Origin of the sequence: Nocardioides sp. (assembly GCF_050699375.1) — a bacterium.
Lineage (GTDB): Bacteria > Actinomycetota > Actinomycetes > Propionibacteriales > Nocardioidaceae > Nocardioides.
Map to the genome: position 1 here is coordinate 1 of NZ_JBOHDN010000229.1, position 57,180 is coordinate 57,180.

General features: G+C 66.6%; 54 protein-coding genes (1 of these 54 only partly in view). 25 read left to right on the forward strand and 29 right to left on the reverse strand.

The annotated features are described in order from the left end of the window. Window positions 1-123: 123 nt before the first annotated feature. The 4 genes from ACRDPS_RS16540 to ACRDPS_RS16555 all read right to left on the reverse strand — a co-directional run bounded on the left by ACRDPS_RS16540 (window position 124) and on the right by ACRDPS_RS16555 (window position 3,567). Window positions 124-699, reverse strand: coding sequence for a hypothetical protein (locus ACRDPS_RS16540; protein WP_431502751.1), 576 nt, complete (start codon window positions 697-699; stop codon window positions 124-126). 85 nt (window positions 700-784) lie between these two features. Continuing rightward, window positions 785-2,611 (reverse strand): hypothetical protein, encoded by a 1,827-nt coding sequence (locus tag ACRDPS_RS16545; protein ID WP_431502752.1) that lies wholly within the window; start codon window positions 2,609-2,611, stop codon window positions 785-787. A gap of 228 nt (window positions 2,612-2,839) precedes the next feature. After that, a complete protein-coding gene (locus tag ACRDPS_RS16550; RefSeq protein WP_431502753.1) occupies window positions 2,840-3,076 on the reverse strand; it encodes a hypothetical protein in 237 nt (78 codons plus the stop codon). A 110-nt stretch (window positions 3,077-3,186) separates the two neighbouring features. Beyond that, entirely contained in the window at window positions 3,187-3,567 is a 381-nt protein-coding gene (locus tag ACRDPS_RS16555; RefSeq protein WP_431502754.1) for an ArsR/SmtB family transcription factor, read from the reverse strand. A 339-nt stretch (window positions 3,568-3,906) separates the two neighbouring features. Between ACRDPS_RS16555 and ACRDPS_RS16560 the strand changes: the two genes are divergently transcribed. From ACRDPS_RS16560 to ACRDPS_RS16630, 15 genes are all read left to right on the forward strand, one after another. Beyond that, a complete protein-coding gene (locus tag ACRDPS_RS16560) occupies window positions 3,907-5,655 on the forward strand; it encodes a PQQ-binding-like beta-propeller repeat protein (RefSeq protein WP_431502755.1) in 1,749 nt (582 codons plus the stop codon). Then, a complete protein-coding gene (locus ACRDPS_RS16565) occupies window positions 5,655-7,550 on the forward strand; it encodes a hypothetical protein (RefSeq protein ID WP_431502756.1) in 1,896 nt (631 codons plus the stop codon). The genes ACRDPS_RS16560 and ACRDPS_RS16565 overlap by 1 nt, the downstream gene beginning before the upstream one ends. Then, window positions 7,550-8,050, forward strand: a complete 501-nt coding sequence (locus ACRDPS_RS16570) for a hypothetical protein (RefSeq protein ID WP_431502757.1) — start codon at window positions 7,550-7,552, stop codon at window positions 8,048-8,050. The genes ACRDPS_RS16565 and ACRDPS_RS16570 overlap by 1 nt, the downstream gene beginning before the upstream one ends. Next, window positions 8,050-9,054, forward strand: coding sequence for a DUF6668 family protein (locus ACRDPS_RS16575; protein ID WP_431502758.1), 1,005 nt, complete (start codon window positions 8,050-8,052; stop codon window positions 9,052-9,054). The genes ACRDPS_RS16570 and ACRDPS_RS16575 overlap by 1 nt, the downstream gene beginning before the upstream one ends. Continuing rightward, window positions 9,051-9,347, forward strand: a complete 297-nt coding sequence (locus tag ACRDPS_RS16580) for a hypothetical protein (RefSeq protein WP_091053141.1) — start codon at window positions 9,051-9,053, stop codon at window positions 9,345-9,347. Before ACRDPS_RS16575 ends, ACRDPS_RS16580 begins: the two co-directional genes overlap by 4 nt. Before the next feature lie 66 nt (window positions 9,348-9,413). Further along, complete coding sequence (locus ACRDPS_RS16585; RefSeq protein WP_431502759.1) at window positions 9,414-10,175, forward strand: hypothetical protein; 762 nt, start codon at window positions 9,414-9,416, stop codon at window positions 10,173-10,175. Window positions 10,176-10,180: 5 nt separating this feature from the next. After that, on the forward strand, window positions 10,181-11,617 hold the full coding sequence (locus ACRDPS_RS16590; protein ID WP_431502760.1) for a hypothetical protein: 1,437 nt from the start codon (window positions 10,181-10,183) through the stop codon (window positions 11,615-11,617). Between the two features lie 85 nt (window positions 11,618-11,702). Further along, on the forward strand, window positions 11,703-13,217 hold the full coding sequence (locus ACRDPS_RS16595) for an SCO6880 family protein (RefSeq protein ID WP_431502761.1): 1,515 nt from the start codon (window positions 11,703-11,705) through the stop codon (window positions 13,215-13,217). A 14-nt stretch (window positions 13,218-13,231) separates the two neighbouring features. Then, entirely contained in the window at window positions 13,232-14,866 is a 1,635-nt protein-coding gene (locus ACRDPS_RS16600) for an ATP/GTP-binding protein (RefSeq protein ID WP_431502762.1), read from the forward strand. 14 nt (window positions 14,867-14,880) lie between these two features. Then, the gene (locus tag ACRDPS_RS16605; protein WP_431502763.1) at window positions 14,881-16,749 is read left to right on the forward strand and encodes a type IV secretory system conjugative DNA transfer family protein; all 1,869 of its coding nucleotides are present in this window, start codon (window positions 14,881-14,883) and stop codon (window positions 16,747-16,749) included. Further along, entirely contained in the window at window positions 16,704-17,630 is a 927-nt protein-coding gene (locus ACRDPS_RS16610) for a DUF4913 domain-containing protein (RefSeq protein WP_431502764.1), read from the forward strand. The genes ACRDPS_RS16605 and ACRDPS_RS16610 overlap by 46 nt, the downstream gene beginning before the upstream one ends. Next, entirely contained in the window at window positions 17,623-20,310 is a 2,688-nt protein-coding gene (locus ACRDPS_RS16615; RefSeq protein ID WP_431502765.1) for a toprim domain-containing protein, read from the forward strand. The genes ACRDPS_RS16610 and ACRDPS_RS16615 overlap by 8 nt, the downstream gene beginning before the upstream one ends. 34 nt (window positions 20,311-20,344) lie before the next feature. Further along, the gene (locus ACRDPS_RS16620; RefSeq protein WP_431502766.1) at window positions 20,345-20,875 is read left to right on the forward strand and encodes a hypothetical protein; all 531 of its coding nucleotides are present in this window, start codon (window positions 20,345-20,347) and stop codon (window positions 20,873-20,875) included. Then, window positions 20,875-21,654, forward strand: a complete 780-nt coding sequence (locus ACRDPS_RS16625) for a GNAT family N-acetyltransferase (RefSeq protein ID WP_431502767.1) — start codon at window positions 20,875-20,877, stop codon at window positions 21,652-21,654. The genes ACRDPS_RS16620 and ACRDPS_RS16625 overlap by 1 nt, the downstream gene beginning before the upstream one ends. 146 nt (window positions 21,655-21,800) lie before the next feature. Then, window positions 21,801-22,859, forward strand: coding sequence for a hypothetical protein (locus tag ACRDPS_RS16630; RefSeq protein WP_431502768.1), 1,059 nt, complete (start codon window positions 21,801-21,803; stop codon window positions 22,857-22,859). A gap of 42 nt (window positions 22,860-22,901) precedes the next feature. On the opposite strand, the gene ACRDPS_RS16635 is transcribed toward ACRDPS_RS16630, so the two are convergent. Next, window positions 22,902-23,237, reverse strand: coding sequence for a hypothetical protein (locus ACRDPS_RS16635; protein ID WP_431502769.1), 336 nt, complete (start codon window positions 23,235-23,237; stop codon window positions 22,902-22,904). A gap of 69 nt (window positions 23,238-23,306) precedes the next feature. Between ACRDPS_RS16635 and ACRDPS_RS16640 the strand changes: the two genes are divergently transcribed. From ACRDPS_RS16640 to ACRDPS_RS16655, 4 genes are all read left to right on the forward strand, one after another. Further along, a complete protein-coding gene (locus ACRDPS_RS16640; RefSeq protein ID WP_431502770.1) occupies window positions 23,307-23,522 on the forward strand; it encodes a hypothetical protein in 216 nt (71 codons plus the stop codon). Beyond that, window positions 23,519-23,704 (forward strand): hypothetical protein, encoded by a 186-nt coding sequence (locus ACRDPS_RS16645; RefSeq protein WP_431502771.1) that lies wholly within the window; start codon window positions 23,519-23,521, stop codon window positions 23,702-23,704. The genes ACRDPS_RS16640 and ACRDPS_RS16645 overlap by 4 nt, the downstream gene beginning before the upstream one ends. 796 nt (window positions 23,705-24,500) lie before the next feature. Then, the gene (locus tag ACRDPS_RS16650) at window positions 24,501-24,758 is read left to right on the forward strand and encodes a hypothetical protein (RefSeq protein ID WP_431502772.1); all 258 of its coding nucleotides are present in this window, start codon (window positions 24,501-24,503) and stop codon (window positions 24,756-24,758) included. 139 nt (window positions 24,759-24,897) lie between these two features. Further along, window positions 24,898-25,170: a hypothetical protein gene (locus tag ACRDPS_RS16655; RefSeq protein ID WP_431502773.1), complete on the forward strand. Its 273-nt coding sequence runs from the start codon at window positions 24,898-24,900 to the stop codon at window positions 25,168-25,170. Window positions 25,171-25,331: 161 nt separating this feature from the next. On the opposite strand, the gene ACRDPS_RS16660 is transcribed toward ACRDPS_RS16655, so the two are convergent. The 3 genes from ACRDPS_RS16660 to ACRDPS_RS16670 all read right to left on the reverse strand — a co-directional run bounded on the left by ACRDPS_RS16660 (window position 25,332) and on the right by ACRDPS_RS16670 (window position 27,596). Further along, a complete protein-coding gene (locus ACRDPS_RS16660) occupies window positions 25,332-25,625 on the reverse strand; it encodes a hypothetical protein (RefSeq protein WP_431502774.1) in 294 nt (97 codons plus the stop codon). A 250-nt stretch (window positions 25,626-25,875) separates the two neighbouring features. Continuing rightward, entirely contained in the window at window positions 25,876-26,475 is a 600-nt protein-coding gene (locus ACRDPS_RS16665) for a MerR family transcriptional regulator (protein ID WP_431502808.1), read from the reverse strand. Window positions 26,476-26,786: 311 nt separating this feature from the next. After that, the gene (locus ACRDPS_RS16670; protein WP_431502775.1) at window positions 26,787-27,596 is read right to left on the reverse strand and encodes a sigma factor-like helix-turn-helix DNA-binding protein; all 810 of its coding nucleotides are present in this window, start codon (window positions 27,594-27,596) and stop codon (window positions 26,787-26,789) included. Window positions 27,597-28,010: 414 nt separating this feature from the next. On the opposite strand from ACRDPS_RS16670, the gene ACRDPS_RS16675 reads away from it, so the two are divergent. Further along, a complete protein-coding gene (locus ACRDPS_RS16675) occupies window positions 28,011-28,262 on the forward strand; it encodes a hypothetical protein (RefSeq protein WP_431502776.1) in 252 nt (83 codons plus the stop codon). A gap of 259 nt (window positions 28,263-28,521) precedes the next feature. Here the strand turns inward: ACRDPS_RS16675 and ACRDPS_RS16680 are convergent, their stop codons facing one another. Continuing rightward, entirely contained in the window at window positions 28,522-29,508 is a 987-nt protein-coding gene (locus ACRDPS_RS16680; protein WP_431502777.1) for a tyrosine-type recombinase/integrase, read from the reverse strand. Window positions 29,509-29,571: 63 nt separating this feature from the next. After that, on the reverse strand, window positions 29,572-30,123 hold the full coding sequence (locus ACRDPS_RS16685) for an Lrp/AsnC family transcriptional regulator (protein ID WP_431502778.1): 552 nt from the start codon (window positions 30,121-30,123) through the stop codon (window positions 29,572-29,574). A 69-nt stretch (window positions 30,124-30,192) separates the two neighbouring features. Between ACRDPS_RS16685 and ald the strand changes: the two genes are divergently transcribed. Next, on the forward strand, window positions 30,193-31,308 hold the full coding sequence (ald, locus tag ACRDPS_RS16690; protein WP_431502779.1) for an alanine dehydrogenase: 1,116 nt from the start codon (window positions 30,193-30,195) through the stop codon (window positions 31,306-31,308). Window positions 31,309-31,385: 77 nt separating this feature from the next. Here ald and ACRDPS_RS16695 read toward each other — a convergent pair whose 3' ends face one another. The 8 genes from ACRDPS_RS16695 to ACRDPS_RS16730 all read right to left on the reverse strand — a co-directional run bounded on the left by ACRDPS_RS16695 (window position 31,386) and on the right by ACRDPS_RS16730 (window position 42,297). Continuing rightward, window positions 31,386-32,825, reverse strand: a complete 1,440-nt coding sequence (locus tag ACRDPS_RS16695) for an L-serine ammonia-lyase (RefSeq protein ID WP_431502780.1) — start codon at window positions 32,823-32,825, stop codon at window positions 31,386-31,388. A 73-nt stretch (window positions 32,826-32,898) separates the two neighbouring features. Further along, window positions 32,899-34,224 (reverse strand): MmgE/PrpD family protein, encoded by a 1,326-nt coding sequence (locus ACRDPS_RS16700; protein ID WP_431502781.1) that lies wholly within the window; start codon window positions 34,222-34,224, stop codon window positions 32,899-32,901. A 14-nt stretch (window positions 34,225-34,238) separates the two neighbouring features. After that, entirely contained in the window at window positions 34,239-35,594 is a 1,356-nt protein-coding gene (locus tag ACRDPS_RS16705; protein ID WP_431502782.1) for an amidohydrolase family protein, read from the reverse strand. Between the two features lie 19 nt (window positions 35,595-35,613). After that, window positions 35,614-36,453, reverse strand: coding sequence for an ABC transporter permease (locus ACRDPS_RS16710; RefSeq protein WP_431502783.1), 840 nt, complete (start codon window positions 36,451-36,453; stop codon window positions 35,614-35,616). Then, window positions 36,450-37,376, reverse strand: a complete 927-nt coding sequence (locus ACRDPS_RS16715) for an ABC transporter permease (protein ID WP_431502784.1) — start codon at window positions 37,374-37,376, stop codon at window positions 36,450-36,452. The genes ACRDPS_RS16710 and ACRDPS_RS16715 overlap by 4 nt, the downstream gene beginning before the upstream one ends. Window positions 37,377-37,386: 10 nt before the next feature. After that, window positions 37,387-38,967, reverse strand: a complete 1,581-nt coding sequence (locus ACRDPS_RS16720; protein WP_431502785.1) for an ABC transporter substrate-binding protein — start codon at window positions 38,965-38,967, stop codon at window positions 37,387-37,389. 70 nt (window positions 38,968-39,037) lie between these two features. After that, window positions 39,038-40,834 (reverse strand): dipeptide ABC transporter ATP-binding protein, encoded by a 1,797-nt coding sequence (locus tag ACRDPS_RS16725; RefSeq protein ID WP_431502786.1) that lies wholly within the window; start codon window positions 40,832-40,834, stop codon window positions 39,038-39,040. A 404-nt stretch (window positions 40,835-41,238) separates the two neighbouring features. Further along, entirely contained in the window at window positions 41,239-42,297 is a 1,059-nt protein-coding gene (locus ACRDPS_RS16730) for a LacI family DNA-binding transcriptional regulator (protein WP_431502787.1), read from the reverse strand. Window positions 42,298-42,351: 54 nt separating this feature from the next. Here ACRDPS_RS16730 and ACRDPS_RS16735 point away from each other — a divergent pair, with 54 nt between their 5' ends. The 4 genes from ACRDPS_RS16735 to ACRDPS_RS16750 all read left to right on the forward strand — a co-directional run bounded on the left by ACRDPS_RS16735 (window position 42,352) and on the right by ACRDPS_RS16750 (window position 47,830). Beyond that, the gene (locus tag ACRDPS_RS16735) at window positions 42,352-43,578 is read left to right on the forward strand and encodes an NAD(P)/FAD-dependent oxidoreductase (protein WP_431502788.1); all 1,227 of its coding nucleotides are present in this window, start codon (window positions 42,352-42,354) and stop codon (window positions 43,576-43,578) included. 2 nt (window positions 43,579-43,580) lie between these two features. Then, a complete protein-coding gene (locus ACRDPS_RS16740; RefSeq protein ID WP_431502789.1) occupies window positions 43,581-44,630 on the forward strand; it encodes an NAD/NADP octopine/nopaline dehydrogenase family protein in 1,050 nt (349 codons plus the stop codon). A 210-nt stretch (window positions 44,631-44,840) separates the two neighbouring features. After that, entirely contained in the window at window positions 44,841-46,301 is a 1,461-nt protein-coding gene (locus tag ACRDPS_RS16745; protein ID WP_431502790.1) for an AlbA family DNA-binding domain-containing protein, read from the forward strand. A gap of 209 nt (window positions 46,302-46,510) precedes the next feature. Next, window positions 46,511-47,830, forward strand: coding sequence for a hypothetical protein (locus tag ACRDPS_RS16750; protein ID WP_431502791.1), 1,320 nt, complete (start codon window positions 46,511-46,513; stop codon window positions 47,828-47,830). A 20-nt stretch (window positions 47,831-47,850) separates the two neighbouring features. On the opposite strand, the gene ACRDPS_RS16755 is transcribed toward ACRDPS_RS16750, so the two are convergent. The 11 genes from ACRDPS_RS16755 to ACRDPS_RS16805 form a co-directional block, all read right to left on the reverse strand. Beyond that, a complete protein-coding gene (locus ACRDPS_RS16755; protein WP_431502792.1) occupies window positions 47,851-49,638 on the reverse strand; it encodes a relaxase/mobilization nuclease domain-containing protein in 1,788 nt (595 codons plus the stop codon). Then, window positions 49,635-50,057, reverse strand: coding sequence for a plasmid mobilization protein (locus tag ACRDPS_RS16760; protein ID WP_431502793.1), 423 nt, complete (start codon window positions 50,055-50,057; stop codon window positions 49,635-49,637). The genes ACRDPS_RS16755 and ACRDPS_RS16760 overlap by 4 nt, the downstream gene beginning before the upstream one ends. 669 nt (window positions 50,058-50,726) lie before the next feature. Then, window positions 50,727-51,500, reverse strand: a complete 774-nt coding sequence (locus tag ACRDPS_RS16765) for a Fic/DOC family protein (RefSeq protein ID WP_431502794.1) — start codon at window positions 51,498-51,500, stop codon at window positions 50,727-50,729. 98 nt (window positions 51,501-51,598) lie between these two features. After that, window positions 51,599-51,844, reverse strand: a complete 246-nt coding sequence (locus ACRDPS_RS16770; RefSeq protein ID WP_431502795.1) for a hypothetical protein — start codon at window positions 51,842-51,844, stop codon at window positions 51,599-51,601. 55 nt (window positions 51,845-51,899) lie between these two features. Next, complete coding sequence (locus tag ACRDPS_RS16775; RefSeq protein ID WP_431502796.1) at window positions 51,900-52,583, reverse strand: hypothetical protein; 684 nt, start codon at window positions 52,581-52,583, stop codon at window positions 51,900-51,902. A 13-nt stretch (window positions 52,584-52,596) separates the two neighbouring features. Next, a complete protein-coding gene (locus tag ACRDPS_RS16780) occupies window positions 52,597-53,379 on the reverse strand; it encodes a ParA family protein (RefSeq protein ID WP_431502797.1) in 783 nt (260 codons plus the stop codon). 93 nt (window positions 53,380-53,472) lie between these two features. Then, window positions 53,473-53,874, reverse strand: coding sequence for a single-stranded DNA-binding protein (locus ACRDPS_RS16785; RefSeq protein WP_431502798.1), 402 nt, complete (start codon window positions 53,872-53,874; stop codon window positions 53,473-53,475). A gap of 301 nt (window positions 53,875-54,175) precedes the next feature. Continuing rightward, complete coding sequence (locus tag ACRDPS_RS16790) at window positions 54,176-54,619, reverse strand: hypothetical protein (protein WP_431502799.1); 444 nt, start codon at window positions 54,617-54,619, stop codon at window positions 54,176-54,178. A 1-nt stretch (window position 54,620) separates the two neighbouring features. Beyond that, a complete protein-coding gene (locus tag ACRDPS_RS16795) occupies window positions 54,621-55,088 on the reverse strand; it encodes a hypothetical protein (protein WP_431502800.1) in 468 nt (155 codons plus the stop codon). A gap of 105 nt (window positions 55,089-55,193) precedes the next feature. Next, window positions 55,194-55,631, reverse strand: a complete 438-nt coding sequence (locus ACRDPS_RS16800; protein ID WP_431502801.1) for a hypothetical protein — start codon at window positions 55,629-55,631, stop codon at window positions 55,194-55,196. A gap of 174 nt (window positions 55,632-55,805) precedes the next feature. Beyond that, window positions 55,806-57,180, reverse strand: the 3' portion of a protein-coding gene (locus ACRDPS_RS16805) for a DNA cytosine methyltransferase (RefSeq protein ID WP_431502802.1). It continues 356 nt past the right edge of the window; 1,375 of the gene's 1,731 nt are visible here — the last part of the coding sequence; its start codon lies beyond the right edge, outside the window; the stop codon is at window positions 55,806-55,808.

The following is a 57,180-nucleotide window of genomic DNA, read 5'->3' on the forward strand; positions in this document are numbered from 1 at the left end:
GATGCCCAGCCACCGACTCCACATCCAGCAGTTCAAGCTGCCGATCGGACTCACCCTGCATACCCACAGGATTTCAGACCAACCCGCCGATCACGGGAGGCGCGCCTTTTGTTCAGCAGTCTCCTAGAGATTGATCTCGATCACGTCGATGGTCACGGCGAGGGCATCGCGCCACACGGGGTTGCCTCGTCGGGCGGCACCGAAAGCGCCGGCGATGGCGTCGGGTATCCAGAGCATCGGTTCGACGTTGGGATCGCCAAAGTCGACGTGGAGCGCGCCGGTGAGCGTTCCGGTTCCGCGCAGTGCGTCGACCAGGAACAGGTCACGTCGGTTGAGGGCGTCCGTGCGCGTCTCCAGCCACGCCTGGGTGACCCCGAGATCCTCCAGCTCAAGGAAGAGCAGCTCGAGGCACTTGCGACGAGCACGCTCCGGTTTGCGGGGGTCGATCGGCGAGGCGATCACGATCGTGTGGGCGACGTCGAGCTGGCCGAGAGCCTCGGCAATACGAAGGCGGTCCTTGCCCTCCTCCTCACGCCAGTGCATGCGTCGGCGGGAGGACGGCGCGGCCGCGCGTACGGCGTCACGGTGTGCCTCGCATGCCGCCGGCGCCGCGATCGTCGCTGCGACGATGTAGCCGGCGGCGGCGTGGATCGATTCGTCGATCCACGCATGGAGGGTGAAGTCGGACTCGTTGCTCACTGGATGATTGTGTCGGACGGCACCGACAGGTTCGGGAACCATGGCGGGGGACTCTCGGCCGTCTCGGTGGTTAGTGTCGCCGGGGTCAGACGGCCACAGCGCCGAGCTCGCGCTCCAACAGTGAGAGGAGGCTCGTGGCGTCGTCGAACCACGTCGTCCTCTGCTGGGCCTCCGGTTGTGGGGGAGGGTCGGGCTGCTGGTCAGCGGCTTCGAGGTGTCGCGGGTCGAGACGGCCGCGCGTAGTGAGCCAGTGGCGCCAGGCGGCGCGCTCGGCGCGGTAGCGGGCCAGTTGGCCTCGGATGGCTTCGACGATGCCCCACGCCTCGGCGAGCTGGGCGAGCGAGGCAGCGCCGAGCCGCCACCCGCCCCCCTCGCTCCGGGGGACGCGCTCGGCCAGGCCGTGGGTCGCCAGGGTCTGGAGTGCGTCGTACGTCGCGGTCACACCAACCCGGCCGAGCTGAGCGAGCTCGCGGCCACTGGTCGAGGTCTCGCCGCGGTGGTGGGCCTGTTCAAGGGCGGCGTAGATGTACGCGGCTGGAAGGCCGAGCTCTCGGAACACTGGTCGGATCGCGTAGATGCGGCCGGCACGCCACGGTTTCTCGGCGCATTTGGGGGCGAGCAGCCTGGGGATGCGGAGCTCGTAGGCGTGGGCATGGACGCCCTTGGCTGGCCGCACCATCTGGAGCAGTAGCCGGTCGGTGGGCTGGTTCTCCAGCGTTCGCAGGATCCTGCCGACCGTGGTGTGGTCGAGACCTGTGGCGATCGCCAGGGAGCGGTTGCCGTGCTCGATCACCCTGCTCTGTGTCAGCGCTGCGGCTTCGGCTAGGGCGTACAGGACAGCGCGTACGCCGAGGTCTGTTTCGGGGCCGTGCACGAAGTCGACGGCCGCGAGCCATTCGCGGACCCATTGGCTGATCACTTTGCGCCGCTGCGCTATCGCAGACCCTGGTTGCTCCCCCCGCTGTGTCTTATGCGGGCTTGTGGTGCGTAGACGAACAGACTGCTTCCCATGGGCTTCTCTCCGCCGTTTTTCGAAGGAGACCGCCCGTTGCCAGTCGCGACTCAGCGCTTTGTGACGCTCGGCCGGGGCGTAGCGGGCGTAGAAGGAGGCCAGGCCTGGCCAGGTGCCGTCCTCGACACGTCGAGCAACGTCGACGAGGCGCCATCCGGTGGCGGCGCAGGACCACACCACGCCCTGGCGAGCCTCAGATGGGGTGGCGTACTTGCTCGGGTCGTAGTCGCCGGTGCGGGCAATGCGCTGGAAGTCTTCCGAGGGCCCGGCGGCGTAGCCGGGCAGTGCATCGAGTCTGCTGTCGTCGTCGATGTCGTCCCCCGATGCGGGTGCTACCAGCGGGCTGTGGTGGCGCTCGAGCTCGCCAAGAAATCGCGCCCACGCCATTGGGCTGTTCGGGGTGTCGAGCACCGCCTCAGCGTGCTCGAGTGTGCAGTCCAGAACCTGGTGGCCGCCGGAGCGGTGCCGTGAGCCCGGGGGGCGGATGCAGCCCTCGGAGATCCCTGACATCGGGAGCTTGTCGGCACTGGGGATCCGCTGCTCGAGCATCCTTGAGGCGTCACGCGCCTCGGTGAACGGGATCGCGCTAGTGATGGGGACGTACACGTGCCGACCGCCGCTGGGGGAGTGGTCAGAGAACCACGACGTCAGCCCTGCACGCTCAAGAAGCCCGACGAGTGCGGCGTAGTCACGGTCGACCCCGGAGTCTGGGCCCTTGGCATCGAGGTCGACCACAAACACCGGCGCACACCCGTTGTCGTCGTACAAGAGCACCGCTGCCGGGTGGGCAGGAAGCGAGGCCGTGACCGCCCGTTCGTACTTGCGCCGGTAGTTGCGGCCGTCCCGGGCGACACGGACGCGACCACGCGCCGCGAGCCGGGGCGCGAGCCGCGCCCACACGACCTCGGCGGTGGAAAATCCGTCAACGTTTCCGGTGCGCCTGGATTTGGCGCCAAATGTTGATGTTAGGGTGGGTAGCACAAAGCCACCTCGACCTCCTTGGAGCGGGAGCGGGATGTCATAAGTCGGAGTCTGAGTTGGTAGCTCATTCCGAACTCTTCGAAGGTCCTCTGTTGGCGCAGGGGCCTTCGGTGCTTTTCAGGGCATTGCCCTAGTCAGGTCAACACGTCATGCGCTCAACTCCAGTTGAGAGTCGAGGCCGGGCAGTTCGCTGCCCCAGGCCGGCCGGCCGGAGGAGTCCACCTGGTCCTGGTCGATAAGTGCGTCCAAATATGCAGACAGGGAGATCCCGAGCGCATCTGCGGCCGCGTTGGCCTTGTCGCGCGACGACGGGCGGACCGTTCCCTTGATCTGCGCAGTACGGCGATTCTCGCCGAGATGGCGTCGCCCCTTCACAGCAGGCATTTGGAGCTCACCTCCAGGTGACACGTCGGTGGATGGTTGAGCCTGATCCTTCCGGCCCCCAAGGGAAAACGGTCCGATTTCCTTCGGCGTGTCGCGTCCCACCTGTGGAGTTACCAACCCTCCTTGGAGAGGGCCTCGGCCGCTTGCCGGAGGTCCTTGTCGAACCCTTTGATCTGGTTGCCGTTGAGGCTGTAGATCATCGTCACTGCCATCAGGTGCCGCAGGCGCTCTTCGTCGACGATGTACTTGCCAGGGGTTCCTTTCCACCGGCCCGGCGGGTCGGCGACCACGACGCCGGCGTCGACGAGGACCGCGGTGTTCTTGGAGACGACGCTCTGCGTGAGGTCGAGCGCGACTGCGGCGTCTGCCTGCGAGCTGGCCGTTCCCCGGTAGTGCCGGAGCAGCGCCAGGCGCAGCGAGGAACCGAAAACGCGCGCGGCGATCTCGACGCTCATGGGCGGTGGAGGATCGGACTGGATGACGCGCGGCACATCGCCATTGTGCCGATACCCGCGCGTCCGTGAACTCTGGCCATCAAGAAACACCCACCCTTCGCTATTGCATTCCTTTAAGGAATGCTTTGTGGTAGCGTACCTGATGAGCACCGAAGAGCGCCAGAACCAACACAGCCCAGAGGGCGGGGAAGGTCAGCAGATGCGAGCCAGCGCAGCACGGACAGCCCGTAATGGCGTTGCAGGCACCCGTTATCAAACCGATGCTTCTGTAGTCGTATCAACGCAAACTGTCGGCGCTCTTTGCTCTGATAGATCACCTGGTGCGGGCCACCTAGGCCTCCACCGGCACCAAGTCTCGGGGGAGGTGAGTTGGTGATGTCTGACCGTTCGCACATCTCTGAGCGCGTAGCCCTGACGTCGCTGGGAGGCGACCAGGAGCCGTTCGACCCGGCGCAGGTGCCGATGTTCCCGCTCGTGCGCGCCCAGATCCGACAGACCGATGAGGGCGACCTTGAGGGCCTCGTTGATGACGTGGCCGTTGGTCGCGACGTCGAGCTCGAGCCCGTACGCCGTGCGGTCGTTGAGGCGGCTGCGAAGGCTGCGGCCCAGAAGAAGGGTCCCACGCAGGCTCGGGCCATCCGGGTGCGTGGGATCGCACCTGACGACTCGATCTTTCACCTGGTCGTCACCGCGGCCGGCAAGGTCTACGAGACCGACGACCCGAGCACCCGGACCTCGACCGGCACGGCCTCGCGGTCCAAGACTGGCCGCCGTCTGCCGACTGGGTCGACGACCTCTCCGGCTCCCCGCCCTGCTCGCGAGCGGCCGGCGGGCATGTTCTTCCTGATCGTCGCTCTGATGACTGTGCTCGTGGTGGTGTTCCTCGGAGCTCCGATCACCCTGATGATCCTGCGGGCCCAGGCCGACGACGACAGCACCCGCAAGCCGGTTCCGCCCGAGCCCGCGCAACTGCCCGTGGTCGCTCCCGCGCCCTATGAGGCTGTGGCCCGCTGGTCGATCCCGTTGGGAACCTCCTCCTACTCGTCGACCTCGGCACCGGTGACCGCTGACAGCGATCGTGTCTATGTCGTGCGTGACGGCGGCGAAACGGTCGCGGCGTACGACTCCGAGACCGGTGTCCCGGCTTGGAAGAACCCCGAACTCGACGGGACCGTCGCGGCGGGCCCCGTGCTCGCCGAGGTCGACGGTGAGCAGGTCCTGGCGGTCGCCACGTCCTCAGACCTGGTTCTCCTCGACCCCTCGACCGGGAAGCCGGTAGGGGAGTGGGGGCTGGGCGAGGCAGGCGCTGACGTGCGCATGACGCCCACCGGTCCGATGGTCCTCGACGATGCCGGTCACGCACGGATCGTGACCGATGGCGACCTGGTCACCCGGGTGATCCCGGCGACGGGCACCCCGGTGGCTCCTACTGCTGACGGTGCGCTGATCGTGGTGGGCGCGGCCGGTGAGGTCTGGACGGTCACGGATGCCCGCGTCGCCCCGGCCCCGCAGGGCCTGGTCCCTCCGGCCGGAACGGCGTTCTCAGCGATCGCGGGCTGGTCCGGGTCTCGTCTGGTGCTGGCCTATCACGCCACCACCGACACGGGCTCGAATCAGGTGCGCCTGGCTGGGTACACCCACGCCACCACGGGATGGCGCCTGGGCTGGACGACCGACTCGATCCCCACGGTCTACGCCACGGGGCAGGAGCTGCCGCTGACCTCGTCTACGACTGGCTCCTGGGGCATCTACGGCTCCACGGCCCTCGACCTCGCGACCGGCACGGCCGCCGCGCTGCCCGCCGACTGGGCGACCTCCGCCGTTGGTGATGACCGCGCCTTCGGCACTGGTGAGGGCAAGCCGTTGGCTGCCGCTCCCTCGGGGGTCCTCGCAGAGTCGCTGGAGGCACCGGCTCCGCCGCTGACGAGCGCGCTCACGCCTCCGCAGGCTTCGGCCGGCACCTCCGCATACGTGGTCGCCTCGCCGGACAGCTCGACCGCTGTTCTCTATGCGCTTCGGCTCCCCAAGGACGCCAGTGCCGAGACCACCCCGGCCGCGTCCGCTGGCATGGCCACCCCTCTCTCCTCCACGGCCTCGAAGTTCGACAACGCTGGAGGTGCGTGATGAGTAAGTGGTTCATGGCGGCCGTCCTGGCGCCGCTGCTGCTGATGATCGTCCTCATCCCTGCCCTCGGCGGTAAGGAAGAGGAAGCGGCCGGGTGTGCCCCAGCGGGCAGCACCTTGCAGGCGAACGCACCGGGAAGCGGGGTCGGACAGTGGTCTGCGCAGCAGGCCGCCAACGCCGCCCAGCTCATCTCGGTTGGCGCCGAACTGAACATGCCGGCGCGGGCGCAGACGCTGATCGTGGCGGCCGCGATGGACGAGTCGAACCTGATCCCTCAGGGGCAGCAGGGCGGGATCACCAACGCAGGCGGCCGCGCCTACGGCATCCTCCAGCAGACCCCGTACGAGTCCGGCGGCGACTGGGGAACCATCGCGCAGGTCATGGACATCGACTACGCCGCGCGACAGTTCTACCGGCACCTGGTCGACGTCCCCGGCTGGGAGACGATGGCCCCGACCGCAGCGATCCACGCAGTCCAGCGCAACGCGGACCCGACGGTGTACGCGAAGTTCTGGGACCCGGCCCTCGAGCTGGTCAACGCCATCAGCACCCGCGGCGCAAGCAACAAGGTCGACGGCGCGACCGGCGGCGGCCAGAAGGCGGCGGCCAGCCTGCCGGGCGTGGTCGGCGACGTCGACGCCGCCGCAGGCTGTGGCGCGGGCGGCGGGTTCACCAGTGCAGTCGTGACCGGCACGGGCCGCGACTACGTGGGCCCGTTCAACCAGGCCCAGCTGATCGCCCGGGTCAAGGAGCTGGCCGCCTCCGGGCAGGCCTGGCTCTCTCGCTGCCAGAACTTCGCTGCGCAGGCCATGGGCCGCCCGAACTCCGGCTACCCCACCGCCAACGACGCCTGGGCGACCTTCGTCGCACAGGGCACAGCGCATCCCGCTAACGCGGCCGACGGTCGCCAGATCCCCGTCGGCGCCTGGGTGTACTTCGACACCTCGAACTGGGCTGGGCACGTCGGGGTCTACATGGGACTGCAGAACGGCGTCCCGATGATGGCCTCCACCGACGCAGCACCTGACGGCAGCTACCGGGCCAACGCGCTCAACATCGTCCCCTTCAAGGCGATCGAGGGCTGGGGCCCCTACCTCGGATGGGCAGCACCCTGGGGCGAGCGCGTCGAGACCGCTCCCGCGTCGACGTCGGGGACCTCGGCGGAATCCGCCGGTGTGGGCTCGGTTGGGATGGCGACCGCGAACATCCCGAACCGTTCGGGTAACGCAGGACTGCGCACCTCGATGTCGAAGGTCGCGTCCACGCGCCCTGACTTCATCACGCTCAACGAGCAGCAGCAACGCTCGCTCAAGGAGCTCGTTGCTGCCACTCCCGGCTATGCGGCCTATCGCGACCCGAGCACCCCGACGGGCACGGGCGCTAGCCAGGCCAAGGACACCGTCGTCATGTGGAAGGCCAGTGACTGGCAAGCCGTCGACGGCGGCCGCGTCCAGATCGTCGAGGACGACCGCAACACCTACCGAGGCCGTGTCGTCGTGTGGGACCGCTACATCACCTGGATCACCCTCGAGCGCCAGGGCGGGGGAGCGAAGGTCAACGTGATCAGCGTCCACCACATGACCGACCCCTCCAAGTTCGGTCCCAACAAGCCGCGCCGGCAGCAGGCCTACGGCAACGGCATGGACACGCTCCGCGCAGTGGCCGACCGGCTCGAGTCGACTGGCCCGGTCCTGATCGGCGGCGACTTCAACGTCTCCGCGCAGCAGACCGGCAGCTGGGCGGCCCCCGCCAAGATGCGCGCCGCGGGCTACGGCCAGGTCCACACCGGGGTCGACTACCTCTTCGCGCCTACCAACGTGAAGTTCACCAAGAGCTGGAACGGGCCCATGGTCTCCGACCACCGCTGGCTCGCCGCACAGATCGGAGCCCGGTGATGAAGAAACCCATCCTCGTTGGCGCACTCGCGGCCGTCCTGATTGGCGGAGGTCTCGTCGCCGTCGTCGTCAGTCAGAACACCGAGCCTGACACTCCGGCAGCGACCAGCGCGCTTTCTCCCTCATCCTCGTCGGCGGGTGACCCGACCGCTCCCGCGTCGGGTGCGGCACTTTCCGAGGCCGAGCAGGCGGCCCTGACCGTCTTCACCACTTGGGCGGATCGCTCGTCGAACTACGAGGCGTGGTGGGCACGGCTTGAGCCGATGCTCTCCCCGGCGGGCAAGGCGCTCTACCAGTACACCGACCCGGCCAACATCCCCGAGCTCACCGTGACCGGAGATCCCCGTGTCACCGACGCGGTCACCGGTCCCAACGCCGTGACCCCCGGGGGCGCAAACGTCGCCGTCCCGACCAGTGCCGGCGCCTTCACCGTCCAGCTCGAGCACGACCACGGCGACTGGCTGATGTACGCGATGACCTTCCCCCAAGGAGTTCAGTGATGACCGACGACCCCGACGAGAAGACTCGGATCAACCCGATCCGGCGCCAGCAGCTGCAGCCGCAGCCGCCGGCCGAAGAGCAGTCGAGCTCGTGGCAGGCCGGTGTGGTCGCCAACCAGGAACGCGTGGCGCGCGAGGACGCGGAGCGACGCGCCCGCCTGGCGGCTGAGAGCGAGGCGGCCCGTGGGCCGCGACGTCGTGGCTCGGCCTGGCTCTCGGCAGCCCTTGGCCGCACCGACGACTCCCGTGCGGGCTCGTGGCCTCCGGCCTGGGCTCGGACGCAGCCTTCGACGCCTGGCGACGAGGGGGCAGTCGTGCCCCGGTCGACGGCCTCTTCGGCCGCAGGCAATGTGTTCCTACCTGTCCCGGCAGAGCAGGCCATCGAGGACGGGGAGGACGACCGGCGCGCAGTCATGAACGCTGGTCCGCCGGCCCCCACTGGAGCACCCGCTCCGGCGGACCCAGTCCTGCTGGTCCCGGACCGATTCATGATCCGCACCCTCAGCTCTGAGGTCACGGTCCAGCTTGTCGGGCTCCACGGCGGAGCCGGGACCTCCACCATGGCCTCACTTCTCGGCAGCGAGGCAGCCGACTGCGGCAAGAGCCTCAGCGGCCTGGCCGACCCGACCATCCCGGTCATCTTCGTCGCCCGCACGCACGCCAAAGGGCTCAACCTCGTCCGTCGAGCTGCGAACCAGTGGGCCTCGGGCGGGCTTGAGGAGATCCGGCTGCTCGGCGTCGTCTTCGTCGACGACGCACCCAACCTGTCCAAGCTCCTCGCCAGAGACCTCCGCTCAGCAGAACGGGCACTGCCTCACTCCTGGCGCCTGGAGTGGTCCGAGGACATCCGCCACGGCATCCACCTCCCCGGCGAAGCACCTGGAGGCCGCGCACGCCGTACCCGCAAGAGCCTGCTCGACCAAGCGCGGAAGCTCCGCGCCAGCTCGCCCTCAGCAACTACCAACCTGATGAAAACACAGCAGAGAAGAGGAACCGCATCATGATGACCACCCTGATCACTGAGGCCATCAACACCAGCGCCTCCGCAGCAGTCACCCCGGTCGCCGCACTCCCGCCCGGAACCGGAAAACTCAGCCTGCTGACCACCTGGGTCACCGGCCTCGTCGGCCTCGGCCTCTTCATCGCGTTCTGCCTGATGATGGGCAAGGCCGGCTTCGAGGCCCTCCGCCACGGCCGCTTCGAGGGCGGCATGGGCGCCGCCGTCGTCCTAGTCGCCGCCGTCTTCCTCGGCGCCGCCTCCGCGATCTTCGGAGCACTCGGCATCGCCGCCGGGTGACCCACCGAAGACACCGCACCCCGTACGTCAACTCACTGACAGCACACAACACCTGACAGGAATGACATGAGTGACGAGTCCGACAACCGTGAAGGATGGACCGGCATGGGCATCTGGTGGATGTCCTCGGCCGCGCTCATCGCTGCCGTCGTCATCGGCCTAGCGATCGTCCTGTTCCTCCCCGGAAACGACACGAACACCACCGGAAACCCCACGCCGTCCACCGATCCCACCACTCCTCCCTCCTCCTCAGCGTCCTCGAGCCCGACTTCGTCGGCAGGCACTGGCTGGGAGGCTGCTGGCTGCAACCCCAGCACTGGATCTGATGGCGTCCCGGGCACCGCCCCTGACGCCACCTGGGACCCGGTCGGCGGTAGTTCGGTCCCGGTATCGACAACGTACGGACCGACCCAGATCAACGGAGCGGTACGGCAGTGCTTCGAGCACTCCCCGACGGGCGCCCTGTTCGCTGCCGCCACCATCGCGGCCGCGATAGGAGCCGATCCCACCCAGACCGCTGCGGTGGCACGCGCCCAGCTGGTTCCTGGCCCTGGTCGCGACCAGGTGATCCAGGACGCTGAGAACGCCAGCTCCAGTGACGCCTTCGCCCAGACCGTCGCGGCGTACCGCTTCACGTCATGCTCACCCGACCGCTGCAACCTCGACATGGTCTTCACGGTCAATGGTGGGCAACTGGCGCGCACGGCTCTGTCGGCTGTCTGGAGCGGCTCGGATTGGCTACTCGACACCGATGCACTCCTCGCAGGGGGCGTGGCCGGCGTCGAGCAGATTCCCGCTGGCTTCACTTCCTGGGCTCCGGGTCGGTGATCGGGATGTGCGCACCCCTGGATTTCGGATGCCGTGTCGAAGAGGGCGTCGGCAACCTCGCCGGGTCTGCCGTTGAGGAGTTCGTACAGGCGCTGGCTGATGGCGCCAAGAACCTCCTCGGCTACGTCTCGACGTTCTGGATGGAGGTCCCCTCGCCGGAGCTGGCGAAGGGTTCTGGCCAGAACTGGCAGGGCACGGACCTGATGACGTCGATGCAGCACTACCTGATGCCGATCACGGCGGCCATCTGCGTGATGTCGATGGCCTTCGCGCTGTTGAAGGTCGGGCTCAACCCCGAGCAGAGTCGAGCGGGGTTCACCTCGATCGGCCGTCAGATGGTGGCGGTCCTGCTCGCCACGCTTCCGGCGTGGACGGTGACGCAGGTTCTGATCATGTCGGGCGATGAGTTCTCCCCGTGGATCATCAAGCAGGCGTCGGGCCACGAGGCATCCGACGGCTTCAAGACAGTCCTGATCGAGGGTCTCTCGCCCGGCGCCCCGTCCGAAGGACTGGGCATGTGGCTGGTGATCTTCCTGCTGGCCATCGTCGCCAGCCTGGTGCAGTGCCTGTTCATGGTCCTGCGCGGTGCCGCGATCTTGGTGTTGTTCGCGCTCCTGGCCCCGGCTGCAGCTGCATCGGCAACGGAGGAGGGCTGGCAGCGCTACAAGCGGCTGCTGATGGTGGTGCTCGGGTTCGTCCTCTACAAGCCCGTCGCTGCGGTGATCTACGCGACGGGGATGCGGCTGATGGGGGAGAACAATGGCGACGAGGTGCAGAACGCGATCTACGGGCTGACCGTGATCGCGATGGCAGCGCTCGCGCTCCCGGCGCTGATCAAGTTTCTCATGCCTGCCGCAGCCGTCGGCTCGTCCTCTGCCTTCTCCGGCGGCGCCGCTGTAGGTGCTGTCGCAGCAGGTGCGGCGATCGTCGCGCTTGGCGGCGCAGGCAGCAGCTCGGGCGCTGCAGCCGGGGCGAGCAGCGGCTCGACGGGTGGCGCCGCCGGTGGAGCGGATGGCGCTGCTGGCGCCTCCGGCGGTGGCGCTGGTGGTGCTGCTGGTGGGGGTAACGGCCCGGCCAATGGCGCTGACCCGTCCGGCACTGACCCGTCGGGCGGTCAGCCTGTAGGAGCAGAGGGGACCCCGGCGGGAGGCGCCGGCGGCGTGGAGACGCCTGAGAGCTCGTCGTCGAAGACCAGCGCTGAGGGTGCTGACGGCCAGGCCTCTTCTGGTGCTGCTCCCGTTGAGCCGGAGTCGCCGAGCAATGGCGGCTCGGCGCCGGGTGCGGAGACGACATCGACGACGACTGGCGAGCCCGGGTCTCGGCCGAGCACCCCGAACGGTGCGGGATCGCGCTCTGCGCAGGCCGTCGCCGAGATGACTCGGGACACGGCATCGAGAGCGCAGGCGGCCGCTGACGAGACCGCAGATGGCGCAGGGCAGTAACAGCCATGACAGATAACACAGCAAGAACAAACCACCCGAAGCAGACAGACGTGAGTCAGGCGAACGGCCCGGCCGAGGAGGAACGATGAGCACGACTGAGGCAACAGAGATCCGGTACGGCAACCTTCGTAAGCCGATGCTGCCGGGATTCTTCGGCCTGAGCGCGATCCCGTCCGGGATCTTGCTGCTCGGCACCCTGGTGATGCTGCTGCTGATCTTCACCACCAACTTGTGGGTCGGGCTGCTCGAGATGGGTCTCGTGCTGGCCGCGGTCCTGCCTGAGGCGATTCCGACCGCGGACGGGCAGGGCCGCTACTCACGGATGATCGGCCGTCTGCGGTTCAAGCAGACGGCCCGCACCGGCGAGAACGTCTTGGTGCAGGGCCTGACCGGGTTCATCCCCGATGGCCGGTGCCGCCTCCCGGGGGTCGCGGCCGCGGTGGAGCTCTCGGCCGCCCGCGACGTCCACGGTCGTGAGTTCGGACTGATCCACTGGACCAAGCCGGACCTCTACTCCGTGGTCATCAACTGCTTCCCCGAGGGCCGCTCGGGCATGGACAGGGAAGTCATGGACGCCCAGGTGGCGCAGTGGGCCGCTTGGCTGTCCCAGCTGGCCTCGGGTGAGGAGATCGTCGGCGCTCAGGTCGTTATCGACTCGGCTCCCGACACGGGCGAGCGACTCCGTCGTTCGGTCGACCGTGGCCGCAGCGCCGCAGCGCCGGCGTATTCGCAGCTGATGGTCGAGCAGGTCAAGGAGTCCTCGCGGGCAGGTGCCCCGACGGTGACGGTGCGGATCACGATCACCTTCAACGCCAGGCTCGAGGGCGAGTCGAAGAAGGATGTCCAGGTTCGGTCGCGCGAGGAGATGGCGGCCGCGATCGGGGACATCCTGCCTGCGATGACTGGAACCCTGGACGGCACCGGTGCTGGGCAGGGAAGCTACCCGGCAACGGTGCAGGAGATCACCGACATGACTCGGGTCGCGTACGACCCGGCCGCTGGTCCGGCGGTGGAGAAGGCGCAGCAGGAGGGCGGGACGCAGATCCCGTGGTCTCAGGCGGGCCCGATCACCGCGGTTAACCATTGGGATGCCTACCAGCATGAGACGGCGCTGTCGCGTACGTGGCAGATGTATGCCGCTCCGAAGGGCCAGTTCTTCGCGAAGGTCCTCGATGGCCTGGTCGCTCCGCACCGCGACGTCGCGCACAAGCGCGTCACGCTGGTCTACCGCCCGGAGTCGGCTGCACGCTCGGCGCAGATCGCCGAGAATGATGTGACCGCGGCTCGGCTGGTGGCTTCGCAGAACCAGCGCACGAGGGCCGCGCACCGGCTCGGGGTCTCGGCTGCGGAGAAGACGGCCGAGCAGGAGTCGCTCGGGTCGCCGCTGACCCGGGTTGGGCTGCTGGTCACAGTCACGGTCTTGGATCCGGTTGACCTTGGTCGGGCTTCAGCGGTGGTGCGTCGCACCTTGGCGCCGCCGGCACGGCTGCAGCTGCGGCTCCCGCATGGCGCCCAGGACGCAGCGTTCGTCGCGGGTCTGCCGCTGGGGATGGTGCCGTACTACCACGGCAGCCTCGCCTCGTTCGCGGACGGCATGTGAGGAGGGGAGTGGTGATGACATCAAGCGATCGCAACGACGACAGGGCCGATGGCCAGGGAATGTTCTCGACCCGGAGCCTGTCCCGGCGTGAACGAAAGGCGCTCTACGCGCCGGTCAAGGCGACCCAGCGCTCGAGCAAGCCCCGCTCGCAGCAGGTGGACCCGGGTCCGGGCCCGATGGGCTGGGCCCGTCCCGGCGGCGGAAGGACGCTCAAGGTGTCGCAGACCCCGGAGTTCCGGGCACCGACGGTGCAGGTCTGCGGAATGTATCCGTTCGGGGTGGGGTCATCGCTGGCGCTGATCGGTACGCCCCTTGGCCCGCATCTGGAGGGTCGCGGGATGGTGTGCGGTGATCCTGTCTCTTACTTCGCTGAAGGGCTGATCAACAACCCCTCGGCGTTCTGCCTGGCGCGGCCTGGCACCGGGAAGTCGACGCTGCTGCGTCACATCGCCGGCTACCTGCCCGCCAAGGGCGTGTTGCCGATCGTGCTTTCGGATTGGAAGCCGGACTACGTCGACCTCGTCAAGCGCCTGGAGGGGCAGGTCATCAAGCTCGGCCGTGCCTCCGGGTTCGTGAACCCGCTCGACCCGGGGCCGCTGGGCAAGCGCCTCACTGACCTGCCCGAGGACGTGCGGGCCCGGGTGAGGGCCAACATGCGTGGTCGACGCAGCAACGTCATGGAGGGACTGTGCGCGCTCGCGTTGGGCAGCGACCTGGTCGCCCATGAGCGCAGCGTGCTCTCCAGGGCGATGGAAGTCTGGGACAACGACAATCCCGATCGGGTCCCTGTCGTGCACGACATCTTGCGGATCATCGAGGGCCGTCAGCCCGCGCTTCGCCGGTTCGCCGGCGACCACGGCGACAACGCTCGCTACGACGAGCGGGTGCAGCGTCTGGTCGACGCGCTCAACGCGCTCGACGGCGGCTCGGAGACCTTCGGCCGTGTCTTCGCCGAACCGACCTCGACCGATCTGCACCTGGATCGGGCAGTCGTCTTCGACCTGTCCGAGTTCGAGGAGATGGACCCGATCCTGCAGGCCGGGGTCCAGCTGGTGTGCTGGTCCTACGGGTCGACCGCGGTCTCGGGAGCCAAGGCGCTTGCGGACGCCGGTCTGGCGCCGCGGCGTACCTACCTGCTGATCATGGATGAGCTGTGGCGTGCGCTGCGTGCGGCTCCGTTCATGGTCGACCGGGTTGATGAGATCACCCGTATGAACAGGACCCTGGGTCTGGGTCAGCTGCTGTGCACCCACGGCATGGATGACCTCAAGGTCCACGATGATCAGGCCACCGCGAAGGCTTGGGGCTTCGTGTCGCGCTCCGAGATCGTCTATCTCGGCGGCCTCAACCCCGGCGAGATGGGCAACCTCGAGGAGGTCTTCGCGCTCTCTCGCACCGAGAAGGACCTGCTGACCAGCTGGGCCGAGGGCGGCCAGGTCAATCCGGTCACCGGGGAGAAGGCACCCCCGCGAGGCCGGGGGAAGTTCCTGTTCAAGGTCGGCAAGAAGGCCGGTGTGCCGTTCAAGCTCGACCTCCTCGACGTCGAGACCGGAGTCCACGACACCAACCGCGCCTGGGCCGACCAGATCGAGGCGATGCAGCGCGCCGGCGCCGACGACGTAGACGACCTCGACAGCGCGACGTACTGAGCCAGGAGGACGCGATGACGATCTTCAACGACAGACCGAACAAACGGGCCAGCATCGGCAACGGCGAAGCCTGGGCCTTCTTCATCACCGCCGCAGTGGTGATGCTGCTTCTGATCGGGTTCGCGATCGTGTGGACCTCGGCTGCTCTCGCCGGCCACGGTCAGGGCGGCCCGGTCCCGTGGCTTCTCGACCGGGGCGACGGGGGACGGTGGTCGGGTCTAGCCACGATGTGGCTGGTTCTCCTCTCCTCTCTCCTCGTGGCCGGGGTGGTTGTGATTGGCCGCATGGTGCGGAAGGGGCTGGCCGGTCGACAGTGGACCGACCCGCTCGCCTCGTCGATGTCGGCCCGCGCCGATATCGCCGGTCTTGCGTTGGACAAGGTGGCCGAGGACACCGAGCGGCTCGGCGCGCAGGCGGCGGGCTGGGGCGTACGCCTGGGCCAGGCGGTCCTGACCAGCCAGTGGCTGGCCTCGACCTATGAGTGGTCGCAGATCTGGGTCATGGGCACCCGTGCGGGTAAGACCCGCTCGGTGGCCGTGCCGCACCTGGTCGAACACCGCGGTGCGGCCGTGACGACGTCGAACAAGCCCGACATCGTCTACCTCACCCGCGGGCCTCGCTCGGAGCTGGGCCGCTGCTGGATCCAGGACCCTCAAGACATCTATGGCGAGGGCGCCACGTGGTGGTGGAACCCGCTGAGCTTCGTCACCTCGCTCGCCCGTGCCGAGGAGCTGGCCAGCATCTGGTTGGCCTCGCGTACCGGTGGCGACGGCGCTTCCTCCACCGACGCGTACTTCGAGCCGATGGGCCGCGAGCTCCTTGCGGATCTCCTGATGGCGGCCGCGGTGGGGGAGGAGCCGGTGACGCGGGTGCTGGAGTGGCTGCAGTTCCCCGACGGCAGGTCCGGTGTCCCGGACCCGTTGGAGATCCTGCGCCGTCACGGTCTGCGTGCCGCAGCTCAGAACGTCGAGGCCAAGATCGACGCGGCTCCCGACGAGCGCTCGGGCATCTACGGCACCGCCCGCTCGGCGGTGGGGTTCCTCCGGAACCCGGCCTACCTGCCGTGGATCACCCGCACCGGCCCGAACGATGACCGACCGGAGTTCAACCCGACCGACTTCGTACGCACGGGACAGACCCTGTACCTGCTCTCCAAGGAGGGCGCCGGATCTGCCCGGGCGATCACCGGCGCGCTCACGGCAGCCACCTACGCCGCTAGCGAGGAGCTCGCCGAGCGCTCCGGCGGCCGGGTGGCAACCCCGATCATGTTCGTCCTCGACGAGGCGGCCAACGTGTGCCGCTGGCCCGAGCTCCCCGGCCTGTACTCACACGCCGGCAGCAAGGGCATCATTCTCGAGGTCATCCTCCAGTCCAAGCGCCAGGCCGAGCGGGCCTGGGGCAAGGAGGGCTTCGCGATGATGTGGTCGGCCGCCAACATCGCGGTGGTCGGCCGAGGCCTCAACGACGCCGAGCACCTGCACGACCTGACCGCTCTCATCGGCGATCGCCAGATCCGAGACGGGTCAGTCACCGTGGGCCGCGGCCACCGGTCGACCTCGCACCACAACCGCGACGAGAAGATCCTGACCGAGGCCGATCTGCGTGCTCTGCCGACCGGCCGCGCAGTGCTGTTCGCAGCCGGGCATCGCCCGATCTTGCTGCAGCTGGTCGACCTCGCCGAGCGCGAGGACGCCGAGCGCATCAAGGCCAGCCAGGCCGCGTTCCAACGCAACGGCGACGCTGACCTGACCGACGCCGTCGATGACGGCGCGGCCTCGAACGTCGTCGAGCTCAGCAAGCACAGCGCCGAGAAGGCCGGAGGGGGGAGGGGAGTGTCATGGAGCGCAACGACGACTACTTCAGCGACGAGCCCGAGGAGCTGACTCCGACGGCCGCCGGACCGAGCGACTCACCGGTGGAACCGGATCCTGACCTGGTCACCGCAGCACAGGAGGCACTCCTTGTCGCCGAGAAGGCCGCGGAGGCTGCCGAGACGGAGCACGATGCGGCTGAGGATGGCCTCGCTGATGCCGAGGGCGCGGTCGCGGTCGCGGAATTCAAGGTGGACGACTTCGAGGCCGACTCGGAACTGCGTGAGTGGGAGAAGGCAGCAGCGCGCGAGGAGCTGAACCGAGCCAAGCGTTCCTACACCCGTGCGGTGGAGCGGCTGGCCCGGGCCAAAGCCGGGCTCGAGGTCACCGCCACCGCGGTCGAGCAGGCCGGCGCCGACCTGGACCAGGCCAAGACGACTGCTCCTACCGCGGAGCCGGAGGAGGCGCCGCAGCAGCGGTTCGCGTCGCTGCCGGTGTTCGTGGAGGAGTACGTCGTCCCGAACTGGATCCACAAGCTCGGCGAGAGCTACGCCGGCGTGTGGTGCACCAAGTGGTGGGAGCACACCGAGGCGATCACCCGTCTCGAGGCGACGTGGGAGGCGTTCGAGGTGATGCGGCTGCAGCCGCCACCTTCGCTGTCGACCTGGATCCGAGATCACCTCGACGTACACATGCGGGCCCTGACCGCCCCGCACGGGGTCTTCCACGGCTGCAACGCCCGCGAGAACGACCACATCCATGACCCGCGGCCGCCGTGGACGGTGGCGAACCCGCCCGAGGGCTTATTCGAGGTCAACGGAGACGCGCTGGTCCACGGGCGCAGCGAGACCGCGAGCGATGAGCCGGGTGAGCGTGACGACGCTGAGTACGACCTCAGCGCCTACGAAATGAACGGGACGGTCAACAAGGAAACGGGTGAGGTCAATGTCTGATGAGTTCGAGGTCGGTCACGAGATGGACCGCGCACTGCGTGCCGCAGTCACTGGGCTCGCGCAGATCATGGAGCGTACGGCGCGACGCAGCGCCGATGAGTCCCGCGCGGCCGCCGCCGAAGCGCGGCAGGAGTGGCTGACGCACCGAGACGCGGCCCGGCAGCAGTACGTGCCATGGCTGCGACCCCAAGCGGTCGAGAAGGCCGACGGTCCCCAGGCCTCGCGGGTCTGGGCCGTCGCCGCGGGCTGGTCGACCATGGACCCGCTGGCGAAGGCAGCCGAGGAGCAGTTGGCCGCCCGGATCAAGACGGCCTTCGGCGAGCACCCGTCGGTGCTGCTGCAGCAGACCAACCTCGCGACCCTGCCTGAGCAGACGCAGGTGCCGACGGCTCTGACGATGCAGGAGACACTCGATCTCGCACAGGAGAACGCACCGTTCTACTACCGTGCTCACACCGAACTTCCACAGCGGGACGAGCTGTCCCCAACCGGAGACCTCCCCTCCTCACCAGCCGAGGAACGGATTCACGCGGACTGGCAGACCTACGCCGAGACCGGCGCACTCCCGGACCGGTCCCGGTGGGAGGCATGGGCCGCCTACACGGGCCGCACGGACGACTTCGACCCCGAGCAGTGGCGAACGACCGCGGGCGAGGTCGACCACGAGTCGCGAGACGCCGCTCTGGAGCGGCTCTGGGACGAGGGTGCCGAGGAGCGGGGACTGCGTGATCTCGAGGAGCACCAGGTCGCGATGGCGGCCGCGGGAATGGGCGAGCTGCGTACGCAGGTGACACCGGCGGCCGCCGCCGATCCGGAGCAGACGCCGGCGTGGGCTCGGCTGGTTGACGATCGCGAGTTCTCGACGGCCTCGCAGCAGGAGATCTCCCAGGCCTGGCGCGATGCCCGCTCGCGGGCAGCATCGGGTGATCTGGCCGCGCAGGCAGCTGCAGCACAGCTGAGCGAGCAGATCCGGCAAAAGCACGGGATCAACCCCGATGAGTACGTCATCGGCGCGCTCACCGAGCGTGCCGCCAACAACGCCGAGGCTGCGAGGAAGGCTGAGGACAAGGCCCGGAGCGCTCAGGAGGCGGCGCAGCCGATCACGCCGGCCCGGGTCATCCCCGGGCTGCCGCAGGCGCAGGGCGCCGCGGCGGCCTCGGCGCCCGCACCGCAAGCGACGGTGGTGGGCGAGGCGTACGCCGCGCCGACCCTGACCCGGGAGCGAGTCCTCGAGCTGAACCGGGTCGCGCAGGATTACTTCGCCGGAAACATGCGACCGGGCACTACGGGTCAGCGGTACTTCGTTGACCGCCTCGGCGAGGGCGTCGTCGACGGACCGTGGGCGCTGGGATATGCGCCTCCGGGATGGACCAACCTCACCAACCAGCTCAAGGGTCACGGCGCCACCGATGAGGAGATCCTCGCCTCCGGCCTCGGCCGCCGGTCCTCGAAGGGGAACGTGATCGACTACTTCCGCGACCGCGCCATGATCGGCATCCGCGACCGCGACGGCGACGTCGTCGGGTTCGTCGGCCGCGACCTGTCCGGCGACCAGCGCGCGCCGAAGTACACCAACTCGCCATCGACCGCGGCCTTCACGAAGTCAGAGCACGTCTTCGGGCTCGCCGAGGCTCCGGCCGGCGCCCGAATCGTACGTAGTGAGGGCGCCTTCGACGCGATCGCCACGAGCCTGGCCAGCGATGGCGAAGCCGCAGGGGTGGCGCCTCTGGGCACCGCAATGTCCAACACGCAGGCCACACAGATCGCAAACCGGGCGGTCGATGGCCGGGTGTGGCTGGCCAACGACAACGACGCCGCCGGGCAGATGGCCACCGAACAGGACTACTTCGCGCTCGCGCAACAGGGTGCGCACGCGCGACACGTGGTGGTCCCGGAAGGCGACCCCGCCTCGGCCTGGCAACACTACCCAGGTCTGATGCGCTCGACGATGTCAACGCTCGACGACGCACCGTCAGCGGCCGAGGTGGTGGTCGACCGCTATCTGATGACCCACGGCGAGGCACTGGCATCGCGAGACCGCGAAGCACGAAGTGGCCTCAACGACCTCGTCGCCCGCGTCACCGCCACGCTGGACGACCCGATCGAGGCCAGACTCCTCGCCGAAGAGGCCGAGCGCCGGCGCCGCGAGCTCGTCGACACGGCGACCGGTGCCGAGGCCACCAACGCCGCGGCGCCGGCGCCTGGGGACAGCACTGAGCCTCCGCCGGACTTGCGGGACCGCATGGGCGAGCTCGAGGTCGAGATCGTCCGGACCGAGGCAGAGCTGGATCTGTTCGCCGATGCGGCAGATCCGGACATGGCCAGGCCGGTAGAGCGCCGTCTCGACGACCTACGCGAGGAGTACGCCAGCAAGATCGAGGAGCACGGCATCCCAACCGAGGACGGCATGATCGCTCACACCTGGTGGGAGGAACCGCCAGCTGTGCCCGAGCAGGGTCGAACGACAGGTGAGCCGCCGCGGCCGTACAACAGGGCCGACTCCTCGGACCTGACGGACGTCTCCCAGCAGGCCCGGGAGGCCCGGGTCGGGTCCGGTCACGGATTCGCGATGTCGACCAGTGACGCGCTCGCGCAAGCGACCAACGGACGCAAGGGCTACACGGCCCGGCCGGACCGCACTGGCCAAGCGCCGCGCCGGGGCCGCAGCCGCTCCAAGTAGCCATCCAACCTGCGAACAGACGAGAGGGACACCGATGAAGCCAGAGCACGAACGAGCCATCGGCGCGGTGCGAGCCGCGCTCGGAACGAGTGACCAGCTGGAGCGAGCTCAACTACTCGCCCAGCTCACCAGAACGATCTACGACTACGCAAAGTTCAGTCGGGGCCCCGACCGTGACACACCAGAGCGAGACCGTCTCGGAGGGATCGTCGACGCAGTTCTGGACTACGAGACCGACCTCTTCCAGCGCACGGGCACCCGCCGAGATGCTTCCGGCAAGCCAGGCATGACCGCGATAGAGCTGGTCGACCTGATGCTCGATCGCGCCGATTTGGAGAACGAGCAGGTCACGTACGGGATCGTCGCGGCCCCTGGGACGTTCCGGGGCCCGACGTACGGCGGCCGCGCGGTGGTGGAGGTGCCGACTCAACGCCGCGGCGAGCTAATCGTGGCGCCGACAGTCGACTTCGGCGAGCGTACGACCGCACCGACCTACTTCGCTGAGGTGGGCACGGGCACCATCTCCGTCGCGGTGGCCCCTGATCTGAATGGCGGGGCGTACTGATGGGGAAAGGCGCACGGAACAGGGCACGCCGTCAGACCTCGGTCGCTGCCCGCAGCGCTACGGTCCAGCTGAAGCAGGCAGGCACGCTGTGGCCGGCGTTGGCCGACGGGATCCCCGCACACGCGGGGGCTCGGATCCGGATCGCGCGCCCGGACGATGACGCGGTGCTTCGCCGCTACATCATTCAGGCCACCGAGGACGAAGGGACCAACGACCTCACGAAGCCGGTCCCGATTGCGTGCCCGACCATCCTGGCCGGGCTACGCGACGGGAAGGAGGGCTTCATGGAAGCCTTCCAAGAAGCGTGGGTCACGCTCGACCCGGAGACGGTCGACGAGCAGATCCTCGTCGGCTTCTCCCTGGTTGCCGTCGACGAGAGCGACGAAGTGATCGGCTCGATCTCCGTGTGCCCGCCGTACAATTTCCTGAACACCATCATCGACGGCTTCCCGCCCCGGGAAGCGCACAAGATCCTCCTCCAGACGCAGATGGGGATCTCGAAGATCACGGCAGTCGCCGTACGCGAAGACCTACGTGGGCACGGCATCGGCGCCGACCTGGTCCAGACCGCTCTCCAGGTCATCCGGCGCTGCAACATCGGCATGATCGTGCTCGGCAGCTGTGAACCTAATAGGGCACCGTTCTACCGCCGACTCGGGTTCACGATCTCGCCCGTCGATGAGGCGATCGATCTGTGGATGGCGATCGGGGTCCACGCCATGCTCGCCACACCCGACCACCACGTCTTCAGCATGAGGCGGCAGGTTCGCTACCGCTAAGCGGAGCGATTCGAAGGCTCGTCGTCAACGCCATGCGGCTGGGTAAAAGTCGGGGTTGTGAACAGGCGTTCGACACGGGACGATTTTCAACGCTGAGCATTCGACAAGGCGCCCCAGCTCGGGGCGGAGGGGGAGCAAAAGAAGCGATGAGCCGGGACATCAGCACGCGCGAGGACGAGGCGGATCTCGTCGAGGTGAGCGGGACAAGCCTCATCGCCTCGAGTGAGGACGCCGAACCGACCGACGACGTCGTGGAGCAGCTGGCGCGGGCCGCACGTGGCGACGCGGTCTCCGTCTTGAACATGGCTCAGTGCCGCGACGAGCTCGCCGAGGCGGGTCTGGCGATGCCAGACATGAACGCGCTGGCCGACGCGCTCGCCGATGGTCGACAACTTCGAGAGGAGTCCACACCCGTCGGCGGGATCGCAACCAAGGCCTGGATCACCGCGGTCGCCGGAATGTTCGGCTTGTTTCTGGCCGCGAACCTCACCGACTCCGAGGTGCTGAAGACGATCGCGAACGGCTGGCTCGCCGCCTTCCTCGTGCTGATGTTCCTCGGAGGAGCCTGTGCCTACGCCTACGCACGGATGGGTGATGTCCCGCGGGATCTCGACGACTTCTTCAAGCTCCGCGTGCCGATCCCCGCGGTAACTCGCCAGCGTCGGGCGTTGGCGATTGTCTCTCGGAACGTGAGTCAGCAACCGATGGGCTGGGATCGACGCCAGCTACTCAACCGAGCGCGACAGGCTGCCACCGACGTGGCCGGGAGCGAAGTCTGGGCGCTGGAGATGTTCGACACTCACCGTGTACGCGTCGACTTAGTCGAAGAAGTCCAGCTCATCTCCGAACGGGTTCGGGTGGTGACCTCGGGCACGACCGGCGGAAACCACGCCCCGGCGAGCGTGCATCGAGCGCTGCTCGACTCGACCCACGACAGGGTCAAGGCTCTGGAGCAGTACCGCGACCAAGTGCTCGCCGTGCAGCAGGAGATGGACCGGCTGCGCCGCGCCGAGCTCGAAGAACTCGGGGAAGGCCGACTCGTGGAATGGCTCGCGAAGAGCGGCGCCGACCACGGCCAGGTTACTGAGCTGCAGAACCTGGCGGCCGAGTCACGCGCGGCCGCCGCGACGATCGCCGAAACGCTATCCGCCATGCAGCCAACCGCAGCGCTGCTCGGGACAACAGCAGGACACCCGGATAGCTGATGCCCCTGTCGGGGCCGGGTCCCGAGCCCCTGCTCTGCTCTGTCAGTAAGGGCGTTCGTCATGGGCCTCTCGCCGACCCTCCTCGATGGCCTCTACCAGGTCGCGCCGCGCTTGCTCCCGCCCGAACTTTTTCAGCTTCTGCAGCCGGATCCACGCGGCAGTGACCCCGTCCCGGTAGCCGCGCTGTTCAGGCGATCCAGGCTTGAGACCAGCCTCGTACCGCAGGACCGAGGGACCGGAGATGGCGCCCAGGTGCTTCACGCCGAGGTCGTACGCAGTGCGGTAGGTATCGGTGGCCGCGCTGTGCGGCCGGTAGGGCGTCGGCGGGTAACGGCGCTCCTGCCGACGAGCCGCCGGCTGGTTCTGCGGGTATGGCAAAGGGGTCGTCTCCAGACTTGCTTGGATCGACCCCTTAGGACAGCGAGTGTACGACGTACCATCCTGGTCGTGGCCTCCGAATCTGACTTGGTGACGCTCTACGCCTCCGCACGGCCTCGTCCCGTCGTCGGCGTCGACGATGACCGACGCGAGGAGATCAGCGTTACCCGCGCGACGTATGAGGAGGCCCGTTCAGCGGTGGACGCCAGGGTCCCCGACGGCTGGCAGCTCCTCGGCCTCAGCAGATGGCCGTACCACGACACCTTCAACGAGGAGCAGCCATGAGCACCGCACACGACACGGACACCATCGTCTTTCTCGGCGGCCTGGTGATGATCCTCGCCGCCATCGTCCAGGTTGGCGGCATGCTCGCGGCCCAAGGAGCGGTCGTGATCGTTGCTGGGGTGGTGGTCGTCGCGGTGGGGAGCGTGACACTGCGCGCCACGAGAGGCTGGTCGTTGAAGTGACCGCCCGGGTCAACCTCTCCGATCTCATGACGGCCCGACCCAGCGACGAAGACGTCCGCTTTGCCCTCGATGTGAGGGCACGTCAGGCCGCAGCTCCAACCGAGGCCGAGGTTCAGTTGGCTCACGAGATCTTCGCTCGGATCGGGGCGCAGACGGTCGAAGGCAGAGAGCCAAGGTCGACGACGGACACGCAGTGGCGCCAAGGCGACGGCTCCGCCCCGTCGAGCAAGCAGGTCACTCTCTGCGGCAGGCTCACCGTGAGCGGAAAGCCGTGCCGCATGAGGCGTGCCGACGGTGTCAAACCTTGCCAGACCCACGGCACTCCCGATGAGTGGGAGGCGTATCGACAGACCGACCACTACAAGCGGGAGATCGCCGAACGCGAGAGTGCTGCCAGGCAGAGGGGGCACGTCCGAGCGCAAGGAAGTTCTCGCGGGCCAGGCGCAGCGCCGGCACCGGCCATAGCTGATTTCAGCAGCTGGTAGGGCCTAGTCGACGACGCGCGTCGCCTCGACCGAGCGGATCTACTCGGCCTGCGTCCCTTCCAGCTCGAGGACGGCGACAAGTTTGCGACGGAGGTCACCCTCACCGGTCGAACGCGTGTTCGCTCTAAGGGAACACGCGCTGCGCCGGCAGGAGAATGTCGGTGGTCCGGGTCACACTCATATGTATGAGCCCTCAACTCGGTGAGTCGGTCGCGGCCGAACGACCTAGCCCTGTGGATCTATCCGGTGAGCACCCTCGTCGAGGTGCGGACCGCTACGACGACCTGCGGACTCAGGACGTGAGCTGACTGATGTCCACGAGTGAGCACATCACCGACCTGACCTCGACGCTCTACGACGCATTCTCTCGCGCGGTCGACGGCGAGGTCGACCAAGCCGAGGTGCCCGGCATCGTCGAGACCATCGACTTCCAGGTGCGCAGCATCGTCGAAGACCTGGAGGGCCGCCTGGAGAGCCTGGAGCGGCAGGTCACTCGGGCGCAGATGCGCAGCCAGCCGAGCACCGCCGCCCCCACCAGGAAGCCACCCAGCCGTAAGTGGTGGCAGTGACCCACCGGGCGCCTGGAACTCCGAACTAGTCAGCCCCGCCGACCTACCCCTACCGTCAGCCCAAGAGAAAGAGCGTCCGATGGGAATCATCACCCCCGAAGGGGCCAGCAGCGCTGACCCTCGTCCGACCACTCGAGACATGGACCAGTTGGCCGCCGATGCGGTCGGGCTCCTGAACGCCGCCATGCGTGGCGGTGACGGCAGAGAGATCACCTCGGACCAGGTCGCCGCGGCCGGCCACGCTCTGAGCGCATGGGCGCACTATGACGCCAGCGAGCGTGCTTCCGCTCGTGCCCGACAGGAGGCGCGGAACGCCGAGGCTGCAGAGAAGGCCAGTCAGTCTCGGATCCAGCAGTTCCGTGACGAGCGTCGACGGAAGCGGGCGCCGCAACTTCCCCAGTTCAACAAATAACCCTCCGGCCCCGGCGGGGCCGGCTACGTCCTAATCGCTGGCGATGGTTCGCGCCGGCGCCTGTCGACCCTCGAGCTAGACACCCCTCTCCTCCTGGCGGTGGTCGGCTCAGGGGAGCACTCGTCGGCAAGCCAGCCAGAGAGCGGGCCCGAGCCGCGCCGCTACTTGATCTTGAACTCGGCACTGGTGATGCCGTAGTTGCCCTTGGAGGCGAAGACGTTGAGGCGGATCCTACCCCCGAACTCGGCTCCCTCGAACAAGATGGTTGCGTTCGCGACCGCTCCCTTACCCACCTCGCTCGGCCCGGTGGTGCCGCCGTTCTGAGTTTGGCGCCCGTCGGGTGCGATGTAGTTGGTGTCGTAGTTGATTCCAAGACCGTCAACGTTGGACTTGATCTCGAAGACTGCGAAGAGGTTGCCTTCAGCGGTGCGGTAAGCCGCGACCATCTTCGCCATGCCTAGCTCGCCCAGGCGATATGCTTTGCCGCTGGGGGTGCCGGTAAGAAACGTGTCACCAGCGGCAAACGAGGTGCTGGCCTGATTGAGCGTTGGTCGGCATGATGGCGGCTCATGTTCAGCCGGACTTCGCCGTACGGAGCGACGTGGGTCCAAAACAGCGGGTTGAGCCCGCGGCTCCGGAGCAAACCCCGACTAGAGCGATGACCTGATCAGCGTTCATAGCGCTCATCATCCGACCGCTGGCAGTTCAGGAACCATCCCGTGACCCGCAACTCGTGGACATGTCCTCTCTTAGTGACTCATCGGACACGTCCTCAGCCAGCTCGGCGGCTGGTTGTGACGCGCTCCCAGTGAGTTCGGAGAGCTTGGCCTCAACTTCGCGCCACACGCCACCGAGGGCAATTCCGAACACACCTTGCCCGCCCTGGAGCAGGTCGATGACCTCGTCGTTGCTGGTGCACTCATAGACCGAGGCGCCGTCGCTCATCAGGGTGACGCGGGTCAGGTCGTCGGCGCTGCGTTCCTGCAGGTGTTGGACGGCGGCACGGATCTGCTGGAGTGAGATGCCGGCGTCGTGAAGGCGCTTGATCACCTTGAGGGTCAGGACGTCGCGGAATGAGTACCGCTGCAGATCATCGGAATCAGCAGTAGCGCTCCGCAGGCTCGGCTTTAGGAGTCCCGTGCGATCCCAGTGATCCAGCGTGCGGCGGGTGATCCCTGCGGCGTCACAGGCCGTTACCCCGACGAAACCCACACGAGTCAGCCAAGGAGAGGCGCCATCGCGGTTGAGGCGAGCGCGGAGGGCGTCCGCGAGGGCGTCCGCGTCTAACGTACAGGTCGGGCGCATGACTGGGGTGATGTCGCGGACGTAGATGTCCGTGTGTTCGTTGTCCGGAGACGCGGAGTCTCTCCGAGGGGTCTCACCGAGCATGAGCAGCCACGTGCCGTCGCCAACGGGCTCGATCTTGACCTCGAACTCGGATCGATCACTACGGCGAGCGTCCCGAGTGCTGCTCGTTAGAGATTCGACTACCCGAGCGGTTTCCAGCACTCGGCTCACTTCGGTTGGTTCAGTGCGGGAGATTAGCTCCTGGGCACCTTGTGATCCGAGTGAGGACTCGGCCATCAGGAGCGAGAAGTCCAGGCTCTCGTTGTTCGTCATCGTGCGTCCCCTCCCCTGTCGTCGTCGTTCAAGCTGGCTCTCTCGTCTCGTTCTTCGCGGAGGCGGCGTCGTACTCGGCCGACCGCCTCGGTGATGGCCGCGGGTGTTGAACCCTCTAGCTCAGCGATTTCGGCGTAGCTGTACCCGTCAGCTCGGTACCGGAAGATCCTGGCCATCCGTGGACTCAGCTCCGCCAGAATCGCGTCGCACCCGTCCTTGCTCATCACAATCCACTCAGGGTCTGTCAGGCCAGAGTCGAACGCGACTGCGAGGGACATCGAGGCGCTGGGCGGCCCGGAACACATGGGCTCGAGAACCTCGTCTTCACAGGGCTCGGCGCGACGGCTGAAGTCTCTCTGCCAGGCACGGAACCTGTTCGGGAACTCATTGCAAATGGCTCCCTCCATGAAGTAGGTCGCCAAGCTGGCCCCGCCCTCGGCAGACCAGCGACCCGTGACGAGCTCCCGTTCACGGAAACGCACGAGTGCCTGGGCTACGACCTCGTGCACAATCCCTTCGCGCTCATCCTTGTCAGCCATGAGGGCGCGGCGCTGCTTCTCGGTCACTGCCAGCCCGGTACCACGCGCAGCGAGCATCTCGAAGACAGCCCCGCTCGCCAGCCATCCGTTCAGCACGCTCAGTGCGTACGCGGTCATCTCGCTCTTCCACCGGTCGTAATTGGGGCCGACGAACCCCTCTGCCGCAAGTGCGTCGCGGAGACGTTGATCCGCCAGGCGGCGCTGGTGGGCATCCGTGACGCCCCCGGATGCCCGGGGCTTGTTGGTTGATCCATCGGTGTGTCCCACCGGTAGTCCTTTGGTAATGGGGCCGGACAGCGATGCTTCGTGGCTGCCCTGCCCGTACGCGCGTGCGGGTGTCGCTTCGGTCGTGAAGACCGATCGCTCATCGGTTTGCTGGTGCTCTCAGTTGACTTGTAGGTCTAGCACCCGCACAGATCCCACGGCCTCGGCGAAACAACTTTTCCCCACGTCTGCGTGGGTCCTACACCGGTCCTTGACCTACCAGTAGGCGAGCACCAACCAGAACGGCGCGGTCCGGGCAGGAGCCCGAGGCTGTCGGTCTCTCCCTTGTCGCAGGTCTGCCAGGGGCGGCGACCTGTCGTCGGGAAACCTGTGCAGCAGACCAGGGGGCGGCGGCGCCCGTGCAGGGGTGCCGCCGCCGAAGATCCTCAATCCTCACAACGGAAGAGAAATCAAACGATGGTAGATGAAACCGGGAGCCCCGTCTCCAGGCCGCCGTGGTGGCTTGCCCTGCTGGTCTTCAGCGGGTTGTGCGTACTCTTCGTGGCCATCAGCCGGTGGCTGCCTGGGCTGCCGCTGTGGCAGCCGGTCGTTCTCGCCGCGGGCGTCATGGTTCTGGTGCTGTACGGGCCGGAGATGGTCTCCAAGGTCCTCGCGGCTGGCTCCTGGCTCGCGGGTACTGGGTCGCGGGGCGAGGACCCTCGCGTATGAATCCACTGAGCGGGCCCGCCGGGGCCCGCCTCCCGGCGTACGACGTCTTCGATCGCGCCGCACTTGAGGGCGAACCACATCATCAGGGCCATCCAGACCTGCCCTTGGCCCTCGGGGTCGAACGGCTCCAGCTCGGGCGCGTCGACGACGGGATCGCTAGAGGCGAGCGCACAACTCAAGAGCACTCGGCGGCACGCTCGGTGCCCTCGGGAGGTCCGGGCCAACTCGGAGCGGGGGGAGCGCGACGGCGCCGCTGGCCTTAGTCGGCTAGGAAGGCGCTGAGGGCGTAGGCCGGGTGCCTGTCGAGGTTGTGTCGGCCTCGGTCGTAGCGACGGGTGGTGCGTGGGTCGGCGTGGCCAGCGGCGTCTTGGACGTCCTCCAGGGGGACGCCGGCTTCGCGGGCAAGGGTGACGAAGGTGTGCCGCAGAGAGTGAGGAGAGAGTCTGTCGGCGTGCTCGATGCCCGCGCGCCGGGCGAGGGACTGGATGGTCTTGTAGGTTGCGCCCTGATCCCACCGGCGCGCGGTCTTGGTGATGAAGATCGGCCCGGTCTCGCGGTCCGCGAGGTAGGCGTCGATGGCCTGGGCGGTCGAGGGTGCGAGTACGACATCACGCCGTGCCCCGCCCTTGCGGATGATCGAGAGCGTGTGATGTCCCCGCACGGAGCCGAGATCCTCGAGGTCCGCGCCGAGTGCCTCGTTGATCCGTAGCCCGTCGTGGAGCAGCAGCGTCACGAGTGCCTGCGAGCGCAGCGAGTGATCGCTGGCCGCCGCGAGGAGGGCCTTGGCTTCGCCGCGGTCGAGTCCCAGGGTGGGCGAGTCGGCCGGTGTGCTCGGTCGTTTGACGTGCTCGAGCGGGTTCTTCTCGATCACGGTCTCGGCCAGGGCGTACTTGTAGTACCCCGACAGGGTCGACATCCGCCGGCTGATCGTGGCGGGCTTGGCTGGTTTGTCGGGACGGGTGGCGAGGTGGCGGGCGTACCCGTCGACCGCGGCCCGGTTCGCCTCCAACGGGTCGAGGTGGAGCAGCTGACACCAGCCGAACCAGTCCTTGAGGTCGCGACCGTAGGCGCGGCGGGTGTGTGCAGCGTCGAAGGACAGCAGGTACCGCTGGGCGAGGATGACGGCCTGGCTCTCGCGTGGCGCATCGATGAGGGGATGGAGGAACGTATCGTGGATTCTGGTGAGCTCGTCGGTGGGGACGGGCTCACCAGTCGTCGTTTTTGGCGGCTGATCCGGAGTCGTCACGTATACATGATAATGACTCTTATCATGTCATACCTTCCAGCACGGCAGGCGGTTTCAATTCGCCTACCCGAAACGAGGTGATCGGGCGTGCTGAAAGATCAGGTTCGTCTCGGTGAGGGCAACATCCGGGATACTGCTCAAATGTTCGACAACGAACGTGTTCAGTGCGACAGAATCCGGCGCCGCGACATGGACGAAAAAGTCATACGCCCCACCGAGCAAGAAGACGTTGAGCACGCCAGGCAACTCAGAGAGATGTCCGAGGAAGGAGTTGAGCCTGTTCCTCGCCGTCGGCTGGATCCGTACGGCCACCATCGCCTGAAGCGGCCGCCCGGCCAGCGCCGGATCGATGTCGGCGTGAAACCCACGGATGACACCGCGCTCTCGTAATGCCCGGATCCGCGCGAGGCACGTCGAGGGCGCGATGCCCGCCTTTGCCGCGAGCGCGTTGTTTGGGACCCGAGCATCGATCGAAAGCTCCTCGAGCAGGATCTGATCCACATCGTCGAGGGATGCATTCTCGATCGTGCGGCGCTCCAACCCGCTCCGCGGTGTCCGAACATTGTTCGGTCGCCTGTTGCCTGTTCGGCTCGATTCTGAAGATTCAGGAGACACGGATCGATTCTAGAGAATTTTCGGCGGTTTTGTAGCGCTGCTGCGAACATTGTCTTCAGAATCGATGATATGAGAATCGGCGTACCCAAGGAAGTCAAGAACCACGAGTACCGGGTGGCGATCACCCCCTCGGGCGTCCACGAGCTGGTGGCCAACGGCCACGAGGTCTTCGTCGAGGCCGGTGCCGGCCTCGGATCCTCGATCCCGGACAGCGACTACGCCGCGGTCGGCGCCAAGATCCTCGGCGATGCCGACGAGACCTGGGGCAACGCCGACATGGTGCTCAAGGTCAAGGAGCCGGTCGCGGAGGAGTACCACCGCCTGCGCGAGGGCCTGACCCTGTTCACCTACCTCCACCTCGCCGCCGACAAGCCGCTGACGGAGGAGCTGCTGGCCAAGAAGGTCACCGCGATCGCGTACGAGACCGTCGAGCTGCCCAACCGGGCGCTGCCGCTGCTCTACCCGATGTCGGAGGTCGCCGGCTGCCTGGCGCCCCAGGTCGGCGCCTACAACCTGCTCAAGGCCCAGGGCGGCCGCGGCACCCTGATGGGTGGTGTCGGCGGTGTCGCCAACGCCAAGGTCGTCATCATCGGTGCCGGCGTCTCCGGGCAGAACGCCGCCAACATCGCTCTGGGGATGGGCGCGGACGTCACGCTGCTCGACACCGACCTGGAGAAGCTGCGGATGTCGTTCTGGCGCTACTCCAACCAGGTCCACGGACTCGCGTCGAACAAGCTCGCACTCGAGGAGCAGGTGCTCCAGGCCGACCTGGTCATCGGCGCCGTGCTGATCCCGGGCGCGGCCGCGCCGAAGCTGGTCACCAACGACCTGGTCTCACGGATGAAGCCCGGCTCGGTGCTCGTCGACATCGCCATCGACCAGGGCGGCTGCTTCGAGGACTCCCACGCCACCACCCACGCGGACCCGACCTACCAGGTCCACAACTCGACCTTCTACTGCGTGGCCAACATGCCCGGCGCGGTCCCCAACACCTCCACCTACGCGCTCACCAACGCGACCATGCCGTACGCCGTCGCCCTGGCCAACAAGGGCTGGACCCAGGCGCTGCGTGACGACGCCGCGCTCGCCAAGGGCCTCAACACCCACGCCGGCCAGCTGACCAACGCTCCCGTCGGCGAGGCGGTCGGGATCGACTCCGTCACGCTCGCGGACGTCCTCGGCTGACCTCCTGCCAGGCCCGGCCGCACACAAAGGAGGCGGGGGGCCTGGCAGGCTCCTCCGTTCGGCTCTTGCTCCGCTGGTCAGCAGAGCGGAACGTTGACAGCGAGCCCTCCTTGGGAGGTCTCCTTGTACTTCTCGGACATGTCGGCCCCTGTTTGGCGCATCGTTTCGATGGCCTGGTCGAGGCTGACGTGGTGGTTCCCATCTCCTCGCATGGCCATTCGCGAGGCGTTGATGGCCTTCACAGCGGCTATGGCGTTTCGCTCGATACAGGGAATCTGTACGAGTCCACCGAGGGGGTCGCACGTCAGCCCCAGGTTGTGCTCTAAGGCGATTTCAGCGGCGTTCTCCACCTGCTCGGGGTTGCCTCCAGCCAGTTCGGTGAGCGCAGCCGCGGCCATGGACGACGCCGAGCCGATCTCTCCTTGGCATCCGACCTCGGCCCCTGAGATGGATGCGTTTTCCTTGAACAAGACGCCGATGGCGGCGGCGGTCAAGAGGAATTGCGCGGTGGCTTTGGAGCGAGTCCGTTCGGAGGCTTGTGCGAAGGCAGGCAGATAGTTCATTGCGTAATGTAGAACAGCCGGGATGACCCCGGCGGCCCCGTTGGTCGGAGCGGTCACGACGCGACCTCCGGAGGCGTTCTCTTCGTTGACAGCGAGGGCGACCAGGTTGACCCAGTCGCTGGCCATGGCCGGGTTGCGACCCGGATCATCGCGACTGAGTGAGTCGAACCAGTCCTTGGCGCGCCTGCGCACCTTTAGCGGACCTGGAAGGAATCCAGTGCGCTGAAGGCTCTTGGCTACACAGTCATCCATGGCACGCCGAATCTGCTGCAGCCCCTCCTCGACTTCTGCTGGCGTCCTCTGTGTGAGCTCGTTGCGCCGCATGATCTCGCTGATCATGACGCCCCGCTCGCGACAGTGTTGGAGCAGTTCGAACGCCGAGGCGTACTCGACGGCAGCTGATCTCGTCGAGTCCAGGGACGTCGGGTGATGCGAATTGGCCGTCGGTACTGGGGCCTCGGCGTCGTCATCGTCATAGGGCTCGTCAGAGTCCCGGACGATGAATCCGCCACCGATCGAGTAGTAGGTCTCGAGATGGATGGTTTCGCCGTGAGCGTCCCGCGCGGTGTACCGAACTCCATTCGTGTGTCGAGCGAGCACTGTCGACGGCCGAAGAGTTATGTCCTTGTCGAAGTTGAACTTCACTGGAAGGTGCCCACCAAGGTGCAGGCTTCCGCTGCGCGTGATCTCAGAGATGAGCGTGTCGTACTCATCGGGGTCGATCGTCTCTGGTCGGACTCCGGTCAACCCGGCAGCAGCTGCGGCCAGTGTGCCATGACCGCGGCCGGTAGCGGCGAGCGAGCCGAATAGGTCAATCTGAACACGATCGACGGTTTCCGGTCTTAGGCCCCGGAGCAACCGTGAGGCGAAGTCTGCGCCGGCGCGCATCGGCCCAACCGTGTGGGAACTCGAGGGGCCGAGTCCGATACTGAAGAGATCGAAAACGCTGATCATGCAGGTCCTTCCTACGGACGTCGTTGCCCCCGCCCGAGCTACGGCGACGACCGAAACAGGCGGGGCACCCGAATTAGGCCCTGAGGTGGTCGACCAATTCGGCGATCTGAAGCAACGGGCTGCCGCCGATGATCGACCGTTGGAGCTTGTCGCGGTCCTCGGCCCGCATCTTGGGCGTCAGGAGCCGATCGAACTTGTTCCGCACTTCTTGTTCTGAAAGTCCGAAGTCGTGTGGTCGCGAGTGGTCGTCCTCTCGCACGGGCAGACACATCACGTGACCGTTGTCCAGGGTCAGACGGATCTGGCGATCTTGGCCGACTGTCACCTCGATCCGATGCATCATGTGTGCTGCCGCTTCGAGCGACTGCGGGCTCACCCATGCTGGCCCGGGTTCGACGCCTAGGACGAGCATGGCGCTGAGGGTTCGGATGCTGAAGGCGACGTCGGCGGGTCCGAGCACCTGTGTCTCAGCGAACTTCTGCAGATCGGGGGGGCCTTGGATCTGTATGTGGTGGACGCTCCGCTCATGGGGAAGGTCGCCAAGTCCCGTTTCAAGTGCCAGGAGGTATTGCTGGGTGTGCCAGCAGGCTGGAAAGCGTTTGAACCCGGTGCGCAGCACCGCGGGTTCGGTCACCTCAGCGAATGCTTCTTCCCAGAGCCAACGGTCGCTACCTGCCATGCGCCAGAATCCCGAGGGACCGTCGAGTGCGTCGAGAATCCCGCCGGCGCCTGCGTCCACGAGGTCTACGGCAAGGATGCCCGCTGCGGCGCTCCATCCTGCATTGTTCTTGACCGTGGGGACCGGACGTTCGTACCACTTGCCAACGAAGGGCACTGTCGAGTGGGTGGCTGCGACTCCCATGACACGCCTGAGGCGGTCGGGCGACGAGTCAGTGATCACGGCGGCCGCCAGGCTGGCTGCGATCGCTTCGAACGCACCGGACCCACGCACCTGGCTCAGCCGGCCAGAAGAAGGGTTGGCGGCGGTGGTCAGCAACCAATGTGCCTCGTAGCCGACCGCGACGGCCTTGAGCAGGCGCTCCAACGTGGCGTCGGCCCTCTCGCCCGCAGCAAGAGCTGCGGCAACGATGGGCGCACCAGGGTGACCGCGCAGCATGTCGTCGTAGTCCAGCCCATTCGCGGCGGCACCGTTGAGGTATGCCGCCAGCACTGCCGGTCGTCGCTTCCCATCGGCGGTCATCGCCTCTGGTATCCCGGCGATCGAGGCCATCACCGCATAGTGCGGCTGCACATGTCCCAGGGTTGCCCCGACGTGTGCGCACGCTAGATGGTCGAGGACGCAATGCCGGGCACGGCGCTCCACTTCGTTCGCGAGGGAACCGCGCGCGATGTTGTCGCAGTGTTCGGCGAGTGACCTTGTGGCGTCTTCGGTGATCACCGCCCCTGCTTCGATCACTGTCCCGGCTTCGCGATGTTGAGGCCGTCGCGGGACAGGGCGATTTCGCCGCCGATGATGACGAGCCTGACGTCCGCGGGGCTCTTCTGTGCGGAAACCACGACGTCGGCGAGCTGGCCGGCTTTGAGCTGTCCACGGTCGGCCCCGATACGGGGGATGGCTTTGCCGACGTTTCCGGTGGCCATCGCCACGGCCTCCTGGAGGGTGGCCAAGCCGACACGGGAGATGGCGTCGACCATCTCGAACATGCCGTCCCAGTGGCCAGCCGCATAGTCGGTGGCGATGATGTCGATAAGATCCGCCTGCATCAGAGCGATGAGGTGTTCGGGCGTGTCGTGCAGTTCCTTGCGGCCCCACGCGTCGAACGTGTCGACCTCTACGAAGCCGCCCTGGTCCTTGACGTATCGTGCGTTGGCCACTGACTCCTCGGCGCTGAACGTGCCGTGGTTGGTGTGGCCACCGATGAAGAGCGTCCCCGCGATCCGCGCCGCCTCTCGTGCCGCCTCGTCAGAGGCAGCAGAGTTGTGGACGAGTGTGGGAACTCCGAGGTCAACGGCCAACTGCGCCGAGACCACCAGACCGTCCAGAGCCACCTGGATACTTGGCATCACTGACTCTTCGATGAGGGTGATCATCTTGTCGACGTCGATGCGACCGTTCAGACCGTACTTGAGGAGAAGCTCCTCAAGCTTGTCCCGGTCAGGGTTTCCTGGTCGGATGTGTCGGCCCAGCACCGCGTACTTCAGTTCCTTCGATGGGTTGGGGCCCAGTCGAACTCCTGTAGCTTCCTCGATGGCGGCGGGAATGTACATGTAGTCCTGGCCGCCACCGCCAAGCGTCATGCCTGCCCCAACCTCGCCGATGACGACAGCACCGCTTTCGACCATCTGAGCGGCAGTCGCAGCCCGGTGCTCGTCTCTCAGAGCTGTGCCGTCCGATGCGTCCGCAGCTGCGAACATCGGCTCGAAGTGGACCGTGCTGCTCTCCACGCGCACTGACTGCCGGCCCTGGACTTGGGCAGTCTCCTCCGGGAGCTTGAAGCCGTCGAGATCCACGACGGTCGTATGCCCTTGGCTGAGGTGGCGGCGGAGATTGCCCAGCGCCTCTTCCACGGAAACTCCGGGGGTTCCGCTAGCGAACCTCGGCCCGGGTGCCACGGCGTGCACGTGCGCGTCGATGGCTCCGGGCATGAGAAGCCTGCCTTCGAGGTCGATGACCGTGTCGTCTGCGCCGCCGGTGTAGTTGTCGGGGCCGACTGCTGCGATGCGATCGCCCTCGATCAAGACCGAGCCGTTGTACGGCGCCGTTCGGCCATCGCCGTTGACTACGAGACCGTTGTTCAGGATGAGCATTGGGGTGCCTTTCAGAGTGTTAGAAGCGCTGCAAGCGCGGATCGAGGCGGTCACGCAGTTGTTCACCGAAGACGTTGACCAGTACGAGGGTGATCAGCAGTGCCGCGCCCGGGAAGGTTGCGATCCACCACTGGTTGGCGAGGAAGGCTTCGCCAGCTGACGTCATGCCTCCCCACGACGGCGTGGGCGGCTGAACGCCGAGGCCGATGAAGGACAGGGAGGCCTCCATGTACATCATCATTCCGACGTCGAGGCTGGCGTAGACGATGATGGATGGTGCGATGTTCGGCAGCACGTGCTTGCGGAGCACCCTGATATGGCTGGCGCCCAAGAGCCTCGCGCCGTTGACGTAGTCGAGGTTTCGGATCAACAGCACTTGGCCTACCACCAGCCGCGTGTAGAGGATCCATCCAGTGATGCCGAGCACCAACACGACGTTGGTGAATCCGGGTCCGATTGCGGCGATGATGCCGAGGGCAAGGACCAGGCTCGGCAGGGCCATCTGCACGTCACCGAGACGAAGCACGATGGAGCGGATGGGACCACCGAAGTAGCCGGCGACAAGCCCGATCACGACGCCGGCGACCATGCGCACGAGGACCGCGAGCACGCCCACGACGATCGATACGCGTGCGCCGTAGATTATGCGGCTGAGCAAGTCGCGCCCCAGGTCGTCTGTACCCAGTGGATGGGCCCACGTTCCGCCGTTGAAGATCGGCGGCGCCAGGCGATCAGAGAGTGATTGGGCGGTCGGCTCGTATGGTGCGATCCAGGGGGCGATGATGGCGATTAGCGTGATGAGGGCTAGTCCCGCCGCTGGGATGTAGAACTGCCACTTGGAGCGGCGTTTTGTGTTCATGCCTTGACCTTGTCTCGGGTGCGAACGTCGAGCACGCCATAGAGAGCCTCGACGACGAGGTTGGTGATGAGGACCAGGCCGCCGATGACGAGGATGTACGCGAGCACCACGGGCATGTCATTGCTGGTAATGCTGTGCACGGCCTGCCTGTTGACGCCTGGCCAGCTGAACACCGTCTCGGTGATCACCGTCCCGCCGTAGAGCTCGCCTAGTTGTAGGCCGATGACGGTGACGACGGGGATCGCGGCATTCCTCAGCGCGTGAAGAAGCACCACTCGACGTCGCGGAAGGCCCTTTGCCCGTGCTGTGCGGACGAACTCTGAGTCCATGATCTCGACCATGCTTGAGCGCAGAAGTCGAGCGAAGGTGCCGACTTGAAAGGCGCCAAGTGCCAACGCCGGCATCACCAGATACTCCAGGCCACCGCCGCCGGATGCAGGAAGCCAACGTAGCTTCACAGCGAACAACAAGATCATCACGATGCCGAGCCAGAACAGCGGGATGGACTGGGTGAAGACAGCTGCAGAGATGACCAGCCGGTCGAATCGGGATCCGCGGTAGACGGCCGCCAAGATCCCCACCGGAATGGCTATCAACAGCGCCACGAGAAGCGAGGCGGCGATGAGGGTCAGCGTTGCTGGGAGGCTGGCGAGGATTACCTCCAAGGCCGGTACGCCGTGACGGTAGGAGAAGCCCAGATCGCCTTGAACGGCGCGGCCCAGCCACGACAGATACTGCACTGGCAGGGGGCGGTCGAAGCCTTGGGCTTCGCGGAACGCTTGGATCTCCTCTGGAGTGGCGTCCGGAGACGAAAGCTTGGCGGCCGGATCACCAGCCAGAGCGAGTAGTCCGAAGACCACTATGGAGAGGCCCAAGAGGACCAACACACTATGGAGGAGGCGTCTCAATACTCGAAGCAACATAGGAAGCGCCTCAGGACTTCTTGGCGTTCCAGAGCCAAAGCTTCTGGTCGCTTCGAGGCGTGAACGAGACCTGGCTGGACCTGGCGTACGTGTCCACCGACGAGTAGAGGAAGAGAACCGGAGCGGCTTCATGGAGCTCCACCATGAGCTCGTCGTAGATCTTCTGCCGCGCGACCTCACTCTGCTCCCCGCGCGCCTGGGTGATGAGCTGATCGGTCTCGGGTGAGTTGAAGTAGAGACCACGTCGTTTGGAGTCGAACGTCAGCCCCATGCAGAAGTCCGCGTCCAGGGCCAGGCTCGAGCAGCCTGCCATGTACATTTCGTTGGCGCCCATCTTCTTCTCGAGGAAGGTGTTGGGGAAGTAGTTGGCATCGGTCTTGAGGCGCACGTTGATGCCGACCTTCTTGAGTTGTTCTCCCACAGCCTGCCAAGGGAGGTTGTTGACGGCCTTGTCGTTGTAGATGGTGAGTGTGAGCCCATTCGCGAAGCCCGCCTCGCTGAGGAGTTGCTTGGCTTTCTCCGGGTCGTACGGGTAGGGCGTGACGGCGGGGTTGTACCCGAAGACGGCCGGCGTGGCGAGCTGTCCACTCGGCAGGCCTGCGCCCTTCAGCAGGTCAGTGACGATCGCCTCTTTGTCGATGGCGTAGTTGAGCGCCTGGCGGACTCGGGGATCCTTGGTCGGTCCCTCGAAGGAATTCATCTGCACGAAGAAGCTGCGAACTCCAGGCACCGTGGTGACTTCGAAGTCGGGGTTCGACTTCAAAGACTCGACGAGGTCGGGACTCACGTACGGGACCATGTCGATCTGGCCGCTCTCCAGGCCTGCCAGCGCCGTGGCGGGCTGGCTGATGAAGCGCCACACAACCCGGCTGACCTTCGGTTCGCCGCGCCAGTAGTCGCAGTTGGCGTCCATTGTCAGGTGGTCGCCCTTCACCCACTCGGAGAACTTGAAGGGGCCGCTTCCCACGGGGTTCGTGGCGAACTTCGCGTTCCCCAGTTCGTCGGTCGCGGCCTTGGGGGTGATGTAAAGCAGCGACGCTAGGGTCTTGACGAAGCTCGCGTCCGGCTCGATCAGCTTGAAAGTGACGGCATGTTCCCCGTCAGCCTTGATCGATGCGATGTTGCTGACATAGGTGGTCTGCTTCGACGCAAGCTTCTTGTCCTTGGTGATGCGATCGAACGAGTTGATGACGTCGGCGGAAGTGAACTTGCTTCCGTCGTGGAACGTCACGTCGTCGCGCAACGTCATCTTGTAGGTCGTCGCGTCCGGCTGGGTGTAGTCGGCGGCGAGGTTCGGGACCGGATCGAGATCCTCGTTGAGTGTGAAGAGCCCGTCGTACAGATTGGCACTGACCTGCGCTGGTACGACGAGGGTGTCGTAGTTCCCATCCAAGCTGGTGGGCTCCTCGGGAAGCGAGATGGTCAAGGTCTTGCCATTGCCACACTCAGCGTTGGTACTTGATTCTGCCCCAAACAGCGAACAGGCACTTAGCGAACCCAGCGCAAGGACGGCCACCACGCCGAGCGCGGATACGACTAAGCGGCGCCGCGGCAGCGCCAGGTCGGGGGGCGGTGAGGGGTGGTTGTTCACGGCTTATCTCCTTGGGAATGGGCGAAGGGTGACCGAACGGGGGCCTACTCAAATGAGAGGCCGTGGTCGCTCAGCCGACGCCTTGACGTTCGAACCGGTACTGGCTGGCAGCCACGAGCTGCTTGGTATATGCATGTTGGGGACGGAAGATGACGTCCTCTGTTGAGCCGTGCTCCACCACCTGGCCGCGACTCATGACGACCGTGTAATCGGCTAGGTGGCGGATGACGCTCAAGTCGTGCCCGATGAACACGATCGAGAGGCCGGATCGGGCGCGCTCAGCGAGCAGTACGTTGAGCACGTGTGCCCGGATCGACACGTCGAGCGATGACACCGCTTCGTCGCAAACGAGCAAGTCGGGCTCGACGGCTAGGGTCCGGGCGATGGCGATACGTTGCCGCTGGCCTCCGGAAAACTGGTGGGGGTAGCGGCGGCGCAGTTCCGGGTCGATGCCGACGCGGTTGAGCAGCTCGCAGACCTTGGCGTCACGTTCTGACTTACTCTTGGCGGATCCCCGGATGTCGAGGCCTTCCGCGACGAGGTCATCGACCCGCATTCGAGGATTCAGGGAAGCGTTGGGATCCTGGAACACCATTTGGATGGACCGTGGTGCTGTGTAACGTCGACGGCCGGGAACGGGGAAGACCTCGACTCCGTCATAGACGATCGTTCCTTCGCTGGGGCGCTCAAGGCCGACCAGAGCGCGGGCCAACGTGGTCTTACCGGACCCAGACTCCCCCACCACGCCGAGGATCTGCCCCTTCTTCACCTCGAGGTTCACCGCGTCCACCGCTGTTACAGCGGCTGCCTTCCGCCCGACCTTGCCGTGCATACCGAAACGCACGCTCAGTTCACGGATCTTCAGTACCGACGCACCGTCTCCTGCATAGGTTGTCCCATAACTGACCGGTTCCGCGTCGTCAGCAGGATGCACAGGCTGTTCGGGTGAGCCGGCCTGCTCATGATCACGAGCGGTTAGCAGATCTTCGAGGGCCTCGGCGTGTCGCAGTGCCGCATCCTCAGGGGATGGACTGCTCGCGTCGTCATCACCGTTGCGCATCGCGTCGAAGATGCGCTCGTCGACGCCGACAAATTGTTGGACCCGCTCCCCTAGCAGGTCGGGCGACGATCCCAGAAGTGCCTTGGTATATGGGTGCTTCGGGGCTTCGATGATCTGGGCCGTCGATCCTTCCTCGACGACACGGCCACCGTGCATCACGAGGATGCGGTCTGCAAGGGAGCCAACCAGGTTCAAGTCGTGACTGATGAAGAGCATGGCGGCGCCTGTACGGTCTCGAACATCGCGGAGCAGGTTGATGACCTGACCCTGGATGATCACGTCCAGCGCGGTAGTCGGCTCGTCGGCGATGATCACCGACGGGTCACAGCAGATGGCCATGGCGATCATGACCCTCTGCCGCATGCCACCTGAAAGCTCGTGCGGGTACTGGCGGGCACGCTGAGCGGGGTTGCTGAGACCCACAGCCTCGAAGAGCTCTACGGCCCGCTTGCGGCCTTGACTTCGAGGGGTGTTCTTGTGGGCTCGCAAGGTCTCGGCAATCTGATCCCCACACGTCATCAGTGGGTTCAGGGCTGCCTGGGGGTCTTGAAATATGTAGCCGACGTCCCGGCCGCGGATCTGACGCAGTGCCCTGTCGCTTCGCCCGAGCAGCTCCTGGCCGCGAAGTTGAACCGAACCGCCCGTCATCGCTTGTGTCGGGCCCAGCCCGCACAGCGACAACGCGCTCATCGACTTGCCTGACCCCGACTCGCCAACAACGCCGAGAATCTCCCCAGGAGCCAGCGTGTAGCTCAACCCGGCAACGGGTGTCGTCATACCTGCCTCAGTGGGGATCTCGACGGTCAAGTCTCGAACGGAGAGCAGGCTCGGCTCGCCTTCACGTCGGGCCGCCTCAACTGATGTTGGCAGTGGCTCGTCTGCGGGTCCCGCGGTCGTTGTCTCTGAGCGCATGTCGCTCATCATGACCTTTTGGGGGCAGGGCAAGTCAAGGATTCTGTGTAACTAGTTTCACAAAATTTATTGGCGACAGCCTTGAAAGCATGAACGAGCCATGAAACGGGAGCAGGAGAGCGGACCCAACGGGCCAACCCACAAGCTCGGGTACGCGCTGAGATGCACCTGACTCAGGCACCACGGCAAGTCGGGCGAACGAGCCCCGCTCTCGGCGCATCCGTCAGCCGATCGCTTGCCGCCGGGGCTGGCTGCACACGCCAACACCCCGATACCGCCCGCGGCCGCCCCGCATTTGATCAGGTCGAGGCGCGCACCGTAAGACCTGGCGCGAGCATCCTCGTCACCGAGGCCTCGGGCTCGTCGATGATTAGTTGCGCTGCTTGCGTGGCGATCTCAAGCGCCGGCTGAGTGACGACAGTGAGCGGTGTTTTCAGATGTGCCGCCCAGGGAAAGTCATCAAACCCGACGAAGGCGACGTCGTCCGGGATGCTGATGCCCATGTCGGCGAGCTCTTGATAGGCGCGCAAGGTGGCGATGCCGCTTGTCGCGAAAACCGCGTCGATGGGGCGTCCTGCATCACGACCGGCCTCGATGACTGCCCGCAAGCCGTCTGCAGGCTCCTCCAGGGAGCTCAGCTCTGTGATGTGTTCCTCGGGTATGTCGACATGGTCTATGCGTGCCGCAGTGCGTATGCCGCGCGATCGCTCACGCTGGGTCAGCGACCATGCCGACTGGGTCACCACGGCCACGTTTGATCGCCCTCGGTCGCGCAGATGCTGCCACGCCAGGGCTCCAACCGCTTCGTCATCCACGCGGACACTGTGAACCCGAGGATGTGGAAGCGCGACGGGACGTGTGACAAAGACGACCTGCGTGCCGTGGTCGGCCAGCCGTCCTAACGCTGCGTGATCGATCGGGTCATGGCCCGAGGTGATCACAAGCCCCCGCATACGCTGCGCATCCATGGCTCGCAAGACCGACGCTTCACGATCGGGGTCTCGAGCCGCGCTCGCGAGGAACACCAGGCCACCGTGCTCGGTGACCACCGACTCCACACCTCGCATCAGGTCGACGTAGTACGGGTTACGCAGGTCCGCCACGAGAAGGCCGACACTGTTGGAACGGCCCGTGAAGATCGCGCGGGTCAGGTCGCTCGGGTTGTAGTCAAGCTTCTTGATTGCCTGCATGACCTGGGCCTGTTTGGCCGGACTCACCTTCGCGGTGCCACTCAGAACTCGCGACACCGTCGCGGTAGACACACCCGCGAGCCTCGCTACGTCCCCAATGGTAGGTCGACGTCGCCCCGAAGCCGATGAGCCCGAGGCCAGGGCATCCAACTGCTGCCGCGACTGCACGCGATGACCCTAGCACCGCCAACGCTCCGGAATAAGCGGACCAGCATCACCCTCTTGCGCATAGTCGAGAAAAGTATGAAACTAGTTACATTGCGAGCTCTTCTATTCGCCCGAGCCCGCAATTCCCGCACCCGCACCATCGAGCCGTGTCCGGGTGATCACCCATGGAGGTTTCAACTTATGAAGACAGTCATCGTCGGCGGCGGAATTCTCGGCACTGCCCTCGCCTACAGACTCTCAACCGAAGGAGTGGAGGTGGAACTGTTCGAGGCTGGCCAGATCGGCGCCGGAACCTCGATGGTCGGCACCGGATGGTTCAACTCCGGCGGCAAAGAGCCCTACGAGTACCACCTACTCAACGTGAGCGGCATGGCCGAGCACGCAACCGTCGCCCGCGAGTTCGGCTACTCCCCCTGGTACCACGCGGACGGAAACCTCGAGTGGGCAACCCCGGAGAAGGCCGACAAGCTCGCCGCGCACGTCGAGCGCCTTCGGTCCTGGGGATACCCCGCCGAGCTCCTCTCCCCCAAGCGAATCAAGGAGATCGAGCCTTACCTGAGCATCCCTGGTGAGGTCGACAAGATCGCCTACTATCCGTGGGAAGGAATGTCGGACCTGCCGCAGCTCATTGGGGAACTGGCACATCGAGCCGCAGCCAACGGGGCGGCGATCCACACGAACACGCCGGTCGAGTCGGTCACGACCGAGGGCGATCGCGTCACTGGCGTGGTACTTCTGAACGGCACGACGATCTCGGCCGACGTGGTCGCAATCTGCACCGGCCGCTGGTCCGACGAAGTGGTCAAGTCCGCCGGCGTGCAGCTCCCCATGGCCCCCAGCCTCGGGTTCAACATCTACACCGGCCCTTCCCCCATCGTGCTGAAGGCCTTCGTCCATACCCCTGACGTCAACCTGCGACCCGAAGGCGCCGGCCGCGTCCTTGCCCGATCGCCGGAGTTCGACAATTCCGTTGCGATCGACGCGGCCCTCGACCCGATCCCCGACGTCGGCAAGGAAATCCTCGCCCGCGCCGTCAAGTACCTCCCCGGCCTCGACGGGGCTGCGATCGAGGGCGCCCGCGTCGCTTACCGCTCGATCCCGGGCGACTCCCACCCTGTAATCGGCCAGGTGCCTGGCCGCGAGGGGCTCTACCTGATGGTCACCCACAGCGGTGGCACCCTTGGTCCCTTGCTGGGCCGCCTCGCCGCCAGCGAGATCGCCCATGGCGAGCTTGACTCGCGACTGTCCCTGTTCCGCCCCGAGCGAATCGTGACGGTCTGAGCATGCTCGTCATCAAGGGAGCGTCCACGCAGGCCATCGCCGCCGCAGCGGCCGCAGCAGCGCTCTCCGGAGAGGCGGTGGCACTCGACCCCTCGTCGAGCGCCACCGCCCTACCCCGAACGCTTGTCTCCGGCACCCACCACGTGGTCCTACCCAACGGAAGCGATCACCAGATCGAATTGATCGTCGGGCCCGCACCAGACGCCGACATGATCTTGCTGTTCGCTTCCCCGTACGATCTGCATCACCGAGGACCCCACCTGGCCGCCGCATGCAGTTCAACCCCCACTGTCTACGCTCCGGCCACTTTCGCCGGATGGGCTGCTTTGGTCGGCGCACGCGAAATCTCGCCCCTGCTCACCGGGGTCCTGGCAGGCTTCCCCGCAGTCGGCGACGTAACCGAGGACCGCATCCAGATCCGAGGCATGAAAAAGGGACTCCCGTTGGGAGGGGTCACTGTGGAATCCGCCGCTGTGCTCGCACGCAGCCTAGAGCCGTACCTCGATTCCGTTGTCCCAGTCACCGCGGCCGAGGCCGAGCTCTCAAGCTCGAACGTTGTTCTTCACGGCCCCCTGCTCTTGGCCCACCTCACGGACCTAGCTGATCCGGAAGCTCCACCACAAAAGCTGTACAGGGGAAGCCCCGTCCGTACTGGCTCCCTCTACGCCGAAGCAGTCGACCTTGAACGTGTCGCCATAGGCCGTGCCCTCGGGATCGAGTTGGCTACCGCGTTAGATCTTGCCCTCGCCTTCTACCGTGACCAAGGCATGGCCGGGACATCGCTGGGCGAGGCGCTGGAGTCCTTCCCGGGCTTTTCGTCGACACCCGCGCCCATCTCGTTCGACCACCGCTACATCGAAGACGACGTGATCTACGGCCTAGCTGGCTGGGAGTCCCTTGGTGCATCACTCAGGGTGAGCACACGCGCCATCACCGCCGTCACCGAGACACTCTCCATCGCGAGCGGGCGCGACCTGCGGACCATGGCGAAAGCCCTTACCGACACATTCCTGCGGGAATTGCCTTCGAGCTCGCAACCCGCGACTCGCTGACTCGATGCACGAAGGTACTCGAACCGTCACGCCAGGCTTCGATATCGAACGCCCGCGCAACTGGGTCACGACGCACCCATGAGGTGCCCTTCTGACCCACGGTCGTAGAACCAATGGGCCCATACCAGTCAATCTCGGTATCGGCCTCACGGTGGCACTTACCATGCACCATGGCGAACCGGCTCGTCATTGACGTCAACGCTCACTAGCGTGGCTCAAGGATCCGATCCTAAGGGGGAGACGTTGATCGACTACGACACCACCAGCCTGCCGTTCAGCCTGGCCGAGTGGTCGACCTTTCTCGCCGCCGTCGACGCAGCGTCACCCTCGGACGAGTCTGACTGGATCGAGTTCAAGGCCAACCTCAATCTGAGCAAGCGGGTTGAGCGGCCAGTGCTCGCAAAGGCCATCATCGCCTTTGCTAACCGCGAGGTCAACCGCGCCGCGGCGCACCTCGGCGGTCGTGCCGTGATCACTGTCGGGCTGGAGCCGGGGAAGGTCGTCGACGTGCCGATCGACCCGGCGGACCTGACGAACTGGCTCGAGCCGTTCCTCGGCGACCCGTCCCCCCGGTGGACTGCGCAGTATCACCGCCATCAGGGCAAGCAGGTGCTGGTCATCATCGTCGATGCGCCGCGGCCCGGCGATCCGATCTACTGCATCACCAAGGCCGGCGGCGACCCGGACCCTGGGAAGAAGGGGATGGTCCGAGCGGGCGACATCTACGTGCGTCGGCTGGGGAAGTCCGAGCTCGCCTCCCCAGCTGACCTCCAGGTGCTGATGGCCCGGCTGACAGCCACGGCGGGCCCCGCCTTCAAAGTCGCCGTCTCGGCGACCGTGGATCCCGGGATCACACGCTTCACCGCTTCGCCGACGTGGCTCAAGGACTGGATCGCAGCCGAAGAGCTACGGCTCCTCGCCGCGCTGACACCCCCGCCCCCTGAGGGGCGACACCCCGTCTCAGTGTACGAGCAGCGGAGCTTCATGGCCGCGAGCCAGGTCCTCCGGAACGTGAACTTCAACCCGTCTCCGTTCGAGACCAAGCACGCGGAGACCCGTACCGAGGAGGAGTACAAGGACGAGGTTCGGAGGTACCTCCAAGACTGTCTGGTCGCACTCCCCCTCGCCCTGCCCGACCTCCACAAGGCGCTCTCCGCGCCGGTGGAGCTCGACGTGCAGAACCTGACCGAGGAGAACTTTCACCAACTCGAAGTCCAGGTCCATCTGGAAGGCGACGTCGAGGCGTTCGACGAGGTGCCGTTGTTCGAAGGTCTCGACCCGTACGTCCCCGCACGGCCGCGTCCCTGGGGCCCCTGGGTTGAGAACCGAATGCCCAACCTCGGCGGGATGCGGTACGAGTTGCCTACCATCGACCACCGAGTCACCGGCCCGTCTCCCCGGATCGAGAACGGAGGCAGCTCGACCGTAACCTTCCCTCCGATCGACCTGAGGCCACACTCCTCGGCCAGCCTCTCCGCAGGCCTCATTGTTGTCGCCGGCGACAGCCTTCGCGGCGAGGTCACGGCCACTTGGACAGCCACGGCTACGAACATCCGGGGCCGAAGCACAGGATCGGTCGCTATACCGATCGCGGCGAACGATGTCGATCTCACTCCCTTCCTCGCCTATGGATCCACACTGACCATCGACACGGAGGATGACGATCTCTAGCCCAACTGAGCATCCCGACGATCCTTGCGTCGGCCAGCTGTGACCATGCGGGTGCAGCCCGCCGTCTCGGACCTTCCGGCAACGCCATAGGGCATCGCGGGGGCGCCGCGCCGCGGAGACACCCGAGCGACACCGTCGGAATGTCGCTGCTCCATGAGACACTGGGAACAGACGTTCGATCGACGAGCCTCCCAGAGGATTTCGTCGCAATGCGCGGCCTGCGGCCAATCGCCGCAGGCTGCCCTGTGTTCCGGGGGGAACAAACGGTGGAAAAAGACTCACCATCGGCCATAGTCGTGGCCGCAGAACACAACCCGTTCGTCGTACCGGCCCAGCGGCGTTCGCGGGTCGCGGGCGAGCTGCGATCGATCGGCGAGAAGCGACTGGCCATCATGCGCATCTCCTCGGTCGCCGTGGCCATGGTCGAATGGGTCGTGGTGATGTGCCACGCGGTGATGGACGACGAGAACGACACGGACATCTTCGAGCGGCTCGACGCGGCGATGACGGCCCTCGAGGCCGAGTCCGACGTGACCTTCGAGGAGGTCATCACCATCAGTGAGTCCCAGATCGACGCGATCGTGAATCACGTCGCCCGGCCCGAGACACGGAAGTTCTACCGCCAGCTGCTCGGCGCTGCCGCGTACGACCGACTGGCACAGGCGGTCAAGGATGATTCCGCCACCGTGCTCGCGGCCACGCAGCGTGGCCTCACCCTGGCGCGCCCGATGGTGGTCGCATTCCAAGACTCCCTCTCCGTACTGACCGCGAACCAGATTGCAGCCATGGGTCTTGGAGCGCCCACGGATCCGGCCGCAGCGCTAATCCGCGCCGTGCTGCAGCTCGACAAGGTCATCGCACATGTGCTGGATGCGATGGAGCGGGACGCCCTAGATCGGCTCTTCCCCACCGATGACGATGTGGATCTCGACGCCGACGCCGTCCTGCAGGCGATCGAGGAGATCAGACCCCTCGTCTCTCAGGATCTGCAGCGGCGGCTGAGCCTGGTGAACGATGCTCTGACTCGCAAGGTGCTCGGCGCGCGGGACGCCTTGGACCACTCCGCCGACGGCCCAGCCCAGGCCGCGAGCAGCCTCGTCGAGTTGATCGACCAGTCCCTTCGCTCTCAGCTCAAGGGGGTCGACGTCGTCGGCTGGGTACAGGCCAAGTACCCCGGCTCGACCCGGGATCTGATCTACGAGAAGGATGGCGTGCTGCGTCCTGCCAAGAGGGCGGAGGTGTTGTGCCTCGTCTACGGTCCGGACTCCTCTCCCGACAAAGTCGAACCTTTCCGAGAGGCCGCGGTGGCTTCGCTGGTCACTGCACGTCGGGCGCTCGAGAAGGTCAAGCACGAGGATGCCGACCCCGTGGGAGATCGCGCGGTCGTCGAGGAGATGATGCGGGCCGTTCACGGGGCCTTAGGTCTGACCTTCCGCTTCGCCGCCATCCGAATGTCCAGCTCGGAACTCGACGCTGCGGCCGGCGTGTTAGCAACGCCCTCACTGCACGCGGGCGAGCTCAGTGCCTGAGGGGCTGCCCACACCCGCGGTCATCGGCCACGACCTGGCCGTCGCTCGTCTCCACGCTGTTGCTCAGCCCCGGGTGCAGCGCTGGGTATCGCCGGCTGGCTCTCCGACTCTAGAGGTGCGCCAGTCGGGGAACCGTCAGGGCGACGACCGTGCGCGGCGCGCGATGCGGCCTCCCGCGCGGCCTCGGTCATCTCCTCCGGTGAAGCCACAGGCGTCCGTTCCTGCCCACGGCGCTCCCGCAGGATCCGTTCAGACTCGCTCTCGCTCGGGGTCCGCGCACCCGTCGTCGACGCGGTATCGGTCTGCGCGGTCGAGACGTACCGCTCAAGCTCTCTCAGCACGGGCAGCGCGCTGTTGCGGAGTGCAGCCGCGGCGGCATGCTCGCCGCGAGCCTGTCGGGCGTCGCTGATCGCGTCTGTTGCACGCGTGATCTGTTGGATGACGGCGAACCATCCGGCGTGCTTGTTCGATCCCCCGGCCCGGAGGGCGAGCTGGATGTGACGGGTTGCCTTCTCCGCACCGCTGAGCCCAGTCGGTACCTTCGGCTCCGGGAAGGGCGTTGTGTCCCAGGTGTCCTCGAGTGTTTGGCGAGCGAAGATGTCAGCTGCCCGACCAGCGTGCGTCCTGAACTCCGTACCTCGGCCGGTCGCCAGCACTGTGGCCGTACCGGTGACGCCAGCTGCGGCGTCGTTCCAGGCGGCCTTGTCGTGTGGGTCCAGCCCAGCTAGGTGCTCGTTGAAGTTGCGCAGGTTCTGCGTGGCGGCGGTGAGATCGGCGTCGACGTCGCCCGATACCTGCAGTGGGTCGAGCTTGGTGGCGTCGCCGGCCCACAAGTCACGGGCCAACTGTGCGGACTCAGGTGTCTCGGTCCAGTTCTTCCGCAGCTTCGACAGCGTCAGGTCAGAGGCGAGCTTGCTCGCGGTGAAGCCCACTCCCCCACGCAGCCCGACCTTGTAGCCGGTGACGTGGTCTCGGTTGCCGGGCTCCCAGCGGGCGGCCTCGATGCGTACGCCGCGGTGCGAGAGGACGTTGTTGATGAACTCGCTCTCGGTGCTCGACTGCTCGGCCGCGCCGCGGACGATGCGCTGCAGGATGACGCGGTCCGGCTCTGCCGGGCCTGTGCCGGCCGCCGCGCGCTCGCGGGCGATGTTGTGCTCGGCGGCGGTGTGCCCCTTGAGCGTCGGGGTGTTGGCCTGGTGCTGCTCGTCGTGCAGCGGGGTGATGAAGTCGAGCTTCTCCAGCGTCTCGCGCCGGACCTGCTGCGAGCGGATCCCGGAGTTGTGCACCGGCAGCATCGAGCCGTCACGCAGCGTGCTGCACATCGCGATGTGGATGTGGTCGTTGCCGTTCGTCGACTCGCCGTGGTGAACGGCGAACCAGACCGCGTCCGGGTGGTCGGGGTTGTCGATGTAGCCCATCCCCCGCATGTAGCGCTCCGCGACTTCCTGCCACTGCTCGTCGCCGATCTTCCCCTCGGCTGCGCTGAGCGAGATCGTCGCGTGGAACACGTGTGCCTGCCCTGCCACTGCCCCCTCACCAGCCTTGAGGTTCTCGCGGCTAATACCGCCGAAGCCCGCACCGGTGAGCGCGAGCTCCGGTGCGTACTGGCGTCGCCACGACGCCTCCAAGAGACGCCCGACCTGCGTCGCCTGGCGCGACGTCAGCGCAGCGTCACCCCACTCGGCGTGGAGCTCGGGGCTACCGGCGACCATGCGCTGGTTCGTGTGCTCGTTGGCCTTGCCGGGCCCGTAGAGGTACCGGGCCAGACCGGCCGCGTCTTTGCCGGTGCCGAGGACCCTGATGATCACAGGTCCTCCTCGATGCCGGGCACGAAGCGGTGAAGGTTCGCAATCTCGTCACGCAGCTCGGCGATCGCCGTCACGAACAACGCGAGCGTCTGCTCGAGCTGCGCGGCGTTGATCTGCTCCCCGGAGTTTCCCAGGCGCGCGATCTGGTTCAGGTTGTTGGCCGCGTTGGCGAGGAGCCGGCGAGCGCCGAGCATGCCGAGCACTGCCTCTTCCACGCCAGCCGCCGCCTGCACGGAACCCGCGAACATCGCCCTCTCATAGAGGCCGGGGACGCTCACGCCGAGGTGCGCGGCCATCGCCTGCACCCGGGCCCATTCCTCGTCGGTGTGGCGGATGACGGCGCGGTGAGGACGACGTCCCCCAACGTTCCGCTTGCGCCGCCGGCCAGCGCCGTGACGCTCATCGTCACTGGTGGTCATCGTCTTCACCTCCTTCGTTTCAGCTCGGCCGCGCGCTCAGCGGCCGACCTTCGGATTGGGCGCCCGGTCGCGAAGCGACCACTTAGGGGCACCCTATCCTACATCTTGCTCCCGCCGGAAGACCTGGCGCAGCGATCCGGACTGGTCGGCGGGACAGAGTCGGGATTCAAACCACCCGCCGGCTGCACGTAGCGCAGCCCGGGGAACGCAGATCACCCACGGCGCCATGAGGAGGAGGGGTAGAGGACGAATGCGCGGGCAGCCCGCGCCGGGCCGGATGGGACTGCCAAGGAGCTGCGTCAGCTCGGACTGCCGCACGGCGCAACGCGGCGCAACAAGAGCGGGTCACGCAGCACGCGTCGTGCTGCGCGGCTGCGCCGCAGAGTGACGCAGCGTCGACCGACGCTGCCGAGCCCGAGACGCAGCGGCGCAGGCGACGCACGTTGCGACGGCGACGCGGCGCAGCGGGTGACGCAACGCAACGTGACGCAGCGGAGGTGCTGCGGCACGGACGCAGGCGCCGCAGGCGACGCACGTACCGAGCCCCCGACGCAGTTGCGGCAGACGACGCAACCTGCCGCACCCATGGACGACGCAGGTTGCGCGGTAGCTGCCGCAGGTGGCGCGTGCGCCCGGGCGCTGCAGGTCGATCCCCGTGACGCTGCTGCGTCAGCGTCGCGGTGAGCGGCTCGGCGCATTGGTCGGGCCGAGGTCCTCGGGAGGCGTCGGCGATGACGCAGGTTGGGCGCCGCGAGCTTGGTTGAGGATCTCGGACATCGAGCGTTCGCCGGCGAGGCTTCGGGCTCTGACCGTTCGCGCGAGCGCGACGGTCTGGGTCGGACCGCCGGCGGTCGGCTGGGCGAGTGCATAGAAGATCGGACGTAGCGGAGCGGGGTCCGGCGTACGTTGACCGAAGTCCGGTGCGCTGAGCATCGATTGCTGGTTCCACAGCTCGGCGGTGATGTGGGTGAGCTGCGGGTCGTAGCTGATCCGGAAGTTTGAGAGCTCCGCGACCTGCGACATGAACACCTTGCCGACGCGTCCGTTGCCTTCGCGGAACGGGTGCGCCTGGTTGATGTTGGCGTAGATCTCGGCGGTGACGTCGGCGAAGCCTTTGTGATCGAGGTCGGCCCAGTCGGCCTCGACGATGGTCTTGTTCGCGACCGAGAGGTAGTCGTCGATCTCGGTCGGGTCGGCGAAGCGGGTGGCGTCCTTCTGGAGGCTGATCGCGCGGTAGTCGCCGGCCCACTCATAGACGTTGCCGAACAGGTGCTGGTGGATCGCACGTAGATGGTCTGCGTCGTAGGTAGGGGGTAGCTCGACCTGGCCGGTTCGGAGCTCGATCTCGCGGTCGAGGACCTCGTCGTACTCGAAGGCTTGCAGCTCCTCGTGGTCGCTGTATCCGGGGATGTTGCGCAGAGTCCCGGTGATGCCGTCGGTCATCGTCTCCGGATACAGATAGGACTCCCACGTGTCGAACGTGGGAGTCCTATCGTCAGGGCTCGAGCTGTTCATGGTCGACGATCGAGGCGAGCGCCTGCTCAGGAGGCGTGGCGGTCAGCGCCAGCACGGCGCCGGGCACGAAACGACGCGGTGCGTCGTGCCGACTCAGCGGCGTCAATGTCGCCGCGGGTAAACGCGACGAGGATCTCGACGCGCTCGCGCTCGGGCACGTGGCCCTCGTGCCAGGCGCTCGCCAGAGTGTCGATGACGGTGCTGCGCTGCTCGGCAGTCAGCCCATCGAACAGGTCGGGCCAGCGGGTCTCGACGTCGAAGGTGGTGTCCATGATCAGCTCCTCCTCTCTACTCAGGGTAAGCGAGACGTGGTCTCGGGTGTGTGGATCAGCGCTTGAGGCGGTTGGGCAGCCGCGCCGGCGGCTTCGGCAGCACGCCACCGTTTCGCTCGCGGGCGATGCTCACCGCGGCCGCGACGGCCTCTCCGCACCACGAGGAGTCGGAGAGCCAACGGCTGGCGCCATGGTCGGCCGTGATGCCAGCGCGCATCCTTGCGATGGTCTCGTCGGCCAGGTTGAACGTCCGCGTCAGGCCACGGGACTCGGCACGTTCCTCCGGTCGGGCCAGCTGCTTGCGCTCAGCCGGCGTACGCGCGGCGTGCGTCTGGATGGCTGCAGCGATCCAGCGAGTGAAGGTGTCGGCCTCCCCGCCGTTCTGCCAGTCCGCGAGGTAGGCGGCCTTGGTCTCCTCGAACTCGTCGGGCTGGAAGTAGATCCCTGCCCGGGTCGTCCCGGCCGGCGGAGTCGGCGCAATCTTCGAACCCGACTTCGCCTTCACCCGCTCGGATGCCGGCGCTGCCGCCTTTCCCTTCACCGGAGCGGCCGCCGGCGTAGGAGTCTCGGCTGCGGTCTTCTTCTCAACCGGGGGCTCGACGGGCGCCGGCGCGCTCGAGGCGGCCGAGACCGTCTCGACGGGCTCAACAGGCGCCTGGGCCTCCTGCTCCTCGTCGAGGTTGTCGAACGACTGGCGACGTCGCTCCGCGAGCGACAAGCGCTTGGGGGTGGTTGCCATGGCGGGACTCCTTTCAGTGGGTGGTAGCGGCCGACAGGGACGGGGCAAGGACCTGCTTGAAGGCAAGTGCGTAGTCCTGCGTGGCGGTGGAATTCGGTCGGTACAGACCGACCGGGAGGCCGGAGGTGTATCCGTCCTTGACCTCGGTGGTGTGCCGGATCGGCACGGTGACGCGACCCGGGTGACCCTCGTGGAGGAGCTCGATGACGTCGCGGGTCGAGTTCGTGTTGGGGAAGGCCATGGTCGGCATGAACCAGTGCACCTGCTGGCCAGGACGCATCCTGGCGGCGACCCTGGTCGCGACGTAGGGAACCAGCTCGTCCTCGACGGCCTCGTACGCCTCCGTCGCACACTGCACCGGAGCGATCACGATGTCAGCCGCGACCAGCGCGCCCCGCACCAGCTGGTGCAGGCTCGGCGGGGTGTCGATGACGATGTCGTCGTACACGTCCCCGAGACGAACGATCTCGTCGGGGATCGCGTGAGCGGTCTCGGACTCGGAGTCTCGGCGGGCCAGGTCACGTGTGCCGATGACGACGTCGACGCCGGGAACCGCCGGCGATGCCACCGCGGCGCTCTTGAGCGTCGCTTCACTCCTTGAGTCCAGCACGTCGTCAGCGACGTAGAGGACGTCCGTCGAAGGCGTGATCCCGAGACGCGCTGCGAAGTTCCCCTGCGGCTCGAGGTCGTAGGCCAGAACCCTCCGGCCCGCACGGGCCAGCGTCAGCGCAGCTTCAGCTGCGCTCGTGGTCTTCGCTACGCCGCCCTTCGGGGAGACGAACGCGTACGTGGTCATGGGGGCTCCTACGCCTTAGTTGGTGCTGCGGTCTATTCGAGTCTGTCTCAACCCGAAGGGGCGACGCTTCCGCGCCGCCCCTCTGTCTGGCTCTCAGTGCCAGCCAGCGGGCTCCTGGGGTGCCGGCTCTACCTCACGGTAGGACTTGGTCGCCTTCGCGACCGTGGCGGTCTGGAACTTCAGCGCGACCCCGACGGCGTCGGCCTCGACGATCGTGGCGTAGCGGTTCTCGCCGTCCTTCTCGTACTTCTCGGTCTTGAGCCGGCCCTTCACCATGACGTTCATGCCCCGGCGGACGGTCTCGGCCACGTTCTCGGCCTGCGAGCGCCACACCTTGACGCGGTGACGGTTGGGCTCACCGTCGACCCACTCCCCCGCCGAGTTCTGTTTCGGCTGGTTCTCGATCACGACGAGGGTCGCAACCGGGACACCACTCGGGGTGAAGGAGAGCGTGGGGTCCTCGGCCAGGTTGCCGGTGAAGTCGATGTTGGTCATGGTCTGGTCCTAACGGTCGGGTACGGCTTGTCTTGCTGTGTTGTCTCTAGTATATGTCTAGTCTGTCATTCCTGTCTAGTGGTGTCCGCATGTTTTTCTTCGTTACGAGGCCCATGCCACACCCTCAACTCTCGGCCGTCCGACAGCTCGTTACGCAGAGATCACGTCGCCTCTACTCCTCCCCGTCAACAGCGCCAGGATCTTCTGGCTTGGTGGTCGCCTCAAAGCGACCACTCCCCCACTCCCCGGTACTGCCGGGCCTGCTGCGGCAAGTGGCATGTAGCCGCCGCCGGTCGGTCGCTCAGTGGCGGGGCACCACGGTGGACCGGCCGGGGTACTCCCGGTTGTTGCCGCCGGTGCCCCAGTTGACGAGGACTCGCCACACCTCGGTCTCCCAGCTCCCGAGGTAGCCGAGGGTCTCCCGCATCGGGAACGGTCGCTCGTCGGAGGCGACCAGGGCGGCCACGATCCGGAAGAGGCGGTGCTCGGTCGAGGACCAACCCCTGCCGGTCTCCTCGTAGTCGGCCACCCAGGCGTCCCAATCGAGCGTCGGGTGCGGGTCGGACCATCCGGCGGGGTTGCCGTCGTCATCGAACTGCTTGTCCTGGTGCCATTCGAGCCACTGCTCGGCGTCGTTCCGGATCGAGGAGAGCTCCAGGAGGTTCTTGGCTGCGAGGAAGTCCTCAGACCCGACGCGGGCCCAATACTCATCCCAGGTCGGACGGTCGGGCGAGTTCTCGCTCATCTCAGTGTTCCTTGCGGTCGTCGTTGGCGGCTTGGGCGTTCTCTCGCAGCCGGAGATCTCGCGCGGAAGCACCGGCCGCGACCATGGCGGCCTGCCTCCGGCGGTCCTCGGCACGGCGGGCTCGTTCCTCCGGCTCGATGTACGAGATGCCGGAGGTACCGACCATCTCGTGCACGGTCAGCGAGTGACCATCGCGCTCGATGGTCGCGGTGCGCCGGCCGGTCTCAACCGCCTCGTCGATCGCGTCATGGCTCAGGTGGAGACAGTGGATGCAGTCGCCGTGCTCGCCTTTGACGGCGGGGTGTGCGAGGTCGGTCCATGCCCACGAGCGGTTGTAGGTCACGCCGTACTTGGGCTCGTCGGGGAGCTGCTCGGTTTCGTCTCCTCGACCGGGTTCTCCAGGGCCTGCGCCGGCTGCACCGCCGAGGGAGGTGTTCTCAGTCGTCGGCGGCTCGATCTTGGCGCTCATGCTGGTCTCCGTTCAGGGGGTCTGAGGGTCATTCTGGTTCGCGGCTCCGACATGTTCACGCCGGACAGACCGGTCGGTGGCGGATTCTTGGTTGATGCTTCGCCCTCAGCCGTAGACGAGCGTGCCGAGGAGGCCGACCTGGAGGATCTGATCGGCCAACGCGGGCGACATCGGTCGCTGGGCGCTGGTCAGCGCTCCCCGGTGAGGGTGGATCGCGCTGTGGCGGTCTAGGAAGCGGATCGATCGACGGTCGAGCTCGTCCATGAACTCGGGGCAGGCACGCTCGATCTCGGCGAGGCCTGCGTCGATGGTGTCGAGGGTGACGAGGTGTTCGGCTTCGTGCTCGTCGAGGATGCGAACCCACGCGTTTCCTCCACCGGACCGGGCGGGGTGGGCGTGACCGCCGATGAAGCCGGGCAGCCACCACTGGAACTCTCGGCAGCGGGACCAGGAACGGCTATGGCCGACGGCGGCGATGAGCACGACCGCGAGGAAGGTGTCGCGCTCGGGGGTCCTGGTCGGCGCTGGGCTGGTGATGGTCATGGTGCGCTCCTTGCTGGGGTGGTGAGCCCCCGGGTTGTCTTGCTGTGTTGTCTCTGGTCGATGTCTGGTCTGTCATTCCTGGCGAGACCACTCCCCCGGCCTCTTAGGACGGGCAGGTGCTTCGGGGCCGAGTCCGAGCGGGCCCCGGCCCCTGAAGCACCTGGGGTTGGCCGGTTAGGAGAGGGCCTCGACGACGGCGGCGATGAGGTCGCGGGCGGCGGGGGGCGTGACTGCGTTCCCTGCGAGCTTGACCCGCTCTCGCCGGGTCCCGGCCCACTTGTAGTCGGTCGGGAAGGCCATTCCGGCGGCGACCTCGTGGGGCTCGAGCATGCGGAAGAGGCAGTCGTCGACCTGGGCCTCTGCGGCGGCGATGTCGCCGGGCGTGATGACCGACTGCTGTGCGGTGGTGGTGAGGGTGCGCAGGTGTTCGGTCGCCGGGGTGGTCATCTCGGCGCCGTCGCCCTTGCTGGAGTTGTGGCGGGTGATCAGCGCGTAGCGGTCCCGGGTGGTCAGGGTGCCGACTGGCTCTGATGCGGGCTTCGACGACTCTGCAGCGCCGTAGTAGGGCGTCAGCAGCGCCGACGTCACTCGGGTCGTCATGGTCCGGCGCGGCTCGCTCGTCGAGCGGGCGTCGTCGTTCCACGTGCCCCCTGCGGGTACGACCAGGCCGTGGTGGTTCCCGGAGGCCGTGACCGTTGAGAGCGGGTGGCTGGTCGGGCGAGCGTCCGATCCGCCGCCGCGCAGTTCGGCGATGAAAGCGGGTGCTGGGGTTCCGCTGGGGATCGCGAGCGCGTCGAGGTGGCGGCTCGTCTGGGTACGGAGTACGTCGTCGGTCGACTTCACCCGGTCGCCGGCGCGGCCCTCCAGGGGCACCACGAGTGCCTTGGTCTCCTGGGTGTGGAGGGTCCGGAGGGTGTCGAACATGGACCAGGTGCGGTAGTAGCCGTTGGGGTTGCCGTAGGCGGGGTGCTTCGGGTCGGCGGCGTCGTACTGGTTGCCTCCCTGCTCCATGTGGAAGGGAGCCCAGTAGCGGGCGATCCCGGCCGCGATCCGGCGCCGGGTCTTGTCGGCCAGGGGCTTGGTGCGGCTCCCGATCATCTTGCCTCGCAGGCTCCAGTCGATGGCGGCGGCCGCCGGGAGGTAACCGGGCTCCACGGTGGTCGAGCAGGTGGCGTGGATGTAGACGTACTGCGAGCGGTACTTGCCCACGCGGCGGCCGTTTTTCCAAGCCTGCTGGGCCTCGACGACCTCTTGGCAGTTGGGGCACCAGGCGAGCGGGCGCATGACCTTGTCGACGTTGGGGGCGCGGTTGCCCTTGAGCCAGCACACGACGTAGAGGCGGTCTCGGGACTGCGGGGCGGGGTCGCCGTGGGCCTGGGCGTGCATGGAGTTCAGGCTGACCACGCGGAAGTCGTAGCCGAGGTTCTGAAGTCCCTTCGTCCAAAGGGCCCACGCCTCGGCGTACTTCGGGTTGGTCGCGATGTCGACGACGTTCTCGATGACCATGGCGGCGTAGCGGTGGTGCTCGGCGAACCGGAGGACGTCGAAC

Coding starts and splice junctions, on each gene's coding strand:
- ACRDPS_RS16550 (WP_431502753.1), bottom strand. CDS start 3,076: ATGCCTGCTGTGAAGGGGCGACGCCATCTCGGCGAGAATCGCCGTACT.
- ACRDPS_RS16560 (WP_431502755.1), top strand. CDS start 3,907: ATGTCTGACCGTTCGCACATCTCTGAGCGCGTAGCCCTGACGTCGCTG.
- ACRDPS_RS16565 (WP_431502756.1), top strand. CDS start 5,655: ATGAGTAAGTGGTTCATGGCGGCCGTCCTGGCGCCGCTGCTGCTGATG.
- ACRDPS_RS16570 (WP_431502757.1), top strand. CDS start 7,550: ATGAAGAAACCCATCCTCGTTGGCGCACTCGCGGCCGTCCTGATTGGC.
- ACRDPS_RS16575 (WP_431502758.1), top strand. CDS start 8,050: ATGACCGACGACCCCGACGAGAAGACTCGGATCAACCCGATCCGGCGC.
- ACRDPS_RS16580 (WP_091053141.1), top strand. CDS start 9,051: ATGATGACCACCCTGATCACTGAGGCCATCAACACCAGCGCCTCCGCA.
- ACRDPS_RS16585 (WP_431502759.1), top strand. CDS start 9,414: ATGAGTGACGAGTCCGACAACCGTGAAGGATGGACCGGCATGGGCATC.
- ACRDPS_RS16590 (WP_431502760.1), top strand. CDS start 10,181: ATGTGCGCACCCCTGGATTTCGGATGCCGTGTCGAAGAGGGCGTCGGC.
- ACRDPS_RS16595 (WP_431502761.1), top strand. CDS start 11,703: ATGAGCACGACTGAGGCAACAGAGATCCGGTACGGCAACCTTCGTAAG.
- ACRDPS_RS16600 (WP_431502762.1), top strand. CDS start 13,232: ATGACATCAAGCGATCGCAACGACGACAGGGCCGATGGCCAGGGAATG.
- ACRDPS_RS16605 (WP_431502763.1), top strand. CDS start 14,881: ATGACGATCTTCAACGACAGACCGAACAAACGGGCCAGCATCGGCAAC.
- ACRDPS_RS16610 (WP_431502764.1), top strand. CDS start 16,704: ATGGAGCGCAACGACGACTACTTCAGCGACGAGCCCGAGGAGCTGACT.
- ACRDPS_RS16615 (WP_431502765.1), top strand. CDS start 17,623: ATGTCTGATGAGTTCGAGGTCGGTCACGAGATGGACCGCGCACTGCGT.
- ACRDPS_RS16620 (WP_431502766.1), top strand. CDS start 20,345: ATGAAGCCAGAGCACGAACGAGCCATCGGCGCGGTGCGAGCCGCGCTC.
- ACRDPS_RS16625 (WP_431502767.1), top strand. CDS start 20,875: ATGGGGAAAGGCGCACGGAACAGGGCACGCCGTCAGACCTCGGTCGCT.
- ACRDPS_RS16630 (WP_431502768.1), top strand. CDS start 21,801: ATGAGCCGGGACATCAGCACGCGCGAGGACGAGGCGGATCTCGTCGAG.
- ACRDPS_RS16645 (WP_431502771.1), top strand. CDS start 23,519: ATGAGCACCGCACACGACACGGACACCATCGTCTTTCTCGGCGGCCTG.
- ACRDPS_RS16650 (WP_431502772.1), top strand. CDS start 24,501: ATGTCCACGAGTGAGCACATCACCGACCTGACCTCGACGCTCTACGAC.
- ACRDPS_RS16655 (WP_431502773.1), top strand. CDS start 24,898: ATGGACCAGTTGGCCGCCGATGCGGTCGGGCTCCTGAACGCCGCCATG.
- ACRDPS_RS16660 (WP_431502774.1), bottom strand. CDS start 25,625: ATGGCGAAGATGGTCGCGGCTTACCGCACCGCTGAAGGCAACCTCTTC.
- ACRDPS_RS16665 (WP_431502808.1), bottom strand. CDS start 26,475: ATGCGCCCGACCTGTACGTTAGACGCGGACGCCCTCGCGGACGCCCTC.
- ACRDPS_RS16675 (WP_431502776.1), top strand. CDS start 28,011: ATGGTAGATGAAACCGGGAGCCCCGTCTCCAGGCCGCCGTGGTGGCTT.
- ald (WP_431502779.1), top strand. CDS start 30,193: ATGAGAATCGGCGTACCCAAGGAAGTCAAGAACCACGAGTACCGGGTG.
- ACRDPS_RS16695 (WP_431502780.1), bottom strand. CDS start 32,825: ATGATCAGCGTTTTCGATCTCTTCAGTATCGGACTCGGCCCCTCGAGT.
- ACRDPS_RS16705 (WP_431502782.1), bottom strand. CDS start 35,594: ATGCTCATCCTGAACAACGGTCTCGTAGTCAACGGCGATGGCCGAACG.
- ACRDPS_RS16710 (WP_431502783.1), bottom strand. CDS start 36,453: ATGAACACAAAACGCCGCTCCAAGTGGCAGTTCTACATCCCAGCGGCG.
- ACRDPS_RS16715 (WP_431502784.1), bottom strand. CDS start 37,376: ATGTTGCTTCGAGTATTGAGACGCCTCCTCCATAGTGTGTTGGTCCTC.
- ACRDPS_RS16740 (WP_431502789.1), top strand. CDS start 43,581: ATGCTCGTCATCAAGGGAGCGTCCACGCAGGCCATCGCCGCCGCAGCG.
- ACRDPS_RS16750 (WP_431502791.1), top strand. CDS start 46,511: ATGCGCGGCCTGCGGCCAATCGCCGCAGGCTGCCCTGTGTTCCGGGGG.
- ACRDPS_RS16760 (WP_431502793.1), bottom strand. CDS start 50,057: ATGACCACCAGTGACGATGAGCGTCACGGCGCTGGCCGGCGGCGCAAG.
- ACRDPS_RS16765 (WP_431502794.1), bottom strand. CDS start 51,500: ATGACCGACGGCATCACCGGGACTCTGCGCAACATCCCCGGATACAGC.
- ACRDPS_RS16770 (WP_431502795.1), bottom strand. CDS start 51,844: ATGGACACCACCTTCGACGTCGAGACCCGCTGGCCCGACCTGTTCGAT.
- ACRDPS_RS16775 (WP_431502796.1), bottom strand. CDS start 52,583: ATGGCAACCACCCCCAAGCGCTTGTCGCTCGCGGAGCGACGTCGCCAG.
- ACRDPS_RS16780 (WP_431502797.1), bottom strand. CDS start 53,379: ATGACCACGTACGCGTTCGTCTCCCCGAAGGGCGGCGTAGCGAAGACC.
- ACRDPS_RS16785 (WP_431502798.1), bottom strand. CDS start 53,874: ATGACCAACATCGACTTCACCGGCAACCTGGCCGAGGACCCCACGCTC.
- ACRDPS_RS16790 (WP_431502799.1), bottom strand. CDS start 54,619: ATGAGCGAGAACTCGCCCGACCGTCCGACCTGGGATGAGTATTGGGCC.
- ACRDPS_RS16795 (WP_431502800.1), bottom strand. CDS start 55,088: ATGAGCGCCAAGATCGAGCCGCCGACGACTGAGAACACCTCCCTCGGC.
- ACRDPS_RS16800 (WP_431502801.1), bottom strand. CDS start 55,631: ATGACCATCACCAGCCCAGCGCCGACCAGGACCCCCGAGCGCGACACC.